The organism is Devosia sp., from assembly GCF_028290435.1.
Classification (GTDB): Bacteria; Pseudomonadota; Alphaproteobacteria; order Rhizobiales; family Devosiaceae; genus Devosia.
Genome location: NZ_JAQGJV010000055.1, coordinates 1 through 45,105 on the forward strand (window position 1 = coordinate 1; position 45,105 = coordinate 45,105).

At 62.1% G+C, this 45,105-nt stretch carries 40 protein-coding genes, 4 tRNA genes, 1 pseudogene and 1 riboswitch; of the genes and pseudogenes, 28 read left to right on the forward strand and 17 right to left on the reverse strand.

All coding sequences use genetic code 11. From position 1 onward, the window contains the following. Together JWP26_RS12720 and betA are read left to right on the forward strand one after the other, a co-directional pair. A partial coding sequence (locus tag JWP26_RS12720) for an aldehyde dehydrogenase family protein (protein WP_299728051.1) occupies positions 1-289 on the forward strand: 289 nt, incomplete at its 5' end. 10 nt (positions 290-299) lie between these two features. Continuing rightward, on the forward strand, positions 300-1,961 hold the full coding sequence (gene betA, locus JWP26_RS12725; RefSeq protein WP_299728054.1) for a choline dehydrogenase: 1,662 nt from the start codon (positions 300-302) through the stop codon (positions 1,959-1,961). A gap of 357 nt (positions 1,962-2,318) precedes the next feature. Here the strand turns inward: betA and JWP26_RS12730 are convergent, their stop codons facing one another. Then, on the reverse strand, positions 2,319-2,612 hold the full coding sequence (locus tag JWP26_RS12730) for a hypothetical protein (RefSeq protein ID WP_299728057.1): 294 nt from the start codon (positions 2,610-2,612) through the stop codon (positions 2,319-2,321). A gap of 416 nt (positions 2,613-3,028) precedes the next feature. Between JWP26_RS12730 and JWP26_RS12735 the strand changes: the two genes are divergently transcribed. The 8 genes from JWP26_RS12735 to JWP26_RS12770 all read left to right on the forward strand — a co-directional run bounded on the left by JWP26_RS12735 (position 3,029) and on the right by JWP26_RS12770 (position 12,342). Beyond that, a complete protein-coding gene (locus JWP26_RS12735; protein WP_299728060.1) occupies positions 3,029-5,383 on the forward strand; it encodes a TonB-dependent siderophore receptor in 2,355 nt (784 codons plus the stop codon). Between the two features lie 61 nt (positions 5,384-5,444). Beyond that, complete coding sequence (locus JWP26_RS12740) at positions 5,445-7,217, forward strand: SbmA/BacA-like family transporter (RefSeq protein ID WP_299728063.1); 1,773 nt, start codon at positions 5,445-5,447, stop codon at positions 7,215-7,217. Between the two features lie 15 nt (positions 7,218-7,232). After that, a complete protein-coding gene (locus JWP26_RS12745) occupies positions 7,233-7,952 on the forward strand; it encodes a ChuX/HutX family heme-like substrate-binding protein (RefSeq protein ID WP_299728066.1) in 720 nt (239 codons plus the stop codon). Continuing rightward, entirely contained in the window at positions 7,949-8,797 is an 849-nt protein-coding gene (locus JWP26_RS12750; RefSeq protein ID WP_299728069.1) for a ChaN family lipoprotein, read from the forward strand. Before JWP26_RS12745 ends, JWP26_RS12750 begins: the two co-directional genes overlap by 4 nt. An 11-nt stretch (positions 8,798-8,808) precedes the next feature. Beyond that, a complete protein-coding gene (locus JWP26_RS12755) occupies positions 8,809-9,348 on the forward strand; it encodes an invasion associated locus B family protein (RefSeq protein WP_299728072.1) in 540 nt (179 codons plus the stop codon). Between the two features lie 753 nt (positions 9,349-10,101). Next, a riboswitch (cobalamin riboswitch) is annotated at positions 10,102-10,317 on the forward strand. Between the two features lie 30 nt (positions 10,318-10,347). Beyond that, positions 10,348-11,010, forward strand: a complete 663-nt coding sequence (locus tag JWP26_RS12760) for a FecCD family ABC transporter permease (protein ID WP_367184126.1) — start codon at positions 10,348-10,350, stop codon at positions 11,008-11,010. Continuing rightward, positions 11,003-11,776 carry a hypothetical protein gene (locus tag JWP26_RS12765; protein WP_299728075.1) on the forward strand — a complete coding sequence of 258 codons (774 nt, stop codon included), beginning with the start codon at positions 11,003-11,005 and terminating at the stop codon, positions 11,774-11,776. The genes JWP26_RS12760 and JWP26_RS12765 overlap by 8 nt, the downstream gene beginning before the upstream one ends. Before the next feature lie 338 nt (positions 11,777-12,114). Then, entirely contained in the window at positions 12,115-12,342 is a 228-nt protein-coding gene (locus JWP26_RS12770; protein ID WP_299728078.1) for a hypothetical protein, read from the forward strand. A 19-nt stretch (positions 12,343-12,361) separates the two neighbouring features. Here the strand turns inward: JWP26_RS12770 and JWP26_RS12775 are convergent, their stop codons facing one another. Next, positions 12,362-14,389, reverse strand: a complete 2,028-nt coding sequence (locus JWP26_RS12775) for an ATP-binding protein (protein WP_299728081.1) — start codon at positions 14,387-14,389, stop codon at positions 12,362-12,364. An 839-nt stretch (positions 14,390-15,228) separates the two neighbouring features. On the opposite strand from JWP26_RS12775, the gene JWP26_RS12780 reads away from it, so the two are divergent. Continuing rightward, positions 15,229-15,305: transfer RNA gene (locus JWP26_RS12780), tRNA-Pro, on the forward strand. Between the two features lie 104 nt (positions 15,306-15,409). After that, a complete protein-coding gene (locus tag JWP26_RS12785) occupies positions 15,410-16,381 on the forward strand; it encodes a phosphotransferase (RefSeq protein WP_299728084.1) in 972 nt (323 codons plus the stop codon). On the opposite strand, the gene JWP26_RS12790 is transcribed toward JWP26_RS12785, so the two are convergent. The 4 genes from JWP26_RS12790 to JWP26_RS12805 all read right to left on the reverse strand — a co-directional run bounded on the left by JWP26_RS12790 (position 16,374) and on the right by JWP26_RS12805 (position 20,936). Further along, positions 16,374-17,660: an O-antigen ligase gene (locus tag JWP26_RS12790; protein WP_299728087.1), complete on the reverse strand. Its 1,287-nt coding sequence runs from the start codon at positions 17,658-17,660 to the stop codon at positions 16,374-16,376. The two genes, JWP26_RS12785 and JWP26_RS12790, sit on opposite strands and share 8 nt — an antisense overlap. Next, positions 17,657-19,180, reverse strand: a complete 1,524-nt coding sequence (locus JWP26_RS12795; protein ID WP_299728090.1) for an undecaprenyl-phosphate glucose phosphotransferase — start codon at positions 19,178-19,180, stop codon at positions 17,657-17,659. Before JWP26_RS12795 ends, JWP26_RS12790 begins: the two co-directional genes overlap by 4 nt. A gap of 76 nt (positions 19,181-19,256) precedes the next feature. Continuing rightward, the gene (locus tag JWP26_RS12800; protein ID WP_299728093.1) at positions 19,257-20,384 is read right to left on the reverse strand and encodes a glycosyltransferase family 4 protein; all 1,128 of its coding nucleotides are present in this window, start codon (positions 20,382-20,384) and stop codon (positions 19,257-19,259) included. A gap of 3 nt (positions 20,385-20,387) precedes the next feature. Next, positions 20,388-20,936 carry a polysaccharide biosynthesis/export family protein gene (locus tag JWP26_RS12805; RefSeq protein WP_299728095.1) on the reverse strand — a complete coding sequence of 183 codons (549 nt, stop codon included), beginning with the start codon at positions 20,934-20,936 and terminating at the stop codon, positions 20,388-20,390. Between the two features lie 151 nt (positions 20,937-21,087). On the opposite strand from JWP26_RS12805, the gene JWP26_RS12810 reads away from it, so the two are divergent. Continuing rightward, positions 21,088-23,463 carry a GumC family protein gene (locus JWP26_RS12810; protein ID WP_299728097.1) on the forward strand — a complete coding sequence of 792 codons (2,376 nt, stop codon included), beginning with the start codon at positions 21,088-21,090 and terminating at the stop codon, positions 23,461-23,463. A gap of 18 nt (positions 23,464-23,481) precedes the next feature. Continuing rightward, entirely contained in the window at positions 23,482-24,516 is a 1,035-nt protein-coding gene (locus JWP26_RS12815) for a polysaccharide deacetylase family protein (RefSeq protein ID WP_299728099.1), read from the forward strand. On the opposite strand, the gene JWP26_RS12820 is transcribed toward JWP26_RS12815, so the two are convergent. Beyond that, entirely contained in the window at positions 24,513-24,728 is a 216-nt protein-coding gene (locus JWP26_RS12820) for a DUF2842 domain-containing protein (protein WP_299728101.1), read from the reverse strand. The two genes, JWP26_RS12815 and JWP26_RS12820, sit on opposite strands and share 4 nt — an antisense overlap. 79 nt (positions 24,729-24,807) lie before the next feature. On the opposite strand from JWP26_RS12820, the gene JWP26_RS12825 reads away from it, so the two are divergent. From JWP26_RS12825 to JWP26_RS12845, 5 genes are all read left to right on the forward strand, one after another. Next, a complete protein-coding gene (locus JWP26_RS12825; protein WP_299728104.1) occupies positions 24,808-25,872 on the forward strand; it encodes a COX15/CtaA family protein in 1,065 nt (354 codons plus the stop codon). 149 nt (positions 25,873-26,021) lie between these two features. Beyond that, the gene (gene rplM, locus JWP26_RS12830) at positions 26,022-26,486 is read left to right on the forward strand and encodes a 50S ribosomal protein L13 (RefSeq protein ID WP_299728107.1); all 465 of its coding nucleotides are present in this window, start codon (positions 26,022-26,024) and stop codon (positions 26,484-26,486) included. Between the two features lies 1 nt (position 26,487). Continuing rightward, positions 26,488-26,970, forward strand: coding sequence for a 30S ribosomal protein S9 (rpsI, locus tag JWP26_RS12835; protein ID WP_299728110.1), 483 nt, complete (start codon positions 26,488-26,490; stop codon positions 26,968-26,970). 91 nt (positions 26,971-27,061) lie between these two features. Continuing rightward, complete coding sequence (locus tag JWP26_RS12840; RefSeq protein ID WP_299728113.1) at positions 27,062-27,694, forward strand: SdpI family protein; 633 nt, start codon at positions 27,062-27,064, stop codon at positions 27,692-27,694. A gap of 174 nt (positions 27,695-27,868) precedes the next feature. Next, entirely contained in the window at positions 27,869-29,248 is a 1,380-nt protein-coding gene (locus JWP26_RS12845; RefSeq protein ID WP_299728116.1) for a dicarboxylate/amino acid:cation symporter, read from the forward strand. A 231-nt stretch (positions 29,249-29,479) separates the two neighbouring features. Here JWP26_RS12845 and JWP26_RS12850 read toward each other — a convergent pair whose 3' ends face one another. After that, a complete protein-coding gene (locus tag JWP26_RS12850) occupies positions 29,480-30,793 on the reverse strand; it encodes a glycosyltransferase (protein ID WP_299728118.1) in 1,314 nt (437 codons plus the stop codon). 424 nt (positions 30,794-31,217) lie between these two features. Between JWP26_RS12850 and JWP26_RS12855 the strand changes: the two genes are divergently transcribed. The 6 genes from JWP26_RS12855 to JWP26_RS12880 all read left to right on the forward strand — a co-directional run bounded on the left by JWP26_RS12855 (position 31,218) and on the right by JWP26_RS12880 (position 38,889). Beyond that, on the forward strand, positions 31,218-32,432 hold the full coding sequence (locus JWP26_RS12855) for an LL-diaminopimelate aminotransferase (RefSeq protein ID WP_299728121.1): 1,215 nt from the start codon (positions 31,218-31,220) through the stop codon (positions 32,430-32,432). 317 nt (positions 32,433-32,749) lie between these two features. Next, positions 32,750-34,090 (forward strand): homoserine dehydrogenase, encoded by a 1,341-nt coding sequence (locus tag JWP26_RS12860; protein ID WP_299728160.1) that lies wholly within the window; start codon positions 32,750-32,752, stop codon positions 34,088-34,090. Between the two features lie 30 nt (positions 34,091-34,120). After that, positions 34,121-35,107 (forward strand): class II fructose-bisphosphatase, encoded by a 987-nt coding sequence (gene glpX / locus JWP26_RS12865; protein ID WP_299728124.1) that lies wholly within the window; start codon positions 34,121-34,123, stop codon positions 35,105-35,107. A gap of 51 nt (positions 35,108-35,158) precedes the next feature. Then, positions 35,159-35,608, forward strand: a complete 450-nt coding sequence (locus JWP26_RS12870; protein ID WP_299728127.1) for a cupin domain-containing protein — start codon at positions 35,159-35,161, stop codon at positions 35,606-35,608. A 48-nt stretch (positions 35,609-35,656) separates the two neighbouring features. After that, positions 35,657-37,447 (forward strand): single-stranded-DNA-specific exonuclease RecJ, encoded by a 1,791-nt coding sequence (recJ, locus tag JWP26_RS12875; RefSeq protein ID WP_299728130.1) that lies wholly within the window; start codon positions 35,657-35,659, stop codon positions 37,445-37,447. A 290-nt stretch (positions 37,448-37,737) separates the two neighbouring features. Next, positions 37,738-38,889, forward strand: coding sequence for a cyclopropane-fatty-acyl-phospholipid synthase family protein (locus tag JWP26_RS12880; RefSeq protein ID WP_299728133.1), 1,152 nt, complete (start codon positions 37,738-37,740; stop codon positions 38,887-38,889). A gap of 122 nt (positions 38,890-39,011) precedes the next feature. Here the strand turns inward: JWP26_RS12880 and JWP26_RS12885 are convergent. The 4 genes from JWP26_RS12885 to JWP26_RS12900 form a co-directional block, all read right to left on the reverse strand. Continuing rightward, a tRNA-Glu gene (locus JWP26_RS12885) sits at positions 39,012-39,086 on the reverse strand. Between the two features lie 73 nt (positions 39,087-39,159). After that, a tRNA-Glu gene (locus JWP26_RS12890) sits at positions 39,160-39,234 on the reverse strand. 71 nt (positions 39,235-39,305) lie between these two features. Next, complete coding sequence (locus JWP26_RS12895; RefSeq protein WP_299728136.1) at positions 39,306-39,770, reverse strand: D-Ala-D-Ala carboxypeptidase family metallohydrolase; 465 nt, start codon at positions 39,768-39,770, stop codon at positions 39,306-39,308. 135 nt (positions 39,771-39,905) lie between these two features. Continuing rightward, entirely contained in the window at positions 39,906-40,322 is a 417-nt protein-coding gene (locus tag JWP26_RS12900) for a VOC family protein (protein WP_299728139.1), read from the reverse strand. 180 nt (positions 40,323-40,502) lie between these two features. On the opposite strand from JWP26_RS12900, the gene JWP26_RS12905 reads away from it, so the two are divergent. Next, positions 40,503-41,114, forward strand: coding sequence for a cold-shock protein (locus JWP26_RS12905; protein ID WP_299728142.1), 612 nt, complete (start codon positions 40,503-40,505; stop codon positions 41,112-41,114). A gap of 72 nt (positions 41,115-41,186) precedes the next feature. Then, positions 41,187-41,615 carry a DUF192 domain-containing protein gene (locus JWP26_RS12910; RefSeq protein WP_299728145.1) on the forward strand — a complete coding sequence of 143 codons (429 nt, stop codon included), beginning with the start codon at positions 41,187-41,189 and terminating at the stop codon, positions 41,613-41,615. 7 nt (positions 41,616-41,622) lie between these two features. Here JWP26_RS12910 and JWP26_RS12915 read toward each other — a convergent pair whose 3' ends face one another. The 5 genes from JWP26_RS12915 to JWP26_RS12935 form a co-directional block, all read right to left on the reverse strand. Next, entirely contained in the window at positions 41,623-42,309 is a 687-nt protein-coding gene (locus tag JWP26_RS12915; RefSeq protein WP_299728148.1) for a hemolysin III family protein, read from the reverse strand. A gap of 142 nt (positions 42,310-42,451) precedes the next feature. Beyond that, positions 42,452-42,757 (reverse strand): hypothetical protein, encoded by a 306-nt coding sequence (locus JWP26_RS12920; RefSeq protein WP_299728151.1) that lies wholly within the window; start codon positions 42,755-42,757, stop codon positions 42,452-42,454. A gap of 48 nt (positions 42,758-42,805) precedes the next feature. Then, on the reverse strand, positions 42,806-43,243 hold the full coding sequence (locus JWP26_RS12925; RefSeq protein WP_299728154.1) for a VOC family protein: 438 nt from the start codon (positions 43,241-43,243) through the stop codon (positions 42,806-42,808). A 53-nt stretch (positions 43,244-43,296) separates the two neighbouring features. Continuing rightward, positions 43,297-43,373: transfer RNA gene (locus JWP26_RS12930), tRNA-Arg, on the reverse strand. Between the two features lie 128 nt (positions 43,374-43,501). Then, positions 43,502-44,545, reverse strand: a complete 1,044-nt coding sequence (locus tag JWP26_RS12935) for a LacI family DNA-binding transcriptional regulator (protein ID WP_299728157.1) — start codon at positions 44,543-44,545, stop codon at positions 43,502-43,504. Between the two features lie 226 nt (positions 44,546-44,771). Between JWP26_RS12935 and JWP26_RS12940 the strand changes: the two are divergent. Further along, positions 44,772-45,105 (forward strand): annotated as a pseudogene (locus tag JWP26_RS12940) (carbohydrate ABC transporter substrate-binding protein); the annotation flags it as partial.

The window sequence follows — 45,105 nt, forward strand, 5'->3', positions numbered from 1 at the left end:
CCTCGGCTTCGCCGATGAGACCGACGTCATCACCCGTGCCAACGCTACCCAATTCGGCCTCGCCGCCGGTGTCTTCACCGCCGACATGGCCCGCGCCCACCGCGTTATCGGCCAACTCGAAGCCGGCCCCTGCTGGATCAACACCTACAATATCACCCCGGTCGAAGCCCCGTTCGGTGGCGTTAAACTCTCGGGCGTCGGGCGCGAGAATTCTCGCGCTGCGCTCGATCACTATAGCCAGATCAAATCGGTCTACGTCGCCATGAGCCCGGTCGCGGCCGCCTACTAGGAGCCTGCCCATGGAAGCCGACTTCGTCATCATCGGTTCGGGATCGGCCGGCGCCGCCATGGCCTCGCGCCTCAGCGAAGACGGCAAGCATTCCGTCATCGTGCTCGAATTCGGCGGCACCGATGCCGGCCCGCTGATCCAGATGCCCGCCGCGCTCAGCTACCCGATGAACATGCCGCGCTACGATTGGGGCTTCGTCTCTGAGCCCGAGCCCAATCTGGGCGGGCGCACCCTCGCCGTGCCGCGCGGCAAGGTCATCGGTGGCTCGTCCTCGATCAACGGCATGGTCTATGTCCGCGGCCACGCCGGCGACTACGATCATTGGGAAGCCAGCGGCGCCACTGGCTGGGGCTATGCCGATGTGGTGCCCTATTTCAAGCGCATGGAGAACTGGCATCCCGGCCCGCACGGCGGCGATCCCGACCGCCGGGGCAAGTCCGGCCCGCTCCACGTCACCCGCGGCAAGCGCGACAATCCGCTGTTCAAGACCTTCGTCGAGGCCGGCAAGCAGGCCGGGTTCGAGATGACCGACGATTACAATGGAGAAAAGCAGGAGGGCTTTGGCCCGATGGAGCAGACGGTCTGGCAAGGCCGCCGCTGGTCCGCCGCCAATGCCTATCTCAAGCCCGCCCGCAACCGGCAGAACCTGACCATCGTCCGCTGCTTTGCCCGCAGAATTGTCATCGAAAACAACCGCGCCACCGGCGTGGAAGTCGACCGCAATGGCGCCATTGAGATCATCACCGCCCGCCGTGAAGTCATCGTCGCTGCCTCCTCGATCAATTCACCCAAGCTGCTGCTGCTCTCCGGCATCGGCCCCGCCGCCCAGCTCGCCGAGCATAACATCCCGCTTGTCGCTGACCGCCCCGGCGTTGGTGCGAACCTGCAGGACCATATGGAGCTCTATATCCAGCAGGCCTCCATCCAGCCGATCACGCTCTACAAATACTGGAACCTCTTCGGCAAAGCCCTGATCGGGGCGCAATGGCTATTGTTCAAGAACGGCCTCGGCGCCTCCAACCAGTTCGAAAGCGCCGCCTTTATCCGCTCCAAGGCCGGAGTCAAATACCCCGATATCCAGTTCCACTTCATCCCCATCGCCATCCGCTACGATGGCAAGGCGGCAGCCGAAGGCCACGGCTTCCAGGCCCATGTCGGCCCCATGCGCTCGGCCTCGCGCGGCGCCGTCACGCTTCGCTCAGGGGATCCCAAAGTCGCCCCGCGCATCCAGTTCAACTACATGTCCGATGCCAAGGACTGGGCCGATTTCCGCCACTGCATCCGCATCACCCGCGAGATCTTCGGGCAAGCCGCCTTCGATCCCTATCGCGGCAAGGAAATCCTGCCCGGCGACAAATACCAGACCGACGACGAACTCGACGACCACATCCGCCGTCACGCCGAAAGCGCCTACCACCCCTGCGGCACCTGCCGGATGGGCCGCGCCGACGATCCCATGGCCGTGGTCGATCCCGAATGCCGCGTCATCGGCGTCGAGGGCCTCCGCGTCGCCGACAGCTCGATCTTCCCGCGCATTACCAATGGCAACCTCAACGGCCCCTCGATCATGGTCGGCGAAAAAGCATCGGATCATATCCTCGGCAAAACCCCACTGCCGCCCAGCAACGACGTCCCCTGGATCAATCCCCGCTGGGAAACTTCCGATCGCTAGGCCACCCAAACGGTCATGCCTGATACCGATGCCGCGGCAGCAGCGGACCGATACCGAATCCGGCGGCAGTGCCGGCATGTCGCTTTTTTGGAAGCAACGTGACGCCCGTTCAAAGCCGATTGGGGCGAGTTGCTGACATCCCTCTGTGACGACGAAGGACAGCTTTCGGAATAAGCGACCTTGCTTCAAACGTCAGGAATGGGGTCAAAAGCTGCCGGGCTGCAACACAAAAAACCGCCCTGAAAGCTACCGTCCACCTCACCGCATTTCGCCGCGCGGCCTTTCTGGTAGAGAAGATCGACACGATCGGCCATCGAGCGATACGTTGCCAAGTTACCCTCAATGATCGAGACTGCATCAGTAGGTCAGGTATTCCCACCCGATCTCCGGGATAACGAGGTCATGGACATCCTCGACCGTGCCTCTCCACCATCCGTGAAGATAGTTTTGCCAAACCACGTAACGATACGTGTCTTTGGAAACTGCCGAACCGAGGAGCGCGCCAAAATCCTTCAGCGCTTTCTTTTCGTTAGTCCCCGCGCTCCAGGTCGCAAAATCCTTGCCTGTCGAGGGGGTGCCACGGACGTATTTCCAGGTCTCCGAACTCGATATCAAACTGCCGCGCGCTAGCTTTGCGACGGCCAGGGCCATCTGGTCGTAAGGGTCTGCCCAATGTTGAAAACCTTGAGGGGATCGCAGACGCGTCGATGTCGTAACAGTGAGCGATTTGCGGCATGCACGCCCGTTTCAATCGATGCTTGGTCAAGGACATTCACGTTGCAACGCACGAAGTAGAGTTGCGGGCTTCCCACGGGTTGTCAGAGATCGAAACAGCGCTCTGGTATGAGGTGCAAATCTGCTCGAATTACAGGCTTCGTCGCCCAACGCATGCTGGGTCGGCTGTCCCCACCAAGAACGCTCGGACGCGCTTGGCCGAATGGCGTTACAAGGCAACCAATACAAAATTGTTGACTCTTGGTGTCATGTTATCTTAGGGCTCGTTACGACGCAGCCAGCCATCCGGAGTTCGGTTCAGCCAGCAAAGCTTAATTCCTTTGGGGGCTTAAATGATCCGACATACCACGCGCGCCAGCTCGGCGAGCGGTAGCAACGCCATGCGCAATCGCTCGCTGCGCGCACTTTTCGGCAGCACTATCCTGGCTTCCGTCCTCTTCAGTGGCGTGACGCTTACCTTCGCGCAGAGCGCCACAACGCTGAGCACTGCGCAGGTGACCCAGCTTGAGCGACTGGTGGTCACCGCCACGCGCAGCACCAAGCGCGCACTCGACGTGCCGGCGACCATCACCGTTATCGGCAAGGATGAACTGGATAAGCGCGTCGTGCGCGACATTCAGGACCTGGTGCGGCACGAGCCTGGTGTTTCGGTGGATCGGCAGACCTCGATCACCAATCCATGGGGCCAACTGACCGGCTTTACCGTTCGCGGCATGACGGGTAATCGCGTGCAGATGCTGGTGGATGGGTCGCGCGTGCAGGAACGCATCACCGACGGCAGCCGCGATTTCGTCGACCCGTTCAACATGCAGGCCGTCGAAATTATGCGCGGCCCGAACTCGGTGTTGATGGGCGCCGACGCGCTGGGCGGCACCGTCGCCTTCCGTACACGCGATCCCTCGGACCTGCTCGCGGGCTCTGACAAGCCATGGGCCGTCGAGGTTCGCACGGCATTCGACAGTTTTGACAATTCGTGGCGCAAGCAGATCACCGGCGCTTACGATTTCGGCGCGGTGCAGGTGCTGGGCAGCTTCGGGCATCTGTCATCGACCGAGCCAAAGCTGACCAATGCCGATCCCAATGGCGCCCCGTGGGCTGCATGCCCGCGTCCGGCCTATTTCCGGTGCGATGCGCTCTTCCCGGCAGACACCAGCGCCTATAATGGCCTGGTCAAGCTGGTGATCACGCCAAACGCCGATCACGAAATCAAGCTGACCGGCGAATTCTTCGATCGCAACACGATGATCCAACAAATCTGGGACTCGGGCGCTGCCGCGAGCGGTATTCCCACGAATACGGCCTATGTCAGCAATGCCTATCCGCGCGAGCTGGATATGACGCGCTATCGCCTCGCGGTGGAGCACGACTGGCAGGTCAGTGCGCCCTGGCTGGATAGCGTCAAGTGGCAGGTCTCCTACTCGCCCCAGAAGCGCGTCACCAACAGCACGTCGTATCGCACCTATGCCAACCGGACGCAGACGGTCGCTAACCTGCGCGACTATAGCGAGCGCTTCCTCGAAGGCGACCTGCAGCTGGTTTCGTCATTCGATGCCGGCCCGACCAGTCACATGCTGACCTATGGTTTTGATGGGGACATTTCCAACAGCGACTACATCGGCACGACCACGACCTGGCGGTCTGACGGGGTCATCGTCGCGCCAGTCGACAATGCGGGGTTCGCATTTCCCAAGGTCGAAACCGTGCGGGCCGACTTCTTCGTTCAAGACGAGATCAAGGCGTTCGACGATCGCCTGACCATCACGCCCGGCCTGCGCCTGGCCAATTACTCGATCACCCCGGATGCCGGCTATGTTGGCCTGCCGGGCTATACGCCGCATGAGGTCAACAGCACCGAGCTGATCAAGAAGCTCTCGCTGCAATATCAATTGAACGACGACTTCTCGGTCTATGCGGCCTATGGCGAAGGCTTCAAGATGCCGAACGCCCAGCAATTGTTCCAGTCGAGCGCGACCTCTGTCGCGGCGCTCAACGACACGTCGCTAATCCCTAATCCTGACTTGTTGCCGGAATCGGTGCGCAATTATGAGGCGGGCCTGCGCGGCGAGTTTGACAATGGCTGGTTCAGCGTTTCGGGCTTTTATTCGAAGTACTCCAACTTCATTCGCGGCTTCCAGAACGTGCCCGGTTCGCCGATCAATCCGGCGACGGGGAGTGCCTTTGCGATCTGGTCCGACAACGTGGAAGCGGTGGATCTCTACGGCATCGAGGTCAGCGGCGAATATGAGTTCTATGAGAACATCTTCGCCACGGGCAGCCTCACCTGGCAGCGCGGGACCCAGCAGGTCAGCTCTACATCCGCCACGACACCGTTCGATGGCGCTGTCCCGCTAACGGCGGTGCTTGGCGTGCGGTATGAAATCCCCGAACATGGGCTTGAGCTTGAACTGCTGACGACGCTTGCCGCCGGGCCCACCGAGCGCTCTGACCCCGCCGCCTTCAAGCCGGCCGGCTATGCGCTGCTCGACGGCTACGTGACCTGGAAGCCGACGGAAAATGTCGAAATCAACTTCGGCGTGCAGAACATCTTCGACACCGCCTACTTCCCCAACACCCTAACCGGCTACGCCGCCAACCAGACCAACGGCCCCGTGCAGGCGCAGAACCCGCTTTCGGCACAGGTCGGGCCAGGGCGCACCTTCAAGGTCGGAACCTCGGTCAAGTTCTGATCGAAGGGCCATCAAGCGGCAGGGCGCTTCGGCGCCCTCTCGCCTTTCAAGGGAAGCTGTCGTGAAACGCATATTCGACCAGTTCTGGCGCCTGATGGCGCTGTGCCTTTCCGGGCCCGGCGCCAAGTTCGGTCTCGTCCTTTTTGCCATAGTCGTGGCGCTGGATCTTGGCGGCGTCTATGCCACGATCCGCATCGTGGAGTGGACCGGCGCCTTTTACGGGGCGCTCGAAGCCATGGATGTCAACGAGTCGATCCGCCAGGTCGGCATCTTCGGCATCATCGTGGCGCTCAATTCCGCGCGCCATCTCACCGGGCAATGGTTTCGCAAGCATCTTGAGATGCGCTGGCGCCGTTCGCTGACCGACGGGGCGATCGATATCTGGATGAGCAATCGCGCCTATTGGCATCTGGCCAATGGTACGCGCGACCAATGGGGGGAAACGGGCAGGGGCCCGCGTGGCGTCCATATCGACAATCCTGACCAGCGCGTCGCCGAAGACTGCCGGATTTTCCTGCAACTGCTGCTGAGCGAGGCGCTCGACATGATCGGGCGGGTCGTAGGGCTCTTCTCCTATCTCATCCTGCTGTGGAGCCTGGCGTCGTTCCCGCTGTCGCTGGAGTTTATCGGCCTGCCGATCGAAATTCCCAACTACATGATCTGGGCGGCCTTCCTTTACGTGGCGCTCTCAAGCGTGCTGACCCATGTGCTGGGCTATCCGCTCAAGGGCATCGTGATCGAACAGCAGCGCCGCGAGGCCAATTTCCGTTTCGCTCTATCGCGATTGCGCGGCAGCTTTGACGAAGTGGCGCTGAGCGACGGCGAAAAGGCCGAGCGCGCCATTTTCGCCAACCGCTTCGATGCCATCATCGGCAACTGGCGCAAGTTGGTAAACCGCGAGCTGATCCTCGGGTGCTTCACCTATCCGTTCAATCACTCGGTGCTGCGTATTCCCCTGTTTGTGGCGCTGCCGGCCTATCTCGCAGGCAATGTCGCCTTTGGCGGGCTGATGCAGCTCAGCACGGCTTTTTCCAGCGTCGTGACTTCGTTGTCCTGGTTCATCTTCTCCTATCGCGATCTGGCCGAACTGGTGGCGGCATCGTCGCGCCTCGACAATTTCCTTGAAGCGGCCAAGCGCGCCGGCGGTACGGCAGGGGATATCGAGCATCAGCCGTCGCCCGATGGCACGCTGTCCATTGCCGGGCTGGTGCTGACGACGCCGGAAGGCCGCGACATTCTTGGCGTTGCGGCGCTCGAGGTGCAGCCTGGTGAAGCGGTCTGGCTGCATGGCGCGTCCGGCCTGGGCAAGACCTCGTTGTTCAAGGCACTGGCGGGGCTGTGGCGACACGGCGTCGGCCAGCTGAAAACACCGACATCGAGCCGGCTGTTCCTGCCGCAAAAACCCTATTTCCCCATTGGCGATATTTATGCGGCCATCGCCTATCCCGGTCAGGTCGCCGACTTCGAGCCAGCGGCTCTCGATGCCGCGCTCGAGGATGTGGGCCTGGGGGATCGTCGCCAGGCCGAATTCGGCCGCTCCGACAGCAAGGTCGCCAACTCGCACGGCATGTCGGGCGGTGAATTGCAGCGGCTGGCATTGGCGCGCTTGCTGTTGCAGCGGCCGCAATGGGCGCTTCTCGATGAGCCGACCTCGGCACTGGATGGCGAGTCGGAGGCGGCGCTGTTTGCCATGCTGCGCGAAAGACTGCCGGAAACCGCCTTCGTTATTATCGCCCACCGCCCGCCCCGTGGGCTGGGCGCCGTCCGCTCCATCGACCTCAATCTGGCCGATAGCGGCTCAGAGGCCGGGTCGCCGGTTCTTGTTACCACCTGATAGTTGAGAGCAGACATGACCCATCGTCGCGAACACCTTGCCGTGCCCCCCGCATCCGTCATTCGGGCACTGCCGGCCATCGGCAAGCTGATGATTACCGCCAAGCGCGCGGGTGCCACCCACGAGCGCATCGGCAGCATCGAGGCCGTGACGATCGAGGATGGTTGGCTGGTCTGTTCCGGCGCCGAGCATGATAGCCGCATCGATGCTTCGCAGATCGCCACGGTGATCGTCGACCGCACCAGCATCATGGGCGACCAGGCCTATCCACGCATCGACTTCATCGATGGGGCGGGTGAGGCGCTGTTCAGCGTCGTCGGGTTTGGCGGGCTGGCTCCGTTCGACGCGGCCCTGGTCGAGTTCGGTGCCGGCGAGCCTTTGCCGGAAAAGCCGAGCGAACCGCGGGGCGAGCGGCCCGAGGTCGATCCGGCCGATCCGGGCGCTCGTCCGTTCAACCTGGCCAAGGATACCAGCGCCGCCGTTTCCATCAGTTTCAGCCGCAAGGGTTTCTGGCAGAATTGGACGGGCCAGGTTGAAAAGGTCAATCCAGCCATGGGCTTCATCAATGTCATGCGGCCCGATTTTCACCTGCACTTGAGAGCCAATACCGTCGCGGACTGGCGGCGCACCACGACGGCGGGCGGCGTTACCATTGATGAGGCGCTCGACGGTGCCGGCGAGCCGACCGGGCTTGTGGTGCGTGGCCTGGAAACAGCTGCGGTGCCGGCGGAATGACTTCAGGGATGGTGCATGACGCGGGGAGCTGGATCGAGCCGGCCACCAATTCCATCGTGACGCATGGCGATCTTCTGGCCCGCATGGCGCGACAGCAGGTCGTGCTGCTGGGGGAAACGCACGACCGCTACGACATCCACCGCTGGCAGATGCATGTCTGCGCTGGCCTGCTTGCGCTCCGGCAGGATATCGCCGTCGGCTTCGAGATGTTTCCCCGACGCGTCCAGCCCGTGCTGGATCGCTGGGTGGCCGGGGAACTCGACGCGACGACCTTCCTGCTCGAGAGCGAGTGGGATCGCGTCTGGCGCTTCGATCCGGCGCTCTATCTGCCGATCTTCGAATTCTGCCGCCAGTTCCGGCTGCCCATGCTGGCGCTGAACTGTGAACGTCCGCTGGTGGCGCGCGTGGGCAAGGAGGGCTGGGACGCCATCCCTGTCGATGAGCGGGATGGCCTGACTCCGGCAAAGCCGGCAAGCGCCGCGCATCGCCGACACCTGTTCACCCTTACCGGCGGTGCGCGACCGGATCGCGACGCCAAGAGCGGCGACGACCCGGCCTTCGATCGTTTCGTTCGCGCACAGCAGACCTGGGACCGCGCCTTTGCCTGCAATATTGCGCGGTTCGTCGATCGTCCGAACCCGCCGCTCGTCGTGGGCATTATCGGGCGTGGCCATATGGAACATGGTCATGGCACCCCGTTTCAGCTGGACGATCTGGGCATCAGCCGATGCGCGGTGCTGCTCCCGTCGGACACGGAGCATGCCGCTGATCAGCCGGACCTGGCCGATGCCGTTTTTCGTCTTCCCGGGCCGCCCGAGCGGGCAGGGCCTCTCGCCTCACCTTGAAAGTCACCATCATGCGTATCAATCTCACCCTCGCTTTCGCCTTGCTGGGCGTGTTGCTCACAAGCCCCGTGCTGGCTCAGGAGGTCCCCGCCGCCTCGACACTACCGGGTGGCGCCACCTCGCTCAGCGAGGAACATGGCGAGTGGACGGTGTCCTGCCGCATGGAGGGAAATGGCAAGCTGTGCGCGCTGTCCCAGTCGCTCTCCAACAGCCAAACGGGGGAGCGGGTGCTGAGCGTGGAACTGGCCACGCCAGCGCTCGACAAGATCGAAGGCATGCTGCTGCTGCCGTTCGGCATGCGCCTGGCGGACGGCGTTGCCCTCAAAGTCGATGCCACCCCGCTGGGTGCGGGGCGGCCGTTCCTGACCTGCATTGCCAGCGGGTGCCTCGTTCCCGTGGCCTTCAATGCCAGCGAGATCAGCGCCATCCGCGCCGGCAAGGAACTGACCATAACCGGCGCCAGCGCCGATGCGGGCCAGCCCCTCAACCTGGCGGTGTCACTTGCCGGCTTTACGGTCGCTTCAAACAGGTCCGTCGAACTCAGCAATTGAGGACAACTTAAGGGCTGGCATGGTCTCGGGTGCATCATTTTGATATCCCAAGCGCATCGGCGAAGTGACCTATAATGGATGGCCACTGAATGGCTGGTTTGGGGGACCGCGTGTGAGCCCTGAATGGCTGAGACGGGTCGGTGGCCGCCAGCCACGCGTCCGAAGGGGCCGCCAAGCGGGCACACAAACCAGCCCCGGGGGGTTAAGCGCGTCTGGCGTCGAAGGCCAGGTGCGCGACGCTCGTCGCCACAACGGGACCGCAGAGTAAATCTGAGGTCAACTCCCTCAAGTCCGTCGAACAGCCGCGCGCCACCATGCAGGAGCACCGGCGAAAGTTGAAGCTCGAGTGGCGAGCGCATAAATCGACGCCTGGTTCCAAATATTACATTTCCTGGTCGCTGCGGAGTTCGACCGAAAGAGCGCCTCGTGGAGGGGCTGCTCTTGCCCAAAAACGGCATTCTTCACGCAATGCCTCAACGAACCAGACGGGGTCGGTAGCTGCCACCTGATCGCAAACCCCCACAGGCTGTTGACGCTGATTTACAACCAGTATGTGGCGACGAAGTCCGCCATCGAGTCCAAGTCGTGCGCAGCGCTTGGCAGCACATCGGTTGGCGCTGGAAGTGACCGGGATAGGGTCGAGGTCACGTGAGAAGGCAGTCATGTGCCGCTACCTCACGGATAGCGGCCACCGAGGCAACGCAGTCGGTCCTCGATCCGGTGCTTCGAGTTGACATCCAGCGACACACTCGGTCATATCGCGCCGTTGAAGGTTCTTCGGCGGCCAGCAGCCAACGGGGATTAAAAGGGAACACGGTGCGACGTACCCATTAGGGCGCAAAACCGTGGCTGCCCCCGCAACTGTAAGCGGCGAGTTCTTCCGGGAACACCACTGGCCAAATGGCTGGGAAGGTTCGGAAGCGCGACGACCCGTGAGCCAGGAGACCTGCCATCGACACGTGATTCAACCCGGCCGGGGTGTGCCGAGGGGAGACGGTGATGGCGCTTGTCGACAACGACATTTTCAAGAGCACTTTGATCGGATTGCCCGGTAGCCTTGTCGTGGGCATCGCCAATTTCACCAACGCTACCAATGCCAGCCGCCTGGTGCTGACCGGGGTCGCGATCTCCTTCGTCATCACTTCGCTGGGCAGCCTCGGGATTTTCCTCGGCGATCCCCGCGCCGCGCAGACAGTGATTTTCTGGATGCTGGGCGGCCTCGGGCTCGCGCAATGGAGCCAGCTTGCTTACCCGATCGTGGCACTTGTCCTGTGCGGCGCCTATCTGCTGTTCAACGCCCGCAATCTCAATGCTATGACGCTTGGCGATGAATCGGCGACCACGCTCGGTATCCCCGCCGGCCAGTTTCGCATCGTGGTGTTCATCGTCTGCGCCCTGCTGACCGGCGCTGCTGTCGCGTTCTCCGGTATCATCTCCTTCGTGGGTCTGATGATCCCGCACGTCGTCCGGCTAGCCGTCGGCGGCGACTACCGACGTGTGCTGCCACTGTCGGCGCTCCTCGGCGCCATCTTCCTGGTCCTTGCCGATATCGTCGCCCGCGTTGTCATTCCCCCGCTCGACATGCCCATCGGGGTTATCACCGGCCTCGTTGGTGGCGTATTCTTCATCGGGTTGATGCGGCGGAGTGGCAGGATTGGCTAGCGATCCCGATCAAGAAGCAAAGCTGGCGACCCTGCTGGGCCAGCTTGCCAACACACGACCTGATCTCGGCCTGGAGCTGGACAATGCGGGGCGCGAGTTTGTGCCGCTGGCAGCAATTCCCAAGATGGAACTTGATCGCTGGCTGGCCGACACCGCAACGCTTGCCGAGGGGATCGACGAGAGAACCGCCGCCGCATATCTGCTCAGCATCCTGGTTTGGAAGCTCGGGGAAATCCTCGCCGCGCTCCACCTCGGTGGCGCAATTCTGGAGATCGACGTTGCAGTGCAATACGCGGTCAGCGGCAGCGGACGGTCGGGCGGCATTCAGTTCCACTTCGCCGTTTCTCCCGCCACGCGTCACGGGTCATGTCAGCGCAGCATCAACCAAGCGATCGTCGATCTTCACGAGCCGATGGTGAACGCCCTGTTTGATCGGACCGGATTGTCGCGCCGGGCGCTTTGGCGCCTGGTTACCGATGGCATTGCCGGCGGGTTTCTCGAGCGGGGCAAGCGCTCCGGAGATACCGATCGCGCGCGCGCCGCGGCCAGCACTCTGCTGTCGAAAACAGACTCGCCATTGCACAATTTGCAATGGGGGTTTGTCGAGATTGTCATAGCTGGCGCGCCTGCCGAATGGTTTCGTCTGCGGGGCGGATGTTGCCGATTGTACCGCAGCGTTGGCGGAATCTATTGTACAACCTGCGTCGTGCGGCAAGCCGAAATCGAGGGGCTTTCCGTCCACGTCGCGCGAGGCCGCGCCTCGTGATGCGTCACATCACCGTTCCGATCCGCACATCACGCGAGTCCGGTGCCCGCTTGGGGGACCATTTCGTCCGCCCAATCAGCACTAAAGACTTTTCAGAGGTTACTGGTCCGCCAAAGCCACCGCGATGTCTACCACGTGGGTTACCGACAGTCCGCTTTTATTCATGATTTCACTAAAGCACCTGATCAGGTCCAGCAGGGGGCCCCATGGCTATTACGGACCGCGCAGGCCTTTTAGACTTCGTTGGCGACGCATATGGCAGAGCCGAGGGCGAATATGGGCGCCTGATCGGGGCGCAAGCTGCATCGACACACGGTCATCCATCGGTCGAGGCGTAAATGTTCAAGCAGTATCGCGTCGTCGATTGCAGATCTCCCATCATCCAACCAGACGATCATATCGTGGCTGCCGACACCCCGGAACAGGCAGCGAGGCTGGTGCTCGGCGAAGATCTCGTCCGCGGGAGCCAGGGCAATAAGATGATCCGGGCCCGCGTCTATTCAGATAGTGTGTCGGGTATCAAAACCATGGTTCGCCTCTATGCGCCGGTAGCGTCGCGGCGCTAACCAGCCAACCGCCCATGGGTTAGCTTGATTTGGCAGTCAAATCCCTCACCCGTCGGGCGAACGTCTCTCCGACGAAGGGTTTGGTCATGACGTGCATACCAGGATCGAGATGACCGTGGTTCAGCACAGCATTTTCAGCGTATCCGGTGATGAACAGAACTTGCAGCCGGGGTCGACTTGCACGCGCCCCATCGGCCAATTGGCGGCCATTCATCCCATTCGGTAAGCCGACATCGGTGACCAGAAGATCGATTGGCTGATCAGATTGGAGAATTTTGAGAGCTGAGGGGCCATCAACAGCCTCGATCACCTGGTAGCCGAGTTCGGTCAACATCTCGATTGCCACCATACGGACCAGCGGTTCGTCATCTACGACCAGGATCGTCTCATGATCGCTTGAGCGGACGGCGGCCGTCGGTTCGGGCTGATCGTCATCGAGATCCGCATCGCCCTGATGCCTGGGCAGATAGATGCAAACCATCGTACCTTTGCCGATTTCCGAGTAAATCCGCACGGCCCCGTTCGACTGCCCAGCAAAACCATAGACCATCGACAGGCCCAGGCCGGTGCCCTGTCCGGTCGGCTTGGTAGTGTAAAAGGGATCGAAGGCACGATCGATCACCTCCTTCGACATACCGGTTCCAGTGTCGCTGACGCACAGCGATACATATTGTCCGGTCGGCAAGCCGCGTTCCTTCGCAGCCCGTTCGTCCAGCCAGCGATTGCCGGATTCGATCGTAAGCTTGCCGCCGTCAGGCATAGCATCACGCGCATTCAGGCACAGGTTGAGCATGGCATTCTCAAGCTGCCCTTGGTCTACGAAGGTGGTCCACAGGCCCCCGGCCGCCGCGGTTTCAACTTGCACGGCGGGGCCCACGCTTCGTTCGATCAGGTCCTGCATGCCTGAGATCAGACGGTTGAGATCGGTCGGCTTGGGGTCGAGCGTCTGCCGGCGCGAGAAGGCGAGTAGGCGCTGCGTCAGGCCGGCTGCACGCTTGGCCGCTCCTTGCGCGCCGGTGACATACCGATCGAGATCGGCAATCCGGCCTTGCGCCAGGCGCGTCTTCATCAGCTCCAAGCTTCCGCTGATGCCGGCCAGGACGTTGTTGAAATCGTGCGCCAAGCCGCCGGTGAGTTGGCCGACGGCTTCCATTTTTTGAGACTGGCGCAATGCCTCTTGGGCTAGCCGAAGCTCTTCCGCTGCCGCCGTCTCCTCCGTGATGTCACGGCCAACCGTATAGAACAGGCCGCTTCCGGGCGCTTCGGGAACTGCAGACCAGGCAAAAGCGATCGGCGTTCCATCTTGGGCAAGAAGTCGAACATGAAACTGATGAACGGCTCGTCCGGCTTGGAGCTCTGCGATAACCGCGCCGGTCTCGCCGAGATCATCAGGATGGATAAATTCCCCAAACGGCGTGCTCAGCAGCCAATCGGCTGAACGCCCCAGGCGGCGCGACCATGCAGGATTGATCGATGTTAGCATGCCATCGAAGGTCGCAACCGCGAACAGATCGGGGCTCATCTCGAAGATGCGATCCCGCTCCCTGACTGCCATGGCCAACTGCGCCTTGTCGGCAGCAATACGGCCGGTCGTTTCGATGCATACCCCGTAAAGCCCCTCCACCATTCCGTCGGCCGACTTGATCGGGGTATACGAAAAATCGAAAGAGGCGTCCTCGACCACACCCTGCCTGTCGAGACCGACTGTGAAGCCCGTCATGTGGATGGCTTCACCAGCAAATACGCTATCGAATAAAGGCCGCAGGTCAGACCACGCCTCGGCCCAAACCTCGCTGCTCGGAAGGCCCATTGATATCGGATGCTTGCGTCCGGCAATCGGAATGAAGGCGTCATTATAGAGCCAGGTTCGCTCAGAACCCCAAGCCAGGAACATGGGCTGCTTGCTCGTCAGCAGCAGTTGAACCAGGGTCTGCAGCCCCGCCGGCCACGTCTCAGGCACACCGAGCGGGGAACTCGACCAGTCGAATGCGCGAATTCGTTGCGCCATCTCGGAAGCCCCGGACAGGAATTGCGGCTCTCGATCCATATCCGCTGTCCCCAAAACTATTGCTCCTCGATGTTTGCGACAGCGCAACGCCTAGGTGCCGACTTGGATGCAATGAGCGTATCTCGTGTTCGTCCACGCAATGCACAGCTGATTGCACGGCGGCTTTTTGGGAGTTTGAAAACTTGCTCTCAACGACCGCAATGGGGTCAAAACTGCCGGAATGAAACGTTCCAACTGGCAGCGGCAAAGGGCCCCTTCTTCCTCGCCCGACAAACCTTGAATTCGGACAAGGGGCTGCGAACTGAAGTGCCAAGCGGCGGAATAACATCCGCAGCTTCACTCACATGCGCGTTAGTGAAGCCAATGGCGTACCGTCTGCTTCGGCAGGACACTCGCCAGATCCACCCCCCGGCAAATTCGAACGACAGCCTTTGGGAACTTGTCGAGCCTGCTTGAACGGTTGAAATAGGGCGCTAACCGGAATCCCGTTAATTCGGCAACTAAGGCCATTGGAATCGCTGTGAGATCGCCTGGATCAGAACGCCATGCCGTCCGGGTCTATGTCAAATGTCGAGCGCGTTTTCGCGAGGCTCGTCGCTTCTCCTTAGCGAGGCATCGTCATAGGTCCCCCCCTTTTTGTCAGTTCGCCGACCGATTTTGGGCACGGAGCGGCGAGCGGGTTCTCACTACCGAGCGCTGGCTGCGTAACGAACTGCGCCACGGACGAAACCAAGGACCGAACGCAAAGCATCGGTGGGACTTTTGGTGGGACTTCTCCCACCGCTTGTCGCTTCCTGGGGTCAAAATCGCACTTTGTTCCGTTTGGAAGAAAATGAGGGTTGCACGAAAAGCCCCGCTTCTCTATGTCTCCGCGCAGTCGGGGCGTAGCGCAGCCTGGTAGCGCATTTGTCTGGGGGACAAAGGGTCGTCGGTTCAAATCCGGCCGCTCCGACCAATTCCCACTCATCGTAGATGACACTGATGTCGCATGGCATATCCCCGGCCATTCGGGATATCGTCATGCACGAAGCTTGAGGGCACAATCCGGATGCCATTGCATTGAGCATTCCCGGCCTGGTCGGCGCATTGCAGTTGTGGTCGGAAACGGCCGCCGGTACGGCGCGCCTGATCAATCACTCCGAAAATCACACTTTTCGCATCGATGCGCCGTTTTGCGAGACCTATTGCCTGCGAGTGCATCGGCCCGGCTACCAGTCGCGCGCTTCGGTCGAGAGCGAACTGGCTTGGCTGATGGCGCTGCGGCGCGATACCACGCTGCCGGTGCCCAGGCCCATCAGGGGGCGGAACGGCCAGATTCTGCAAGCCTTCGATCAGCCGGGGCATGAGCCGCGGCTGGCGGTGCTGTTCGCCTATGCGCTGGGGCAGGAGCCATCGCCGACCAGCAATCTGGGAGAGCTGTTCGTTACACTGGGTGGATTTGCCGCGCAGATGCACCAGCATGTTGTCGATTGGCGCCGGCCGGAGAGTTTCGTGCGGCAAGTCTGGAGCGCCGAGCGGATTCTGGATGAAGATGGGTTGTGGGGCAACTGGCGGGCCGCGCGGGAGATTACGCCGGCCATTCGGGCGACGCTCGACAGGCTGGATGGGCTGCTGCGCGCGCAACTGGCCGAGTACGGGACTTCGGCGGACAGGTTCGGGTTGATCCATGCCGATATGCGGCTGGGCAATCTGCTGGTGGATGGCGACGACGTCACCCTGATCGACTTCGACGATTGTGGCTTCTGTTGGTTCGCCTATGACTTCGCGGCGGCCATTTCCTTCCACGAAACCCACCTCGCCATCCCGGCGCTCAAGGCGGCGTGGCTGGAGGGGTATACGGCCGTTCGGTCGCTTTCGGCTGCCGATGTGATGGCGATGGATACTATGGTGATGCTGCGCCGCATGGCGCTGTTGGCCTGGATCAGCTCACATGGCGAAACCAGCCTGGCCCAGACCCATGCGCCAGGTTTTGCCGCTGGGACCGCCCGGCTGGCGGAGCGCTATATGAAAATCGCGCAACCGCTCAAATGAGCATGGCGTCCCGAGGGATCGGGTCGCGCTTGCTGTGGTTGATGGCGCTGGCGACGCCCCAGATCAGGCCGACCAGCAGGAAATAATGCCGCCAGTGATCGCTGTCGATGATGGCCGATTCGCCGACCAGCATTGTGTAGGTCGCGACCAGCGGAATCATCATCAGCCGGTAAGGGGAGGGCTTGGTCAGGCTGGCTATGCCCCGCCACAGCGTCAGGATTACCAGGAGATAGTAGACCGCGCCGCCACCCCAGCCATAGGCGTGCAGCACGTTGACATAGACATTGTGCGGCAGCTCGCTCACCCGCATGAAGCTGAATTCGCGCGGCCCGATGCCCAGCGGATTGGCGATCGCCAGTTCCCAGGCGTAGCCTTGGCGGCCGAAGCGGCCGGTTTCGCCGCTGTCATAGTTCTGGCTCGCCGCGCGTGTCTCGAACAGCCTGTTGACCGAGGGAATGCTGAGCAGTCCGCCGAGCGCCACCGCCAGCATGCCCAAGCCCACCAGCGACAGGATCATGATGCGTACTTTTTCATGCGCCCGCGCCTCCAGCCAGAAGCACAGCACGAGCACGATGATCGATGAAAACGCGAAGTGTCCCCAGGCGGCGCGCGAGAAGCTGGCGAATACGCCGATGAACAGCACCATATAGACCGTGCCCGCCCAGAACGCCTTGCGGTTGGTGCCCAGGAGGACGCGCTGCAGGGCATACATTGCGGGCAGGATCAGGAATGGCCCGAACACGTTGGGGTCATTGAACATAGCCTTGGCGCGGCCATAGAGCAGGAAGGTATCGGCGGAAGGCATTAGCCCCAGATAGGCGAGGGTGCCGATCACGGCGCTGATCAGGGCTGCGGCCGTGTAGGCGTTCATCACCAGCCGCATGCGCCGTGCGGTCTGCTCGGCCACGTAATTTGCCACGAAATAGCTGGTGAGCAGCAGAAAGGCCGTGACGATGACGAAAGTGATCTCGTCGGGTATCGACAGCACCCGCGCCTGGAACGCGGAGACTAGCGCGAAAGGAATGAAGGCCACGAACATGGCCAGCAGTCCCAGGGTAGAGCGATAAACCCCCATGCCGGCCAGGAAGGCGAAGGGCAGAACCAGGAGGAAACTGACCTCGTAGGGCGAGGGCTCGACGAAGACCAGGCAACCGGTGAAAATCCAGAACCCGACCAAGAAATCGAAAAGCACCTGCACCTTGGTGCGCAGATAAGTGCGGCCGAGTCGTTTGGACCCGGTCTTGAAGCTATCGGGACCGATGGTGCTCGCGAGGCTCAATAGGCGTTCTCGTTCTTGGAGACGAGCGACACCGGGGTCATGGCCACTATGTACAGATCGAGCAGGATGGACCAGTGCTCGATGTAGTAGAGGTCGTGGTTCACGCGCTGCATGATCTTGTCGATGGTGTCGGTCTCGCCGCGCCAGCCATTGACCTGGGCCCATCCAGTCATGCCGGGCTTGACGCGATGGCGCGCGAAATAGCCTTCGACGGCCTCATAGTAGAGCTTGTTATCGGCCTTGGCTTGCAGCGCATGGGGGCGGGGCCCGACGATGGACAGCTCGCCCTTGAGCACGTTGATGAGCTGCGGCAGCTCGTCGATGGAGGTCTTGCGGATGAACCGGCCCACCCGGGTAACGCGTGGATCGCCCTTGGTGACGAGCTTGCTGGCACTGGCATCCAGCATGTCGGTGCGCATCGAGCGGAATTTGTAGATCTTGATCAGCTCGTTATTGAAGCCGTGCCGGTTCTGCATGAAGAACACGGGGCCGCGGCTCTCAAGCTTGATGGCGATGGCTGCCGCCAGCATGATCGGTGAGAACACGATCAGCGCGGTCAGCGCCACGATTTTGTCGAACACCCATTTGAAGATCAGGTTCCAGTCCGAAATCGGCCGATCGGCCATGTCGAACACGGCGACGTCGCCAACATAGGAATAGGCCTTGTTGGTGAATTTGAGCTTGCTCATATGCGCCGAGAGCCGGATATCGACCGGCAGCACCCAGAGCTGGGTCAGCATTTCGAGCACGCGCTTTTCCGCCGAAAGCGGCATCGACACGATCACCAGATCGACGGGCGAGCGGCGGGCGAATTCGATGAGATCGGCGACCTTGCCCAGCTTGGGGCAGCCGGCGACCGTCTCGGGCGAGCGGTCATCGACGCGATCATCGAACAGGCCGAGCAGGCGGATATCGTTGGAGGCGCCTTTGTCGATCTGCTGGATCAGCGTTTCGGCATCGTGCCCGCCACCGACGATGACGGTGCGGCGCTTCAGGCGGCCCATATTGGTCCAATGCCAGACGAGTGCCCGCAGGCCCAGGCGATAGGAAACCAGACCCACAGCGCCGCCGACATACCAGCTCAATAGCCAGACGCGGGAGACCATGTCCGACGCCTTGAGGAAGAATACGGTGATGGCCAGCACCAGCATGACCAAGGTCCAGCCGATCAGCACCCGGCTGAGCTGGCTGAACAGGGTGCGGTAGGAGGCAATGCGATGGGTGCGCGCTGCGTTGAACAGGATATTGGCCAAGAGGCACGAGGCCAGGATCACCGGGGCATAAAAGGCCGGCTCGCCCAGCTGCACATAGGCTTCGTAAATCCCGAAACCCAATAGCGCGAGGAGCACCGCTTCAGCGGCTTGAGCGACGCCGACGATCACGGCACCGGAATAGCCGCGCTCCATTGTGGCAGCGATAATGGCTTCGGCCTGTGGCGAGAGCGTGCGACCGGCGGGACCGGCCTCGGTTTGCTTGGAGACGTGCTCCAGCACAGCCTGTTTAGGGTCTACGCGATACATTTGACGCCACCGGTACTCGTACTCGGCGCCATCATCGGCTCAAGGAGTGAAGACTCGGTGAAATTGGCGGTGAGGATTAGGCCGAGAGGTTCTGGTAGAGCGCCGTGATATCGCCCGCCATCCGCTCCAGCGAGAAAGCTTCGGCGATGTGCGCGAGCCGGGTTTTCATTTCGATATGCGCTCCCCTTGGATCGTCGAGGACGGCTTGCATGGCCTCGCGCAAGGCCAGTGGATCGCCAGCGGGGATCAGGCTGGCGGCCGTGGGGCCAAAAATCTCGGGAATGCCCCCCACCTTGGTGGCGATTACCGGCAGTTGAGCGGCTGCGGCTTCGAGAACCACATAAGGCAGGGATTCGGCGAGTGACGGCACCAAGGCGCAGCGTCCGCGGGCGAACATCGCGCGGGCCGGTTGGGCACCTGCCAGTTCGACGCGATTTTGCAACTTGAGCTTGGCGATCTGTGCCGTGAGGGCCGCGCGGGCGGGCCCGTCGCCGGCCATGACCAGCGTGGCGGGTGTTCCATCGGGACGCCGCACCTCGGCCAGCGCCTCGATCAGGATGTGAATGCCCTTGAGATCGCGCAATTCACCAACGAAGACGAAGTCTGCCGCATCGTCATTGGCGGGGACGGGAATGAATTCGTCCGGGTTCAGGCCGTTGTGGATCACCGGGCTGGGGCAGGTTGGCTCCTCGATCACGGCGCTATAGGTGCGCCTGGCGAAGGCGCTTTCGAAGATGATCGCAGCCGTTTGCGCCATTAGCTTGCGCTCGAGCAGGTGGAAAACCTGGCCGGAGCGCGAGCTGGCGGAGAAGTGCAGCACGCCGCCGTGGGGGGTGTAGATCGCGATCGGCCGGCGTTTACCGATCTTCGCCAGCCGCGCGTAAAAGCCGCCCTTGGCGCCGTGGCCATGCAGCACGTCGATATTTAGTTTGCTGACCAGCCGGCGCACCGCCAGCGGCGTCACCAGATCGCCGCGGCCCAGCACATGCGGCATGGCGAAGCGGTGAATGCCCAGGCTGGCGAAGGGGGTAAGCGCAGCGAGCCGGCTTTCGGTCTGGGCGTCATTGGCGAGGCTATCGACGACAATGCCGATCTCGTGGCCGTCAGCCGCAAGCGACCGCGTCAGGTCGGCGACATGGCGGAACAGCCCACCCACCGGAGCGCGCATGACTTGCAGGATGCGCAGCTTGCGCGCTGGGCCCACTGGCTAGAACCAGCGTTCGTTCACGACGATCGTATCGCCGGGATAGATGGGGAAATCGAGGTTGACGGCGCCCTTGACCATTTCGTTGCCCTGGCGGCGATACACCACGGCGCTGTTGCGATCGGCGGTGTCAGTGAAGCCGCCCGCCGTGCTGATCGCGGCGCGGACGGTCATGCCATAGACATAGGGGAACTGGCCGGCATTGCCGACTTCGCCCTGGATGAAGAAGGGTCGGTACTCGGCCACTTCCACGGCAACGTTGGGATTACGCATATATCCATTGGCGAGTGCCGCCGCCACGCGTGCCGCGGCAACCTTGGTGGTCTGTCCGCGCACGGGCACGGTTCCCACCAGCGGGAAGGCGATAGAGCCGCTATCGTCGACGCGGTAGGTCTCGGTCAGGTCGGCGTCGCCATAGACGGTCACCCGCAGGGCGTCGCCGGTGTCGAGCTGGTACGGCCCCTTGGTGTCGACGAGGTATGTCGCCGGCACGGTGGCGCAGGATGCCAGCGGCAGCATCAATGCAATGGTGAGAACGGGCAGCCAGCGCATGAGAATCCAGCTCGGGTTTGATGGCCGGAGTGTCTGCCGGGATGGTTAAGATTTCCCTTAGAGCGGGCGCGTATTGTTGCGATCTGCAAATGCTTTAACGGATTGCTTACTACGATGGGGCGATAAATCCCCCGAACAGGCGAGGTGAGCAATGGCCTACGAATCGCAGGCTTTGCGCGATGCACGAATAGATCTGGGCGCCGTATTCGGTGCGGTCGTCAAACGTCTGCCACGCATCATCCTGGTGACGGTGTTGCTGCTGGCTGCTACATTCGCGCTGCTGATGTTTGTGCCGCGCATGTATGAGAGTTCGGCCGGCATCCTGGTCGAGCCGCGCACCAACGTGTTTGATACGGCGGGTAATGCGCCGTCGGCGGCGGTCAGTGGATTGGCGGCGGGCGTCGTCTCCAGCCAGATCGAGCTGATCAAATCGCGCGAGACCCTGCTCAACGTCATCGACCAGCTCGACCTGCGCTCGGTTCCCGAGTTCAACGGCAGCGGCAGTGGCCCGTCGCCCCTGGGGATCATTTCGCAATTCCTCGGCCGCAAGGCCGCGCCAGCCAATGTGGATGAGACCGTGCTGGCCAACCTGCTCGATCGCATGACGGTGATCCAGGAACGCGACTCGGCGATCATCACCGTGCTGGTGCGGTCGGTCGATCCGGAACTGGCCGCCAAGATCGCCAATGCGGTCGCCAATGCGCATGTGGCGCGCCGCACCGATCTGTCGCTGTCCGACACCGTCGAAGCGTCCGGCTGGCTGGGAAATGAAATCGCCAAGCTGCGCGTCTCGGTCACCGATGCGGAAAACGCGGTCGCCAACTTCAAGGTGCAGAACGACCTGTTCGTGGGCGCCAACAATACGAGCCTGGCCGATCAGGACCTGTCCAGTGTTGCCACGCAGATCAGCGCCGCCCAGGAACGCAAGAGCGCGGCCTTGTCGCGCGCCTCGCTGATCCGGGGGCTGCTGGAACGCGGTGCGCCGATCGATGGCATTGCCGACGTGCGTGCTTCGGCCGTGATCCAGCAATTGACGCAGGAAAAGGCGCGACTGCAGGGCGAGCAGGCTCAGAAAGCCGCGACGCTGCTGCCCAATCATCCGACGATCCAGGCACTGGTCGCCCAGATCAACGAGCTGAACAACCAAATCAATATCGAAGGCCGCCGTGTCGCCGAGGGGCTAGAATCGGAAGCTGAGATTGAGGCTAACCTCGAAACCTCGCTGCGGAGCGAGCTGACCCGCGCCAAGGGCTCGGCCTCTGCCGCCACCACCAATACCGTCACTTTGGACAGCTTGGAACGCGAGGCCAAGGCACAGCGCGACCTGCTGGCCAGCTATCTGCAACGCTATAGCGAAGCCACGACGCGCACCGAGGCGTTGCCTGATGTGCGAGTGGTTTCGCTGGCTGCCGCGTCGGTGAGCCCGGCCTCGCCCAAGACGCCGCTGATCTTGCTGGCTGTCGGCATAGTCGCCGCAGCTGCCCAGATTGGCCTCGTCATCCTGGGCGAACTAATGTCTGGCCGGGCCATCATCGAAGGCCGCCGCATTGCCTATGAAGACGAGCCCGAAGTGCGGCCGCAGGACGAGCTTGAGACGGTTCCATTCATGGAGACCGAGCTTGAGGCCGACCAGCAGTGGATGGAAGAGCCAGCACTTGATGCCGATATCGCCACCCTGGACGATGCCGAGCCCGAGGTTGCGGCCTTCGAAGCGCCCCCCGCATTCGAGACACCAGAGGAAGTGCTTGCTGCGCCAGCCGTAACGGTTCTGGCAGTGGAGCAGGCTGCGCCGATGTTCGCCAGCGAACACGATGTCGACAAGGCTGACCGCGCGCGCTTCATCAAGGCAGTTCTGGCCGAGCCGGAGCCTGAGCCGGAACTGACCGAGGACGAGCAGCAGGAGGTCGAACGCGCCGTCGCGCCGCCAGTCCGGACCCGGCCTGAGACCGCGTTGCCGCCGGCTCCCGTTGCGCCGCGGCCGCAATCTGCCCATACGGCCTTCGCCGACCTGTCCTCCGATCTGGCGCTTGGCCGCACGCGGCTGGTGCTGCTCGCGGGCCACCGGTCCAATGTCGAATGTGAAATGCTGGCCGAGGCGCTGGTTGCCGACGCGCTCGACAAAGGGCTCAGCGTGGCCCTAGTCGATGCTGGCAGCGCGCGCCGCTCCGACGATGCCGGGCTGTCGGACCTGAGCACCGACGAAGCCAGCTTCGGCGATGTCGTGCACAAGTCAAGCGACAACAGCTTTGCCGAAGTGCCATGGGGGCAGGGCGCGACTATCGATCGCCGCTCGCCCAAGCCGCTGACGCTGATCGAAGCGCTGGGCGATATCTATGAAGTCGTGGTGCTGATGACCGGCCGGGTCGGCATGACCTCGACACTCCCCCTGTTCGCCGACCTCGAAGGGCGGCTGGTGCTGGTGGCCAGCGATGACGCCACCGACGTCGAGGACCTGCGCCAGCAACTGGCAGATGCCGGATTCGGTCGCGCCGATATCGTCACCACGCCCGAATTGGTCGCGGCATAATTCAGTCGGGGTCCCCGCGTGCCGTCTCTGAAATACGCCGCCATTGGCGCCATGTTCGAAGCACTGTGGCTGTCCCGACTGCCGGGGCTGATCCGGACGCTGTCGTCGTCGCGCGGCGTCATCTTCACGCTGCATCGGGTGTTGCCCGATGCGCCGGCCGAATTCGCGCCGAATGCTATCCTGCAGGTACGGCCGGACTTTCTGGACTATTGCATCACCCGGATAAGGGCGCTGGGTATCGATATCGTCAGCATGGACGAAGCCGTCGTCCGCATGGCTTCCACCGACGATCACGAGCGGCAGTTCGTCGTTTTCACCTTCGACGACGCCTATAAGGACAACCTGCAATACGCGCTGCCAGTGCTGCGGCGACAGAATTGCCCTTTTACGCTCTATGTGCCGACGGCTCTGGTCGATGGCACCGGCGAGGTCTGGTGGCAGTCCATCGAGGACATTATTGGCCGCGAAAATGCCATTACCGTGGACGGGGAGCGCCTCGACACCAGCACCCTCGCGGTGAAGCAGGCGGCTTATGATGTGCTCTACTGGCGAATGCGCAAAATGCCGGAAGCAGATCGGGTCATTTTGATGCGCAGTTTTGCAGTCGACCATGGCTACGATCTCGACCGGCAATGCCGCGACCTCATAATGGACTGGGACGAGCTGCGGCAGTTCGCCGACGAAGCGCTCTGCACCATCGGCGCGCATACCGTGCATCACTATGAATTGGCCAAGCTGCCGCTGGAGCAGGCGCGCAGCGAAATGGCGCGGTCGGCCGATATCCTGGAGGCAAAGTTCGGCCATCGGCCGGCGCACATCTCGTATCCCATCGGGGGGCCCGCCTCGGCTGGGCCTCGTGAATTCGAGCTGGCGCGGGAACTCGGCTTCCGCACCGGCGTCACCACGCGCCCCGGCGGCATCTATGCGCAGCACAGCCAGACGCCGCAGGCACTGCCGCGCGTTTCGCTCAACGGACTGTTCCAGAAAAAGCGCTATATCGATGTTTTCGCGACGGGAACCATCTTCAGCACGCTAGGTCGCATCACTGGCTAGGCGGCCGGTACGTCATCCTTGGCCATCCAGCGGATGAGGGCCATGGCCGGGAAAATCCAGCCCATGCCGGCGACGCAAAAGAACGGGATCAGCACGAACCACGGCATGCCCTGCAGCAGTTCCAGATAGATCGTCGTGCCCACGACCAGCCATGCCGCGATCGAGCCGAGGATCAGCAGCACTCCCAAAAATTTGCGTTTGCGCTGCGTCATCATGCGTCATCGCGGCTATTGCGGTTCCTAGTGGGCGGGCATACCACTGCGCCCCGTCGACCGATACCGGGATAATGCTGTGACGACCGCCCATGATGCCGCACTGATACAGACCTTGCCTGCCACCAATCGCCTGCGCCCGGTGCGCATCTGGCTCTATGTCGTGGCGGCCGCGGTGCTGTTCATGGTCGTGGTTGGCGGCATTACACGGCTGACGGAATCCGGGCTGTCCATCACCAGTTGGCAGCCGATTTCGGGCACCATCCCGCCGATGAACGATGCGGCCTGGCAGGCCGAATTCGACGCCTACAAGCAAATCCCGCAATATCAGGTCAACAATATCGACATGACCATGGATGGCTTCAAAGCCATCTTCTTCTGGGAATATCTTCATCGCCTGATCGGGCGGCTGCTGGGTGTGATCTTCCTCGTGCCGTTCCTCGTATTCCTGGTGCAGCGCCGTCTTCCGCGCACGCTGGCCTTGCCGCTGGCTGGCCTGTTCGTGCTCGGCGGTTTCCAGGGCGTGCTGGGTTGGTGGATGGTGTCTTCGGGCCTGTCCGAACTCACCTCCGTGTCGCAATACCGGCTGGCTGCCCATCTTACGGCGGCAGCGCTCTTATTCATCGCCTTGGTTTATGTACCGCGCTCGCTGGAGCCGGGCAGGGCGCCAGGCAAGGTCACAACCACCAATATCTGGACCGGGGCGATCCTGCTCGTGCTCATCCTGATCCAGATCGCCGCGGGTGCCTTCGTTGCCGGGCTCGACGCAGGCATGGGCTACAATACCTGGCCGCTGATGGATGGAGCCATCATCCCCAATGGCTTGGGCATCATGCAGCCGTTCTGGCGCAATCTGTTCGAGAATGCCCTGACCGTGCAGTTCGTCCATCGCTGCATTGCCTATGTCATCATCCTCTATCTGGTCTTCGCCATCTGGCGCCAATCGCGCGCTGGCGGCTTTGATGGTGTCAATGGCTGGCTGCCCCGCATCGCCGCGTTCGTCGTGCTGCAAGCCGCTTTGGGCATTGCCACGCTGCTGTTTTCGGTGCCCATCGGCCTCGCCGTCGGCCATCAGGCGCTGGCCTTCATGCTGGCGGGCCTGACGATCGCCTACCTTGCGGATATGCGTCGTGCTTTGCGGTAGTATAATACCGCATCCATAAAGCATTGATTTTGTTGATGTTTATCAACCCCCTTGACGACGTGCGACTCCCCCTCTAAACGGACCGCAATAAGCCGCCAATTCCTTCGAGAACGGGCCGGTAAGCCACGAAAATCTAGGGAATTTCACTCATGAGCACTTACACTGCCAAGCCGAGCGAGATCGACAAGAAGTGGATCCTGATCGACGCTGAAGGCCTTGTGGTCGGTCGCGTCGCTTCGATCATCGCTTCGCGTCTCCGCGGCAAGCATCTGCCGACTTTCACCCCGCACATGGACATGGGCGACAACATCGTTGTCATCAATGCCGGCAAGGTGAAGTTCACTGGTCGCAAGCTCGACCAGCACAAGTTCTATTGGCACACCGGCTTCCCCGGCGGCATCAAGGACCGGACTGCCCGCGAGATCCTCGAAGGCCGTTTCCCGGAACGCGTTCTCGAGAACGCCGTGCGTCGCATGATGCCCGGTGGCCCGCTGACCCGCGCCCAGTTGAAGAACCTCAAGGTCTACGCCGCTGGCGAGCATCCTCATGAGGCTCAGCAGCCCAAGAAGCTCGACGTGGCTGCGATGAACTCCAAGAACGTGAGGGTGAAGTAACATGGCCGAGACCATCAATTCTCTCGAAGACCTCGGGACCTCCACCGTCGCTCCGGCAGTCAACCTGGCTCCGGTCCACGTTCAGAAGCTCGACGCCCAGGGCCGCGCCTATGCCACCGGCAAGCGCAAGAACGCCGTCGCTCGCGTCTGGATCAAGCCAGGCAAGGGCGCCGTGGTGATCAACGGCCGCGAATTCGCGACCTATTTCGCCCGTCCGGTTCTGCAGCTCATCGTCAAGCAGCCGATCGTCGCGACCGAGCGCACTGACCAGTACGACGTCGTCGTCACCGTCGCCGGTGGTGGTCTGTCGGGCCAGGCCGGTGCTGTCCGTCACGGTATCTCCAAGGCGCTGAACTTCTTCGAGCCGGGCCTGCGCCCGATCCTCAAGAAGGGTGGCTTCCTGACCCGCGACAGCCGCGTCGTGGAACGCAAGAAGTACGGCAAGGCCAAGGCCCGCAAGTCCTTCCAGTTCTCCAAGCGCTAAGCTTCGGGACATATTTGCAAAGGGCCGGGAAACCGGCCCTTTTCTTTTGCGCTGCGCACAACCAGATAGACCGGGCAATACGAGCCCCGCCATGTTCAACCTCATCACCCGCTTCCACCTGCTGCTTCTGCTTGTGCTTGGCGCCATAACCGGCGTGGCGGTGTTCCGCGTGCCGGCGGATTACGCCTTTCCCGCGCATTGGGCGGCCAGCCAGGCCGATTGGCTATGGCCGCGCAATGCGGCGCTGGCGGTCGGTCCGGTCATAGCCGTCGTCCTGCTGGGCGGGTTTGCGGTTCTGAGTGGTCTGCTGACCAAGAACCACCTCGCCAAGGTGCGTCACATCCTTGAGCCGGCGTTGACGCTTCTGCTCGGTGTCCTCGTAGCAGTGCAGCTTGGCTTATTGCTGAACGGCATCGGCTCGGACCTCGATCTGGTTCGCCTAACGGCCATTGCTCTTGGTCTGCTCCTAATCGGCCTCGGCATCGTCTTCGCCGAGGCGGAGCGCCACACCTATGCCGGCCTACGGCTGCCCTGGCCGATCGCCGGGGACAGTCAATGGCGCAAGGCGCACCGGGTGACTGGGGTGGCGTTTGGTCTGGCTGGGGCAGGGCTGTTGGCGATGGCCTGGCTCGCCCCCGATCTGGGGCCTTTGGTAATCGCCTTTGCGCTGGCGCTGAGCGTACCCCCAGTGCTGGCGGCGTGCGCTACCGCATTGTCGCGATAACCGGCCCGGCATGGCATTGCCGTGAAACCGGTTTCGCCAACAGGAATTTCCGCTGTGATTGCAAACGGAAAACCATGCGCTGCAACTTCTGAGGGGGAAGGGTAGTTTGTGACCAAGAATGAGGCTGGCGGCTTAATCGGTAGGCAGCTTTGCTTTTCCAACCTGCAGGTCAACATGTCTCCCACTACACTTTCGTCGGCCGCCCGGCCGGCCAGGGCGCCCAAGCCCTTTTATCGCAATTTCGGTTTCCAGGTCCTCGCCGCCATGGTGTTGGGGCTGATCCTTGGCTATATCGCCCGCAATATCGGGCCAGATGCCGCCGGCAACGCCAATTGGCTGACCCAGACGCTCGCCACAGTCGGTTCGATCTTCGTGTCGCTGTTGCGCGCCTTAGTGCCGGTGCTGATTTTTACCGCCATCGTCGCCTCCATCGCTAATCTGCGTGAGCTGAACAACGCTGCCCGCCTCGTCTGGCAGACGCTGCTGTGGTTCGCCATTACCGCGCTGATCGCCGTCGGCATCGGCATTGCGCTCGGCCTGATCATCCAGCCGGGCCTTCACACCGGCGTGGCTGCAACCGCCGCGCATGCGCCGTCGTCGTCCGGCTCCTGGCTCGATTTCCTCAAGGGTATCATTCCCTCGAACATCCTGGGGCTGACGGCATCGACCAGCGTCAAAGACACTGGCGCCACCACCAGCCTGAACTTCAACGTGCTGCAGATCATCGTCATCTCGATCGTGGTCGGCATCGCGGCGCTGCGCGTCGGCCCGTCGGCCGATCCATTCCTGGCGTTCAACCGCTCCTTCCTCAAGATCGTGCACAAGATCCTGTGGTGGGTGATCCGCCTGACCCCGATCGGCACTATCGGCCTGCTCGGCAATGCTGTCGCCGTCTACGGCTGGGATGCGCTGGCGCAGCTCGGCTGGTTCTCGGCTGCCATCTACATCGGCCTCGCCATCGTGCTGTTCGTGGTCTACCCGATCGTGCTGGGCACCAATGGCCTCAACCCGATCCGGTATTTCCAGGGCGTCTGGCCCGCCGTTCAGCTCGCTTTCGTCTCCCGCTCATCCATCGGCACCCTGCCGCTGACTCAGCGCGTGACCGAAGAAAACCTCGGCGTGCCGCGTGAATACGCCGCCTTCGCCGTGCCGCTCGGCGCCACCACCAAGATGGACGGTTGCGCCGCGATCTATCCAGCTATCGCTGCGATATTCGTCGCCCAGTTCTATGGCGTGCCGCTTGGGCTGCAGGAATATCTGCTGATCGCGTTCGTCTCGGTCATCGGCTCGTCGGCGACCGCGGGCCTAACCGGCGCCACCGTGATGCTGACGCTGACGCTGTCGACCCTGGGCCTGCCGCTGGAAGGCGTGGGGCTGCTGCTGGCGGTTGATCCGATCCTCGACATGGGCCGTACCGCGGTCAACGTCGCCGGCCAGGCGCTGATCCCCACTATCGTCGCCAAGCGCGAGGGTATTCTGGATCAGGCTGCGTATGATCGGCACGAGAGCATTGACGCGCTCGATGACTCGGTTGAGGCCGTGCCGGCCGAGTAGGGCGGGCGATATTGCGAATGAAAAAGGGAGGCGAAAGCCTCCCTTTTTGTTGTGGCCCCAAATTGTCCCCAGCACGGTTCTTCCCGCGGACTTGATCCGCGGGCCACTCTCAACACGGTGGGCGCGGCGAGAGGCCCGCAGATCAAGTCCGCGGGAGGGCCGGTGGGTCGGGAGATTGCCTGTGGGTGGGAGAGTTCCGTAGGCGCTAGATGCCCGCGGGCGATACGAAAATCACCCAACCAGCTTCAGCGCCGGCTTTTTCTTTTTCGGCTTGATCGCGGCATGCGGGGTGTAATTGGCCATCACCCGCTCGATGACCTTGATGGCGGTAGCGGTGCCGTCCTCGGCATGCAGCTTTTCGGCCAGGGCCGAGGCGTTCTTGCGGTAGGTTTCGTTGGTGCTGAGATCGGCCAGCGCGCCGGCCAGGATTTCCGGCGTCAGCTTGCGCAGGCGCACGGGCTTGGGACCGGTGCCGAGCTCGAACACGCGGCGGCCCCAATAGGGCTGGTCGACCGTCTGCGGTACGATAAAGGTCGGGCGGCCGAGATGCAGGCCCGCCGATGTCGTGCCGGCGCCGCCGTGATGCACGACGGCCGACACATACTTGAACAGCTTGTCGTGCGGCGCCTTTTCGATGGCGAAGATGGTGTCGGGCAGGTCGCTCGGATTGATCCCGCCCCAACCGCGCGCGACGACGGCCCTACCGCCCCACAGCTTGACGGCGTCTTTGAGGATTTGCGTGTTGCGCTCGGCCCCGAACGGCATCGAGCCGAAGCCGATATAGACCGGCGCCTCACCCTCGGACAGGAACTTCTGGAACTCGGCCGACGGCTGCCAGTTGGACTGGTCCTTGAGCGTCCAGTAGCCCGAGACGATGGCACTCTTGGGCCAATCGCGCGGGCGCGGGGAAATCTCGTCGGAATAGGCATAGAGCGTCGTCAGCGGCGTGCCGTCGGTATTGCGGAAGAAGCCGCCCTTCTTGCGGGACTCGAGGCCCATCAACTCGCGGCGCAGCTTGTTGCGCGGCAGGTTGTAATAGATCTGCTGCACAGTCATGGCCGTATAGGTCAGCCGGTTGAAGGCCGGACCAAAATCGGCACCGTAATAGATGCAGAGCGGAAATTCGCTGGTCGAGTTGAGCGGCTGCAGCGCCACCATCAGAGCGGGAATGTGCAACGCTTCGGCGATGTCGATGCCGAAACTGGTGTTCATGTTGAGAATCAGCGCGTCGGCGCCCTGGCACATGTTCCAGGCATGGCGGGCGGCTGTATCGACGATCTGCTGACCCTGCCGCAGCAGGGACGGGCCATTGATCAGCATCGACTGGCTCATCGCGTTTTCGAACCGCGACTGCATCAGGAAGGCCTGGATCGATGGTCCGAGCGAATGAAATTCGATGCCGTGGCTGGTGACCATGTCCTCGAATTCCTCGGAAGCGCCGAGAACAACCGAGTAGCCACGATCCTTGAGCGCCATGGCGAGAGCCAGATAGGGTTGAACGTCGCCCTGCGTGCCAATCGTGACCAGGGCAATGCGCTTTACCATTCAATCCTCACTTGACGCCATTCTGGACGAAGGTCGTAGCCCCCGTGACCATTTACAATGCCCCGCAGTGCATTTATGAACGGCTCTCTCGATAGCTGGTTTCCTTACAAAAAACGTGTCCGAAGGGCAATAGACATGCCGTCCCCATTCACTGTTGCTTTGGTTGGAGCCTCGCTCGCCGGCAATCGGATGGCCGCCGCTATCATCGCATTGACGCGGGCGAACGCCCGCTAGCTCTTCCCGAGTGCCACACCGGCAGGGAAGAGCCGAACATGATTGTTCCGCTGCAAATGCAGCGTTTAACCCGTTCACAACCATAATTCCGCGATAATCGCGCACTCTTGTTCGGAGGCGCAGCGCAGAGTCTCAAGCCAGACAGCGCGTCGCGGCCCCATCCGGTCCGGGAAGGACCACTGAGGATATCATGACCGACGATTTCCACCGCATCCGCCGCCTTCCGCCCTACGTGTTCGCCCATATCGATCCGCTCAAGGCCAAGGCGCGCGCCGAAGGCGTCGACATCATCGATTTGGGCATGGGCAACCCCGATATGCCGACCCCGGCCCATATCGTGGAAAAGCTGCAGGAAACGGTCAAGGACCCGCGCACGCATCGCTATTCCAGCTCGCGCGGCATTCCCGGCCTGCGCAAGGCTCAGGCGAGCTATTATGGCCGCCGTTTTGGCGTGAAGCTGAACCCCGATACGCAGATTGTCGCGACCCTGGGCTCCAAGGAAGGCTTCGCTAACATGGCCTCGGCCATTACCGCGCCGGGCGATGTGGTGCTGGTTCCCAACCCGACTTACCCGATCCATGCCTTCGGCTTCATCATGGCCGGCGGCGTGGTGCGCTCCATGCCAGCCGATCCGAATGAGGATTTCATGCGCTCGCTGGATCGCGCCGTTCGGCACTCGATTCCGAAGCCGATCGCGCTGGTGCTGAACTATCCGGCCAACCCAACCGCCTACACCGCCGACCTCGATTTTTACACTGAGGTGGTCAAGTATTGTAAGGCCAATGACATCTTCATCCTGTCCGATCTCGCCTATTCCGAGATCTATTTCGATGAAGACGCACCGCCGCCTTCCGTGCTGCAAGTCCCGGGCGCCATCGATATCACGGTCGAGTTCACCTCGATGTCCAAGACCTATTCGATGCCCGGCTGGCGCGTCGGCTTTGCGGTCGGCAATGAACGGCTGATCGCCGCCTTGGCGCGGGTGAAGTCGTATCTCGACTACGGTGCGTTCACTCCTATCCAGGTTGCTGCCACGGCAGCGCTGAACGGCTCGGACGACGTGATTGAGGAAGTCCGCAAGATCTACAAGTCGCGCCGCGACGTGCTGGTCGAGAGCTTCGCGCGTTCCGGCTGGGACATTCCAGTGCCCAAGGCCACCATGTTCGCCTGGGCGCCGATTCCCGCGCAGTTCGCTCATCTCGGCTCGCTCGAATTTGCCAAGCTCCTGATCAAGGAAACCGGCGTTGGCGTGGCTCCGGGCGTCGGCTTCGGTGAATATGGCGATCAATATATTCGCCTGGCCTTTGTCGAAAACGAACAGCGCATCCGCCAGGCCGCCCGCAACATCAAGAAGCTGCTCGGCAGCAATGTCGGGTCGGGCAACGTGGTACCGCTGAGCGCGTAGCATCATGAACCCCCGCTGGATTATCGGAGTTCTGATCTTGATCGCCGTGGTTGGTTCACTGCTCTACTTCAATCAGGCGCCCCATCCTTGATGGCTGCTCGCTAAGTCCTATTGACGACTAGGCACTTTCCTATGCAGATGTCGCTCCCATGAGCGACATCCAATCTTTCCGCCAATCCGTCGAATCCTTTATCTCCGCACGTGGTTGGACCCCCACGCGTTTCGGCCGCACTATCGCGGGCGATCCGCTATTCGTGTTCGACCTGCGCGAGGGCCGCGAGCCGCGCAGCGACACGCGCATGCGCATCCTCAAGGCGATGCAGGATTTCGGCGAAGCCGCGACCGCGACGCCATTGCGAATCGGCGTGGCAGGGCTCGGAAACGTCGGCGCGACGCTGGTGCGCATCTTGCAGAAGGATGGCGCCGAGTTGACCAAGAAGCTGGGCCGTCCGCTGATCGTCACCGCTGTCGCTGCTAGGTCGCGGTCGCGCGATCGCGGCATCGATATTTCGGGGCTCGATTGGTTCGACGATCCGGTGGCTTTGGCAAAATCCGACGGCATCGACCTGTTCGTGGAACTTATCGGCGGCGAGGATGGCCCGGCGTTCGCGGCGGTCAAAGCCGCGCTTGAGATCGGGCGGCCCGTGGTCACCGCCAATAAGGCATTGCTGGCCAAGCACGGCGTCAAGCTGGCCAAGATGGCCGAGGACTCGGGCGCCCAGCTCGGCTTCGAGGCTGCGGTCGCGGGTGGCATCCCGGTCATCAAGACGCTGCGCGAGGGCCTGGGCTCGGCCAAGATTGCCAAGGTCTTCGGCATCATGAACGGCACTTGCAATTATATCCTTACCCGCATGGGCAATGAGGACATCTCCTTTGCCGATTGCCTCAAGGACGCGCAGGCGCTGGGCTATGCCGAGTCTGACCCTAGCTTCGATGTCGACGGTTTCGATACCGCCCACAAGCTGTCGATACTTGCCACGCTGTGCTTCGGCTACGAGATTGCCCCTGACAAAATCCACGTCGAGGGCATCACCAAGATCACCCAGCACGATATCAAAGTGGCCTCCGACCTCGGCTACAAGATCAAGCTGCTCGGCATCGCGCAGCGTTCCGACGACGGCATCGAGCAGCGCGTGCATCCCACCTTCGTGCCCAAGGGTAGCGCCATCGCGGGCGTCGACGGCGTGATGAATGCCGTGGCGCTAGAAACCGACCATGTGCACGAACTGCTGTTGGCGGGTCCCGGCGCGGGCGGACCGCCGACGGCATCCTCTGTGCTGTCCGATATCCTCGACATCGCTCGCGGCACCCGCGTGCCGCCGTTGGGCGTGCCCAGCGACGAACTGCTGCCCTACAAACAGGCCCCGATGCGCGCCCATGAAGGCGGCTACTATATCCGCCTCAATGCCAAGGACGTGCCCGGCGCCCTGGCGGCCATAGCCACGCGCATGGGCGAACATGCCATCTCCATCGATAGTGTCATCCAAAGGCCAGATCTGAAGGCTAAGGATGTGTCCGAGGACGGCGTGCCGACGCGGACCGTCGTGATGATCACCCAGCAGACGCTGGAAGCGAATGTGCGCGAATCCCTTGCGCAGATCGCCGCCGATGGGTTCATAGTCGGCCAGCCGCAATTGATCCGGATCGAGATGCTGTAGAGCTTCGTCCGGCGACGGGCAGGGGGAAGCATGAGACTCACCAAGGCCGAGGAGAGCCGCAGCGCGGCGCACCTGCATCGCAGCCTGACGCTTGAGCTGGTGCGCGTGACCGAGCGCGCCGCCATCGCCGCGGCGGAATGGCGCGGCAAGGGCAATGAAAAGGGCGCCGACGACGCTGCCGTGAGCGCCATGCAAGCAGAATTGATGCGCGTACAGATCAGCGGCCGCATCGTCATCGGCGAAGGCGAAGTCGGCGAGGCTGACCAGCTTTATATTGGCGAAGAAGTGGGCACCGGCGACGGCCCTGCGGTCGATATCGCCGTCGATCCGCTGGAAGGCGTGACGCTCTGCGCCAAGAACCAGCCCGATTCCATCGTCGTGCTGGCCATGGCCGAACGCGGCGGCCTGCTCAACGTCGCCCGCGACGTCTACATGCACAAGATCGCGGTTGGCTCAGACTATGCCAAGGACGTGGTGCATATCGATGAGACTGCGACGGCCAACGTCAAAGCCCTCGCCTCGGCCAAGGGCGTGCCGCTGAGCGAAATCACCGCCATCGTGCTGGATCGCCCGCGCCATGCGGGGCTGATCGAGGAATTGCGGACAGCCGGCGTCGCCGTCAAGCTGATCAGCGACGGTGACGTGGCGGGCGTTATCCACGCGGTGAACACCGAGGATACCGGCATCGATATCTATCTCGGCTCCGGTGGGGCGCCCGAGGGCGTGCTGGCGGCTGCGGCTTTGCGCTGCATCGGCGGGCATATGCAGGGCAAGCTGATCCTTGATACGCAGGACAAGCGCGAGCGCGCCTATCGCATGGGCATTCACGACGCCAACCGAATCTACGACGTCACCGAACTGGCGGCTGGCGATGTGCTGTTCGCGGCAACCGGGGTGACTGATGGGACACTGCTCGACGGCATTCGGCTGCGGCGCAAATCGGTGGAGACCTCCACCATCGTCATGCGGTCCTGGAGCCAGACTGTACGCTGGATCAAGGCGCATCACGCGCGCTAGACCTTGACGGCGGCTCCGCGTGGGCGGACGGTGCTGGTTCATAGGTGACGCATGGCTGTTCTAACGGTACTTGCCGATCAGGATCGCTTCGGGCAGCCGGTGACCTTCCTGAACGGGCAGTTCAACACCAAGGTATCGGGAACCGACACCGGTGGCGCGCTCTGCATGATTGACACCGTTCGCACGCGGCGGGGCGGGCCACCGCTGCATTTTCACTATGAGCAGGACGAGCTGTTCTTCGTCCAGGAGGGCGATTTCCGCTTCTTGATCGGCGAAGAGCTGTTCGATCTGAAGCCGGGCGACTTCATCTTCGGGCCCCGCCGCATTCCGCATGCGTTCGCCAATCTGAGCGAGACAGGGCGACTGATGGTTGGATTTCAGCCGGCAGGAACGATGGAAGCGTTTTTCGCCGCGGGCCTGCGCGACCCGAACTCGGAGGCGTTCCGCGAGCTGAGCCGGGCGCACGGCATGGAGGTGGTCGGACCACCTTTGGCGCTCTGAACAGCTTCCTCTCGACCGCCCCTCCCAAATCACCTAGTTCTCTGCTCCATGGTCGAACCTCCGCGCCCTTTTCTTGACGTGACCCGCTCGGCCACTGGCCGCGTGTGGGTCGACCGTCTCGATCCGGCGATGACGCGGATTGCGGCGGCGATTGCCCAGCGCACCAATCACAGCGAAATCCTGGCGCGGGTGCTGGCCGGCCGCGGCGTCGATATCGACCAAGCGGAAGTGTTCCTCGAACCCACGATCCGGGCGCTGATGCCGGACCCATCGACGCTGACGGCGATGGACGCGCTGGCCGAGCGGATCGCCAAGGCGATCGCAGACAATGAGTCGGTGGCGCTGTTCGGCGATTACGACGTAGACGGCGCTTGTTCCTGTGCGCTGATGGCGCGGTATCTAGGGTTTTTCGGTCTCGATCCGCAGGTGCATATCCCAGACCGGATTTTCGAGGGCTATGGTCCCAATTCGGCGGCGATGGACAAGCTGATCGATGCCGGCGCCAACCTGATCATCACATTGGACTGCGGCACCACCAGCGATGCGCCGATCGCCCATGCTCGCTCGCGTGGCGCCGATGTGCTGGTGATCGACCATCACCTGTCCGACCGCGATCTGCCGGACGCCAATGCGCTGGTTAATCCGAACCGACCCGACGATATCTCCGGCCTCGGCTACCTCTGCGCGGCCGGGGTGACCTTCATGGTCCTCGTTGCGGTCAACCGCGTGCTGCGCCTGCGCGGCGATACTCGGATGCCCGATTTGATGAAGCTGCTCGATCTGGTGGCGCTGGCGACGATTTGCGATGTGGTGCCGCTGACCGGGCTTAACCGCGCCTTTGTGGTGCGAGGCCTCGAAGTGGCGCGGCGCGGTGATAATCAGGGCATTGCGGCGCTGGCGCTGGCGGCGCGAGTCAATGGTCCGCTCAATCCCTATCATCTGGGCTTCCTCATCGGCCCACGCATCAATGCTGGCGGCCGCATCGGCGACGCGGCGCTGGGGACACGGCTGCTGACGCTGGATGACGAGCATCAGGCGCTGGTCATCGCCGCCCAGCTCGACGAGTTGAATACCGAACGGCAACGCATCGAAATCGAGGCCGTTGAGGAGGCGGCCAGCGTGGCCGGGGCCGAAATCGGGCTGGGCGATGGCCCGCCGGTCCTGGTGCTCGCTTCGGCCAATTGGCATCCGGGCGTTGCTGGCCTGATCGCGGCGCGGCTACGCGAGCGCTTCGAGCGCCCGGTCTTTGCCGTCGCGCTACAGCCCGATGGCACCGGCACCGGCTCCGGCCGGTCCATGCCTGGCGTCGATCTGGGCAGCGCGGTCATCGAGGCGGTGGAACTGGGCCTGATCGTCAAAGGCGGCGGGCATGCCATGGCGGCGGGTGTCACGCTCAAGCCGGGCCAACTCGGGCCGTTCCGCTCGCATTTGATCGAGCGTCTATCCGTATCCGTCGGCGATGCCCGCGCCGCTACCGCGCTGCCTATCGACGCGGCGGTGACCGCGCGCGGCGCCACGACTGATCTGGTGCACGACATCGAGCGGGCAGGGCCGTTCGGCTCAGGCAATGCCATGCCGGTCTTTGCTTTCCCAGCCCATCGCGCCAAATTCGCGCAGGTGGTGGGCAAGGGCGGCCATGTCAGTTTCACGCTGACGTCGGAGGATGGCGCGCGGCTCAAGGCCATCGCTTTCCGCGCCGCGGGCACGCCAATCGGCGATCTGTTGCTGGCTACCGACGACCAGCATATGCACTTCGCCGGCACCCTCAATATTGATCATTGGCAGGGTCGCGAGCAGGTCCAGTTTCGCGTCACCGACATCGCAAAGCCGCGCGCCTAAGGCACTTTTTGGTGCCTTATCGCCCTTCTGGCGTCATCACGTGGACTTGAAACTGAGGCTTGCATATCCAATTATCAGCGGTAAAGTGCACCCGATATTTTCTGGGAAGCGTTACTATTGTGGCTCGGTGGAAGCGCCACCGAAGCTCAAGTCTCGGCGACCGCTCAGCAGCCGCCACCCACTCATTAGTTGGAATTTGCGGCCTAATGACTAAAACAGCAGTTGATCAAAACCGCAGTGGCGTAACTCTGTGGACGCAATTTATATCCCGTATTGTCGAGTCGGTGGGGGTGCGCCTCCTCGGCCATCCGCGCCATGGCGCCGTCACCGTCATATTTCCAAATGGTCGCGCCCGAACGATCGGCAATCCGTCGACCGGAGAGCATTCGGTTCTACGACTGAATAATTTCAAGGTCATCAAGGATTCGATGCGCCGCGGCACGGTCGGCTTCGCTCATGCCTATATGCAGGGCGATATCGAGATCGACGACCTCACCGCACTGTTCCGCTTCTTCCTGCAGAACCGCGACATCTTCGAAAATGCCAATCCAGGCCTGTTCCGCAAGGCGGCCCAGGATTTCGCCTACCATATGTCGCGGCCGAACTCGCTCGAGGGCTCCAAGCAGAACATCGCCGAGCACTACGACCTCGGCAACGATTTCTACGGCCAATGGCTCGATCCCTCGATGACCTATTCGTCGGCAGTGTTCACCTCGGGCGACCAGAGCCTAGAAGAAGCCCAGCGGGTCAAATACCACCGCGTTGCCGACATGGCGGGCATCACTGAAGGCTCAAGCGTCTTGGAGATCGGCTGCGGCTGGGGCGGCTTCGCCGAAACCGTCGCGCGCGACTACAAGGCCAAGCTCCATGGCATCACGCTCTCGGCGGAACAGCTCAAATTCGGGCAGGATCGTCTGGCCCGCCAAGACCTCGATAACCTCGCCACGCTGCATTTCGAGGACTACCGCCACACCAAGGGCCAGTTCGACCATATCGGCTCGATCGAAATGATCGAGGCTGTTGGCGAAGACAATTGGCCGAGCTACTTCCAGACCGTCTTCGACCGGCTCAAGGCTGGCGGCACGGCCGCGATCCAGGCCATCACCATTAATGAGGCCGACTTCGAAGGCTATCGCAGCGGTCCCGATTTTATCCAGCGCTACATCTTCCCCGGCGGCATGCTGCTGACCAAGACGGCCATGCAGCAGATGGGCGACAAGGTCGGCCTAGTGCTGGAAAGCACCGAGACGTTCCGCCTGTCCTACGCCAAGACCCTCAAGCTGTGGCGCGACCGGTTTCTCGAACGCTGGCCCATGATCGCCCCGCTCGGCTATGACGAAGAGTTCAAGCGCAAGTGGGTGTATTACCTGAGCTATTGCGAAGCGGGCTTCACCGAAGGCGCCATCGACGTCGGGATTTATCAGTACCGCAAGCCGGCTTGATCCACGCCGATCTAAACCAATGCTCCAAGGCCGCCAGTTTGGCGGCCTTATTTTTTTGCCATCGGCACGGCCGTGGCAAAGCCCTGGCGGCTTGGGTAGTTCAAAATGGGGAAGGGGATGACTGGTACGCCCACGGGGAATCGAACCCCGCTCTGCACCGTGAGAGGGTGCCGTCCTGACCGATAGACGATGGGCGCATTGGTCATTGAGGTGCCACTCAGTCTTGGCATCTCTGTCGTTAAACGCTTGGCTCTTGGCAGGCAAGAGGGGTGGTACGCCCACGGGGAATCGAACCCCGCTCTGCACCGTGAAAGGGTGCCGTCCTAACCGATAGACGATGGGCGCCTAAGCGTTGCGTTCGTATATTCAGCTCATCCCGGATGTGCAACCCATTTCCGACCGCCAAACCGAATTTTTCAACAGCCGCTGAAAGTCACCGGGCGTGAATAGCCGCGTGGGCGGTCGCGCACGTCGACATGTATGAAGGAACGGCCAGGATAGCAGCCCAGTCCGCCCACATCATCATTGCGCATGGCATAGGCGATGAGCTGACTCTTATCGATTCCGGGGATGTAGAAATCGGCGGCCATGCACTTCTTGTGGTAGGAATTATCCTGGCCACCGGCCGACGAATTATGCTGGTTGTCGCGATACCCCGAATTCATGATCACCTTCTTGCCGAAATGGCCCTCGAAGTCCCAGATCAGGAAACGCAGCTTAGGGCTGATGCAGAAGGCGTTGACGTCCCGGCTCGCCACGAAGGTGCCAAAACTGTTGCCCTTGCCCGAATAGCTGGCGCCGCTGCTGCTGGCGAACATGGCCATGGGCATGCAGCCGGTCAGGGCCAGGGTACAGGCGAGGATAAGGGCAATTGATCTCATGGCGGCTTCCGGGACCAATGTTGCGCGAATGCAACAGTCAAACATGGTCGGGTGAAGTCGCTAAAATACGATTGTTTTCGCTAACCGCGCGCTAAGCGGCACGGTTAGCGAAACGTTAGTTATCGGCCAGAGGGCTTACCACTTGCCGGTGTTCGGCATCGACAGCCACGGCTCCTGCGGGGGCAGGGTACCGTCCTGGATCAACTCGATGGAAATCCCGTCAGGGGAGCGCACGAACGCCATGTGGCCATCGCGCGGCGGCCGGTTGATCACCAGGCCCATATCGGAGAGATGCTGGCACAGCGCGTAGATATCCTGCGTCCGATAGGCCAGATGGCCGAAATTGCGGCCACCGGTATATTCCTCCGGGTCCCAGTTATAGGTCAGTTCGACCTCGCCGCCGACATCGCCGGGTGCGCGCAGGAAGATCAGGGTGTAACGACCTTTTTCGTTCTCGCTGCGCCGGGTTTCTTCCAGGCCCAGCCCTTGGCAATAGAATTTCAGGCTCGCTTCGACATCGGTGACGCGCACCATGGTGTGCAGATATTGCATGATTATCCTCCTGTGAGATCTTGCAGCAGGCGTAGCAATCCGGGAGGCGCGGGGCAATCGCCGCCATCCCAAACAAAATCGCAACGCCTTCTTAACTTTTAGGTTTGAATCGGACAGAGTGTGTAAGTCTTGTGGAGTACCTCGCGGCGGCGGGGCGAGTACGAAAAGGCTTTGGGGATCATGGGGGCCAAGTTTTCTGGCGACGGCGACGAGGTCGGAGGTTTGTCGGGGGAGACAGGCCCGGCAACCCATTCCGAAAGCGGCGATGCCGGGCTCGATACCATCGAGATCATCGGCGCCATCAAATGGTTCGACGCCGGCAAGGGTTTTGGCTTCATCGTCCCCGATAACGGCATGCCCGATGTGCTGCTGCACGTGACCTGCCTGCGCCGCGACGGTTACCAGACTGCCTATGAAGGCGCCCGCATCGTCGTCGAAGCCCTCAATCGCCCCGGTGGCCTGCAGGCGTTCCGTGTCGTCTCGATGGACGAATCGACGGCGCGCCATCCCGCGCAAATGCCGGCACAGCGCACCCATGTGGTGGTCGAGGCGACCTCGGGCATGGTGCGGCTGGAGGTGAAGTGGTTCAACCGCATCCGCGGCTTCGGCTTCCTCTCGGCGGGAGAGGGCACGCCGGACATTTTCGTGCATATGGAAACCTTGCGCCGTTTCGGCATCACCGAGCTGCGCCCCGGCCAATTCGTGCTGGTGCGCTACGGCAATGGCCCCAAGGGCCTTATGGTCGCCGAAATCCGCCCGGATGGTTGGGGCGACGCCCCATCTTCTCACTAAGGTCTCCATCCGATGTTCCATTCGACCGCCGTCCGCCAGCCTGTGCGCGTCCTGAGGGGGCTTGGGCTGGGCTTGGCTGCCATAATTGCTTTCGCCCCTTTGGCTGCGTGCAGCGATGAGGGCAAGCTGGTGCTGCACACGGCAAGTGGCGATCACGCCTTCCATGTCGAAGTTGTCGATACGCCCGAGGGGCGCGAAAAGGGGTTGATGTTCGTGCAGGACCTGGCCGACGATGCCGGTATGCTGTTCGATTTCAAGGAAGAGCGCCCGGTCTCGTTCTGGATGCAGAACACTCTCATCCCGCTCGACATGGTGTTTGTCGGTGCCGATGGCGTGGTCAAAACCGTTCACGCCAATGCGCGCCCGATGGATACGACCTCGATCCCCTCGGGTGCGCCAGTGCAGTACGTACTGGAAGTCCCCGGCGGCGTAGCAGCCTCTATCGGGCTGCAGCCGGGCGACACGATGATCCACGATCGCGTTGGTAAAAAGACCAAATAGGCGGGCGCTAGAGCCGGCTGATGACCATGGTGTCCAGCACGGCCCACAGGTGCAGGCAGGCGCCTGCCACCACGAAGACATGCCACAGCACGTTCTGGAATTTCAGCTTCTCCCAGAGATGGAAGATGATTCCGAGCGAGTAGACCACGCCCCCCGCCGGCAACAGCCAGAGCGCTAGCGGCGGCAGCGAATGGGCGAGCGAGCTGAAAACGAAAATTCCGCTCCAGCCGATAGCGAGATAGAGCGCGATCGCCAGCCGGCCAAAGCGCTCGGGTACAATCAGCTTGAGCGCGATGCCAATCAGCGACGCACCCCACACGAACACCGTCAGGACCGTTGCCACCGGGGTGCCGCCAAGCACGGCGAGGAACGGCGTATAAGTGCCCGCGATGAAAAGGAAAATCGCCGCCTGATCGAGCCGCGCCAGATACATCTTGATCGGGGAAACCGGCCACAGATTATAGGCCAGCGACACGCCCAAAACCGCCACCAGCGAGCCGACATAAACCACCAGAGCCGGCGCTGCCTCGGGGGCAGTATGGGTGATCGCGAATGCGAGAAGCACTGACCCCGCCGCGATGGCGATGATCAGTCCGAGAACATGAACCACCCCGTCAGCCACAAGCTCCGCCAGCGTGAACGGCCGCTGCTCGCGGCTCCACCAAGAGTAGCTCTTCGCACGGGAAAGGCGCATCGTCGTCTCCTTCAACCCCATACTCGGCTTAGGGAGGTCACCAGACTATTGCCGATACAAGGCGATCTGATGGCATCGTAAAGCCGAACGCAACGCATTTGGTGAAGGAGCGGTTGCAGGGCCGGCCAGACAGACCGATGCGCTATTCGCAGGTATTGGGGATATCGAGGCTATAGGTGGTCATGCCCGGCCCCTCTGGTGGCTTGGGAACGAGGTAGACCACGAGGTCGCATTCCTGCGTCCGGATCGTCCATTCCTTGGCCCCATCGGCTCGGGTGCCGGTATTGCCGATCTGCCCAATCGGCGCCTGCCGCAAGGCATCGCCAACCTCGGTGCTGCCCAGGATCGTGTCTATCTGTTCGGCGCTGTCATAAAAGCCCGAAAGCGCCGCGAAAGCGGACGTTGGTGTCAACAGCAGCAGGGCGGCGGTGGCGAGGATGAACTTCACGCTTGGTCTCCGGGTAGGGCACTTTCGCCCTGTGTCTTCGTATTGCGCTCAGCTGAGTTCTTGGGCGAGTCCGATGAGAAGCCCCTCAGGCCCACGGATGTAGCAGAGCCGGTAGGAGTCTTGGTACTGCACGACTTCGCCGACCAGCTGCGCGCCGCGCGTGCGGAGCCTTTCCAGAGTCTCGTCGATGTCGTCCACGGTGAACATGACGCGGAGGTAGCCCAAGGCGTTGACGGGAGCGTTGCGGTGATCTGCGACGACAGCCGGCGCAAGGAATCGAGAGAGCTCAAGCCTGCTGTGACCATCCGGTGTGCGCATCATGGCAATCTCGACATGCTGATCGGCCAATCCAGTGACGCGTCCGGACCATTCTCCTTCGATCGTGGCGCGCCCTTCGAGCTCGAGGCCGAGTTCGCGAAAGAACTCAATCGCCCCTCCGAGATCTTCGACAACGATTCCGACATTGTCCATCCGCTTGAGCGCCATGTTTCCAATCTCCAAGGTGTCGTTGCAGTCTACCTATTCAGAAAAGAATTTTTTGGCGATCCCGGAGGGACTCGAACCCCCGACCAACAGCTTAGAAGGCTGCTGCTCTATCCAGCTGAGCTACGGGACCGCGGCTCTTGGCAGGGCTCCTTAGCGCATTTTGCGGCAAAATGAACGCCCTTCTTGCCGGCCAGACCGGGTAGGGGCGTTGATTCTGTTTGTCCGCGGATCGGGCTAAGTGATTCTGGGCTCTGGCCTTTAGCTATGCGGCGGCGGGAAGTAGCGAGCGGTGCTGCTGCGGACGATCATCTCAGAGGTGAGCACGATGCGCAGCGGCTTGGCTTCGGCATTGCCTTCGAGGATGTTGATCAGCGTTTGGGCCGCCAATTGCCCGAGTTTTTCGCGTGGCTGGCGTACCGTGGTCAGCGGCGGCGAATAGTGCAGGGCGACGGCGAGATCGTCGAAACCGACGACGGAAATATCGCGCGGGCACTCCAGGCCCTGCTCGCGCAGGCCAGAGAGGAAGCCGATCGCCGTCTCGTCATTGGCGGCGAATACCGCGCTCGGACGATTGGCCATGGCCAGGTATTGCAGCGCGGCCGCATAGCCGCTTTCCATCATGAAATTGCCGGGGAAAATCCAGTCCGGCAGGACCCTTAGCCCGGCTTCGTCCATGGCCAGCATGAAGCCCGCCAGACGCTCCTGGCGCAGCACATTGCCGGCCGGCCCGGTGATGTGACCGATTCGGGTATGGCCCAGATCGATCAGGTGTCGGGTAGCCTGGGCGGCGGCGCGAGGATTGTCGGTCTTGACGGTGTGGAATGGCGCGTTGGGAATCTCCTCGCACGCCACCACCAGAGGTACGGCGCTCGGCTCACCCGTCAGCTCCAGCAACTGCTCCAGGTCCAATGAGCCATCCAGCAGCAGCAAGCCATCGGCCCGGTGCGACAGGAAATATTCTCCCAAGCGCCGCGCCGGGTTGGGCCCCGAATAGCGGTTGCACACCAGCACCCCGTAACCGCGCAACGCCGCCTCGCGCTCGATGGCATCAAGGATCGTCGAGAAGAACGAATTGCGGATATCCGGCAACCCGACCAAAATGGTTTTAGACGTGCGTTGGCGCAGCGATCGCCCCGCCTGGTTCAGCGTGTATCCGGTGGCCTGGACGGCATCGGAAATGCGCTCGCGCGTTCCTTCGCTCACCCGCTCCGGATTGGAAAGGGCGCGGCTTACGGTGGCGGTCGAGACGCGAGCGAAGCGCGCAACGTCCTGAATTGTGGGCGTTTTTTTGGCTATACTCATACCTGCCAGCACCCCCTCAGGCTGTCAGCAATGCCAACGGTCTAAATCGATCTTGACACGGCCGCAAGAAGTGTTTGAAACTCATGCAATCGATTGCACTGGCAAAAAACTTGCGATGCAATCGATTACATGCGGCCAGCCGGGGATGCCTCTATAAGAAGGTAACCTAGCGGCTGGCAATTTCGCGGGAGCGTTTCGCTCCATGAGGACGTTGGGAGGACTACATATGAATAAGTTCGCAGTAGCTGCCACGATGGCGGCTGCCTTGATGTGCGGTACCGCACACGCTACCGATCTTGAAGTTACGCACTGGTGGACTTCGGGTGGCGAAGCCGCTGCCGTGAAGGTGTTCGCCGATAGTTTCGATGCCCTGGGCACCGACAAGTGGGTCGACGGCGCCATCGCCGGCGGTGGCGATACCGCCAACCCGATTATCATCAGCCGTATTCTTGGCGGCAACCCCATGGGCGCCACCCAGATGAACACCGGCCGCGATGCCGAGCAGCTCATCCAGGCTGGCCTGATGCAGGACCTGACCTCGGTTGCCGACGCTGAGCATT

What these genes read in the sequence shown, in the direction of transcription:
- betA (WP_299728054.1), top strand. Translation starts at nt 300, where the DNA reads ATGGAAGCCGACTTCGTCATCATCGGTTCGGGATCGGCCGGCGCCGCC.
- JWP26_RS12730 (WP_299728057.1), bottom strand. Translation starts at nt 2,612, where the DNA reads ATGGCCCTGGCCGTCGCAAAGCTAGCGCGCGGCAGTTTGATATCGAGT.
- JWP26_RS12735 (WP_299728060.1), top strand. Translation starts at nt 3,029, where the DNA reads ATGATCCGACATACCACGCGCGCCAGCTCGGCGAGCGGTAGCAACGCC.
- JWP26_RS12745 (WP_299728066.1), top strand. Translation starts at nt 7,233, where the DNA reads ATGACCCATCGTCGCGAACACCTTGCCGTGCCCCCCGCATCCGTCATT.
- JWP26_RS12750 (WP_299728069.1), top strand. Translation starts at nt 7,949, where the DNA reads ATGACTTCAGGGATGGTGCATGACGCGGGGAGCTGGATCGAGCCGGCC.
- JWP26_RS12755 (WP_299728072.1), top strand. Translation starts at nt 8,809, where the DNA reads ATGCGTATCAATCTCACCCTCGCTTTCGCCTTGCTGGGCGTGTTGCTC.
- JWP26_RS12760 (WP_367184126.1), top strand. Translation starts at nt 10,348, where the DNA reads ATGGCGCTTGTCGACAACGACATTTTCAAGAGCACTTTGATCGGATTG.
- JWP26_RS12770 (WP_299728078.1), top strand. Translation starts at nt 12,115, where the DNA reads ATGTTCAAGCAGTATCGCGTCGTCGATTGCAGATCTCCCATCATCCAA.
- JWP26_RS12775 (WP_299728081.1), bottom strand. Translation starts at nt 14,389, where the DNA reads ATGGATCGAGAGCCGCAATTCCTGTCCGGGGCTTCCGAGATGGCGCAA.
- JWP26_RS12795 (WP_299728090.1), bottom strand. Translation starts at nt 19,180, where the DNA reads ATGTATCGCGTAGACCCTAAACAGGCTGTGCTGGAGCACGTCTCCAAG.
- JWP26_RS12805 (WP_299728095.1), bottom strand. Translation starts at nt 20,936, where the DNA reads ATGCGCTGGCTGCCCGTTCTCACCATTGCATTGATGCTGCCGCTGGCA.
- JWP26_RS12810 (WP_299728097.1), top strand. Translation starts at nt 21,088, where the DNA reads ATGGCCTACGAATCGCAGGCTTTGCGCGATGCACGAATAGATCTGGGC.
- JWP26_RS12820 (WP_299728101.1), bottom strand. Translation starts at nt 24,728, where the DNA reads ATGACGCAGCGCAAACGCAAATTTTTGGGAGTGCTGCTGATCCTCGGC.
- rplM (WP_299728107.1), top strand. Translation starts at nt 26,022, where the DNA reads ATGAGCACTTACACTGCCAAGCCGAGCGAGATCGACAAGAAGTGGATC.
- rpsI (WP_299728110.1), top strand. Translation starts at nt 26,488, where the DNA reads ATGGCCGAGACCATCAATTCTCTCGAAGACCTCGGGACCTCCACCGTC.
- JWP26_RS12840 (WP_299728113.1), top strand. Translation starts at nt 27,062, where the DNA reads ATGTTCAACCTCATCACCCGCTTCCACCTGCTGCTTCTGCTTGTGCTT.
- JWP26_RS12845 (WP_299728116.1), top strand. Translation starts at nt 27,869, where the DNA reads ATGTCTCCCACTACACTTTCGTCGGCCGCCCGGCCGGCCAGGGCGCCC.
- JWP26_RS12850 (WP_299728118.1), bottom strand. Translation starts at nt 30,793, where the DNA reads ATGGTAAAGCGCATTGCCCTGGTCACGATTGGCACGCAGGGCGACGTT.
- JWP26_RS12855 (WP_299728121.1), top strand. Translation starts at nt 31,218, where the DNA reads ATGACCGACGATTTCCACCGCATCCGCCGCCTTCCGCCCTACGTGTTC.
- JWP26_RS12860 (WP_299728160.1), top strand. Translation starts at nt 32,750, where the DNA reads ATGCAGGATTTCGGCGAAGCCGCGACCGCGACGCCATTGCGAATCGGC.
- glpX (WP_299728124.1), top strand. Translation starts at nt 34,121, where the DNA reads ATGAGACTCACCAAGGCCGAGGAGAGCCGCAGCGCGGCGCACCTGCAT.
- JWP26_RS12870 (WP_299728127.1), top strand. Translation starts at nt 35,159, where the DNA reads ATGGCTGTTCTAACGGTACTTGCCGATCAGGATCGCTTCGGGCAGCCG.
- recJ (WP_299728130.1), top strand. Translation starts at nt 35,657, where the DNA reads ATGGTCGAACCTCCGCGCCCTTTTCTTGACGTGACCCGCTCGGCCACT.
- JWP26_RS12895 (WP_299728136.1), bottom strand. Translation starts at nt 39,770, where the DNA reads ATGAGATCAATTGCCCTTATCCTCGCCTGTACCCTGGCCCTGACCGGC.
- JWP26_RS12900 (WP_299728139.1), bottom strand. Translation starts at nt 40,322, where the DNA reads ATGCAATATCTGCACACCATGGTGCGCGTCACCGATGTCGAAGCGAGC.
- JWP26_RS12905 (WP_299728142.1), top strand. Translation starts at nt 40,503, where the DNA reads ATGGGGGCCAAGTTTTCTGGCGACGGCGACGAGGTCGGAGGTTTGTCG.
- JWP26_RS12915 (WP_299728148.1), bottom strand. Translation starts at nt 42,309, where the DNA reads ATGCGCCTTTCCCGTGCGAAGAGCTACTCTTGGTGGAGCCGCGAGCAG.
- JWP26_RS12925 (WP_299728154.1), bottom strand. Translation starts at nt 43,243, where the DNA reads ATGGCGCTCAAGCGGATGGACAATGTCGGAATCGTTGTCGAAGATCTC.
- JWP26_RS12935 (WP_299728157.1), bottom strand. Translation starts at nt 44,545, where the DNA reads ATGAGTATAGCCAAAAAAACGCCCACAATTCAGGACGTTGCGCGCTTC.